The following is a 57,161-nucleotide window of genomic DNA, read 5'->3' as shown; positions in this document are numbered from 1 at the left end:
CCGTGACCGGGAGGAGGATCTCGTCGAGTGTCCCGGCGTTGGCGGCGCGCATCCACGGCATGACCGGCACGGTGAACGCGCCGGCCGGGGTGAGGCTGGCCAGCAGCAGCGCGAGGTAGCCGCCGAACAACGTCAGCATCGAGGCCGCCGGGGAGGACAGGATCGGCCTGCTGGTCAGCGCTCCCAGCGCGGTCCCGGCGCTCAGGCCGAGCAGGTGCAGGCCCGCGCCGCGGGCGACGTCACCCGCGGGCGGGGTGACGGCGAAGCCGTGGAGCAGGGGCAGGACGACCGCGATGGCCGCCAGCCCGAGGTTGACGGCCAGCGCGGCCAGCAACCCGGCGGCGACCTCCCGGCGCGGACTCCCCGCCGACGTCGCCGAGATCAGCCGCTGCGCCGGGGGTTCGGTGTCGAGCAGGCCCCGGGCAGCCCAGGCGAAGACGATGATGAGCAGTCCCGCGGAGTCCGCGTAGGAGGGCAGTTCCTTGCCCGGGGGGACCAGCGTCGAGTAGAAGATGACCATCATGACGAACAGCCCGATCACCGGCTGCAGCAGCCGGTGGGACCGGGCGTAGGCGGCCAGCTTGAACCGGATGAGAGCGGTGTGATGGATCATGCGGTCCGCCTGGTGAGGTAACCGTCCGCGCGGAGCTTCTGCTCGACCTCGTCGGCCTCCTCCACGCCGACGATCACCTCGATGACCGCCCGCCGTACCCGCTCGCCGTCCAGGACGGTGACCGAGGCGTCCGCGACCAGCCAGTGTTCGGCGCCGGGGAAGCTGCGCAACTGGTTCTGGTGGTCGCTGACCACGACCGTGCCCCCGCCGGAGGCGACCTCCCCGATGATCTCCGGGAGTTCGGCGCGGGTCTGCTCGTCGAGCCCGGCGAAGGGCTCGTCCAGGATCAGCAGGCCGGGCGGGGCCAGCAGCGACTGGATCAGGCCGACCTTCTGCGCGCTGCCCTTGGACAGGTCGCCGAGCGGCCGGTCGAGCAGGTGGGACGCGCCCAGCCGCTCGGCCAGGGCCGTACCGGACGCGGGGGAGACGCGCCGGGCGCGGGCCATGTGCGCCAGGTAGGCCGCGACGGTGAAGGGCTGGTCCACCGGGAACACCTCGGGGGCGTAGCCGACGATCGGGGGCCGCGCGGTGACGGATCCCCGGCAGGGGCGGACGATTCCGGCCAGGAGCCGCAGGAGCGTCGACTTGCCCGCCCCGTTGCGGCCGGTGACCTCCACGACGGACCCGGCCTCCAGGACGAGGCCGACGTCCCGCAGGACCCAGGGGCCGCGGCGGGAGTAACGGAACGACACGCTGGACAGGCGCATAGGCCCGTCACCCTACCGCCCGCGGACGCTCGCTTTACCGGTCCGGGCCCTCCAGAATGGTGGTCTCACATACAGGGACGGAAAGGATGCGGGGTTGAACCGCTTTCCACGGGTGCTGGGCCTGCGTTCCGGATACGACCCGGATCAGGTGGACGCGCTGGTCCGCCGGATCGAGGGAACCCTCGGCCGGGGCGAGCTGGTGGGCGAGCCGATCACCGCCGACGAGATCCGCGACGCCCGCTTCCGCGCGAAGCTGGGCGGGTACAACGAGACCGCCGTGGACTTCGCGCTGGAAGCCTTCATCGTGGCGATCGAGACCCGTCCGGAGCGGGGACGCCTCCCGCGGCCGCAGGCCGTCCACGCCTCCGCCCCCGCGCCGTGGGCCGACGAGCCCTGGACGGCGGACGACGAGCCCCGGTCGGCGGCCGGAGCGCGCGACGCCGCCCCGGCGGACGAGATCGCCGTGGACGAAGCCACCACGGACGAGGTCGCGCTGGCCGGGATCGGCGAGGCCGATGTCCTGGTGGCGGGGGAGCGCACCGACGTCCCCGGCGAGGCGGCCCTGTGGCCGCAGCCGCCGCAGTCCCTGCTGACGCGGTATCCGCCGCTGGAGCGGGACGGCGTGATGCCCGGCGGGCCGGAGGAGCAGCTGTTCGGCGGGCGGGAGGAGCAGCCGTTCGAGGGGCGGGAGGAGCAGGCGGTCAGGGTCGAGCGGGTCGCCTTCCGCGCCGGACGGCTGGGCATGGGTTACGACGAGGGCGAGGTCGACGAGTTCCTCGACCGGATCGTGGCCACTCTGCGGGGGACCACCGATCAGCCCCTCACGGCCGCGGAGGTGCGCGCGGCCCGGTTCAACACGGTGATGTTCAAGCCGGGATACTCCGTGAGCCAGGTGGACGGCTTCCTGGCCGAGATGGCCGACGTCCTGGAGGGGTATTCCGGCGGATGACGGAGCGTGCGGCGGACGGGGACCCCGCGTGCGGCGGAGGCCCCGCGGTCCCACCGGGAACCTCCGTGAACGCTCCGGACGTCCCGGAGGCCCCGGAGGCCCCGGGGAGTGTCAGCGGGTGCCCCAGGAGTAGGTCTGCTTGTGGAGCTTGAGATAGACGAAGGTCTCGGTGGCGCGCACGGTGGGGATGGCGCGGATCTTGCCGAGGATCTCCAGGAGGTGCTGGTCGCTCTCGCAGACGACCTCCACCATGATGTCGAGGGATCCGGCGGTCAGCACGACGTAGTCGATCTCGGCGATGGCCGACAGTTCGTCGGCCACCGTCTCCAGGTCGCCCTCGCACTTGATGCCGATCATCGCCTGCCGGGAGAAGCCGAGGGTCAGCGGGTCGGTGACCGCGACGATCTGCATCACGCCCGCGTCGAGCAGGCGCTGGACCCGCTGGCGGACCGCCGCCTCGGACAGCCCCACGGCCTTGCCGATGGCCGCGTACGGCTTGCGCCCGTCGCCCTGCAACTCCTCGATGATCTTTTTGGAGATCTCGTCGAGGACGACGGTGCCGGGCTTGGATTCACCGTCCCGGCGTACCTTCGGTGGTGTCGTCATCCTCGCTCCCATGAAGAGGTTTCAGGGCTGTGTCTGTCATGTTGCGGGTTCGGTGCGACATGTTGTCAGTTCTGACCGCTCTGTCAAGCGATTCCGTAGCAATTTGGTATCTTCACAACGAAATCCCTTGTTGAGAGACTGTCGCTCTGTAAGAGTCGCGACAACTCAACCCCCATGCGCTAGGAGGTCGACGGTGACCACCCCGGTTGAGAACCCTGAGCTCACCCGTCTTCGAAACTACGTCAACGGCGAGTTCGTGGAAGCCACGAGCGGCAGGTTCTCCGACATCATCGATCCCTGCACCGGAGAAGCCTATCTGCGGGCGCCGATCTCCGGCGCGGAGGACGTGGACGCGGCCTACGCCGCCGCGGCCGCCGCGTTCGAGTCGTGGGGCCAGACCACGCCGGGCGAGCGTGCCAACCTGCTGCTGAAGATCGCCGACGCGATCGAGGCGCGGGCCGACGAGCTGAACGAGGCCGAGTGCCGCAACACGGGCAAGCCGCGGGCACGTATGGCCGAGGACGAGACGCCGGTGGCCGCCGACCACTTCCGGTTCTTCGCCGGCGCCGCCCGCACGCTTGAGGGCCCCACGTCCGGAGAGTTCCTGGCCGACCACACCTCCGTCATCCGGCACGAGCCGATCGGCGTCGTCGGCCAGGTCACGCCCTGGAACTATCCGATGATGATGGCCGTGTGGAAGATCGCCCCCGCGCTCGCCGCCGGTAACACCGTCGTGCTCAAGCCGTCCGACACCACCCCGGTCTCCACGCTCAAGCTGGCCGAGATCATCGGTGAGGTCCTGCCGAAGGGCGTCTTCAACGTCGTCGTCGGCGACCGCGAGACCGGCGCCCTGGTCGTCGGCCACCCGACCGCGGCGATGGTCGCGATCACCGGTTCGGTCGGCGCCGGCATGGCCGTCGCCAAGAGCGCCGCCGACGACCTCAAGCGGGTCCACCTGGAGCTCGGCGGCAAGGCCCCGGTCGTCGTCTTCGACGACGTCAGGGACATCAAGGCCGCCGCGGAGGCCATCGCCACCGCGGGCCTGTACAACGCCGGCCAGGACTGCACCGCGGCCTGCCGCGTGCTGGTCCACGAGAACATCCACGACGAGTTCACCGCCGCGCTCGTCGAGGCCGCCGCGAACACCAGGACCGGCGACCTGGCGGACGAGGAGGCCCTGTACGGCCCGCTCAACAACGCCACCCAGCTGGAGCGCGTCGCGGGCTTCTTCGACCGGGTCCCGGGCCACGCCAAGGTCCTGACCGGTGGCCACCGCATCGGGGACAGGGGCTACTTCTTCGCCCCGACCGTCGTGGACGGCCTCCAGCAGGACGACGAGATGGTGCAGAACGAGGTCTTCGGCCCGGTCATCACCGTCCAGACCTTCTCCGACGAGGCCGACGCGCTGGCCAAGGCCAACGGCGTCAAGTACGGCCTGTCGGGCTCGGTGTGGACCTCCGACCACGGCCGGGCGATGCGCATGTCGAGGAAGCTCGACTTCGGTGTCGTGTGGGTCAACACCCACATCCCCTTCGTGTCCGAGATGCCGCACGGAGGCTTCAAGCACTCGGGCTACGGTAAGGACCTGTCGGTCTTCGGCCTGCACGACTACCTGCGGGTCAAGCACGTCATGCACTACATCGGCGAATAGCCGCGGACAGAGAGACAAGCCTGGTATGACCGAAACCCAGGCGGGCACGGGGGAGGCCATGGCCTCCCCCGTCGCACCCCAGGTGCCCGCCATCGAGCTCGACGGAGTCGTCAAGGAGTATCTCGCCAACGGTGAGGTCGTCCAGGCGGTCAAGGGAGTCACCTTGTCCATCGCCGAGGGCGAGTTCTTCTCGCTCCTCGGCCCCTCGGGCTGCGGCAAGACCACCACCATGCGCATGATCGCCGGGTTCGAGGACCCGTCGCGCGGCGTGGTGCGGCTCCACGGCCGGGACGTGACGAACGTGCCGCCGAACCGGCGCGACGTCAACATGGTGTTCCAGTCCTACGCGCTCTTCCCGCACATGAACGTGTGGGAGAACGTGGCCTTCGGCCTGCGGCGGAGGAAGACCCCCGAGGCCGAGATCAAGCGGCGCGTCGGTGAGACTCTGGAGATCGTGGACCTCGTCGGCCGCGAGAAGCGCCGCCCCAGGGAGATGTCCGGCGGCCAGCAGCAGCGGGTCGCGCTGGCCCGCGCCCTGGTCAACCGGCCGCGGGCGCTCCTGCTGGACGAGCCGCTGGGCGCCCTGGACCTCAAGCTCCGCCAGGCCATGCAGATCGAGCTCAAGCGCATCCAGCGCGAGGTCGGCATCACCTTCGTCTACGTCACGCACGACCAGAGCGAGGCGCTCACCATGAGCGACCGCATCGCCGTCATGCACGACGGCCTGGTCGAGCAGCTCGCCTCACCCAGGGAGATCTACGAGCGCCCGGCCACCGCGTTCGTGGCCGGCTTCATCGGCACCTCCAACCTGATCCGCGGCACCGTCGACCGGGTCGAGTCCGGCAACGCCGTACTCGCGCTGGACGAGGGCGGGCGGGTCCTGGTGGCGGAGGCGTCGCATCGGGCGGGGGACCCGATCACGATCACCGTACGCCCCGAGAAGATCACCATTTCCACGGAGGAGCCCGCGGGGGGGCTCAGCGCGGTGCGCGGCACCGTGTCCGAGGTGGTCTACCTGGGCCTGTACAACAGTTACGCGGTGCGCCTCGCCGACGGCGCCGAGGTCACCGTGTTCCAGCAGAACGCGCTCGACAGCAGCAGCACGGCGGAACGTGGTGACGCCGTGTGGTTGTCGTGGCAGCCGCATCACTCGTACGCGATCGGAAGTTGAGCCTCCTCATGCACGACCCCCGCACCTCCCCCGCCTTCCTCCGCGGCATGACCCGCAGCCGCTCCGTCAGCCGGCGCGACGCCTTCCGCCTGGCCGGGCTCTCCGCCGCCGGGCTCGCGCTGAGCGCCTGCGGCGTCCAGGGGCAGCAGAAGGCCGCTCCGAAACCGTCCGAGGTCGCCGACTTCTGGTCCGGGAAGCAGAAGAACGGCAAGGTCGTCTTCGCCAACTGGCCGGAGTACATGCCCGAGGACCGCGGACCGCTGAAGAAGTTCCAGCAGGAGACCGGCATCGCGTTCGATTACCTCGAGGTCATCGACGAGAACGCGACGTTCTTCGGCAAGGCCGAGCCGCAGTTCAAGGCCGGGCAGCCGCTGGGCTACGACATCATCGTGATCACCAACGGCATGCAGTTCGCCCGCATGCAGGCCCTGGGCTACCTGGTGGCCCTGGACCACAAGCAGCTGCCGAACTTCGCCGCCAACGCCGCGCCGAAGTACAAGAACCCGGCCTACGACCCGGACAACACCTACTCCATCCCCTACACCTCCGGCATGACCGGCATCGCGTACAACACCAAGTACGTCAAGGAGCCGATCACCAGCATCCAGGCGCTGTTCGACCCCAAGTACAAGGGCAAGGTCGGCATGATGGCCGACGCCCAGGAGATCGCCAACTACGGCCTGCTCGCGCTCGGCATCACGCCGGAGAAGTCCACGAAGGCCGACTGGGAGAAGGCCGCCGCGCTGCTCGACAAGCAGCGCGAGGACGGCCTCGTCCGCAAGTACTTCGACCAGGACTACATCGACGCGGTCTCCAAGGGAGACGTGTGGCTGACCATGGGCTGGTCGGGCGACGTCTTCCAGCGCCAGCTCGCCGGGGAGCCGGTCGCGTTCGCGGTGCCCGAGGAGGGCGGCACCATCTGGACCGACAACATGATGATCCCCAAGGGCGCGGCCAACCCGGTCGACGCGCTCATGCTCATGGACCACCTGTACAAGCCCGAGGTCGCCGCCGAGCTGACGGAGTACATCCAGTACGTCACGCCGGTGCCCGCGGTCAAGGAGCTCCTGTCGACCAAGGCCGCGGGACTGAAGGGCGAGGACAAGGAGGCGCTCGAGGCGATGATCGCGAGCCCGCTGGTCTTCCCCTCGGAGGAGGACTACGCCAAGCTGCACGGCTACGTCTCGCCTACCGAACCCGCGGAGCAGGAGGCGTTCCAGAGCATGTTCCAGGCCGTCACCCAGGGTTAGCGGATGAGAAGAGTCAGAGCGACGGCCGCGCCGTACCTGCTGGCGCTGCCGGCGTGGATCTGGTTCGGCGTCTTCTTCGTGGTGCCGATCGCGGCCATGGCCTCGGTCTCGCTGACGACCGGCAACATCCTTGAGGGTTTCCAGCAGACCTTCAGCGTCTCCAACTACGCCGCCGCCATCGGGCAGTACCACACGCAGATGATCAGGTCGCTGGTCTACGGCGGCGTCGCCACGGTGATCATGTTGCTGCTGGCCTACCCGATGGCCTACTGGATCGCCTTCAAGGGCGGCAGGCGCAAGTCGATGTACCTGTTCCTGCTGCTGCTGCCGTTCTTCGTCTCGTTCGTGCTGCGCACGATCTCCTGGGGCTTCCTGCTGGCCGACGACGGCATCCTGTTCGGGCCGCTGAAGTCGGCGGGCCTGCTGCCCCAGGGCTTCCACGTGCTGGCCACCGAGTTCGCGGTGATCGGCGGCCTGGTCTACAACTTCCTGCCGTTCATGGTGCTGCCGATCTACGTGGCGCTGGAGCGGGTGGACCCGCGGGTGATCGAGGCCGCCTACGATCTGTACGCCTCGCGGTGGGCGGCCTTCCGCAGGGTGGTGCTGCCGCTGTCGCTGCCGGGCGTCTTCGCGGGCGTGCTGATGACCTTCGTGCCTGCCACGGCCGACCCGGTCAACGCCCGGGTGCTCGGCGGCACCGGCACCACGATGATCGGCAACATCATCCAGACCGAGTACATGACCAACAACGACTACCCGACCGCGTCGGCGCTGTCGTTCACGCTGATGGCGGTGCTGCTGGTGGGCATCTTCGTCTACGCCCGGTCGCTCGGCACCGAGAACGTGCTGGAGGCGGCGGCCCGATGACAGGCAAGCTCGGCGACAGGCTCCTGCACGGCTACACCTGGCTGATCATCGCGTGGCTCACCGCGCCGATCATCGTGATGATCATGTTCGGCTTCAACGACAAGCAGAGCAAGTCCAACACCTCCTGGCAGGGCTTCACGTTCCGCTGGTACGGGGAGCTGTTCGCCGACAGCTCCCTCACCGGGGCGCTGGTCAACTCGTTGCAGGTGGCGGTGGTCAGCACCGTGCTGACCACCGTGATCGGCACCGCCCTGGGCCTGGCCCTGGGACGGCACCGCTTCCGCGGGCGGGGGGTGAGCAACTTCCTGGTCTTCGCGGCGATCTCGACGCCCGAGCTGGTCATGGGAGCCTCGCTGCTGTCCCTGTTCGTCTCGGGCAACACCCCCCGGGGCCTGGCCACCATCACCATCGCGCACGTGCTGTTCTCGCTGTCCTTCGTGGTGGTGACGGTGCGCGCCCGGGTGGTCGGGCTCGACCCCTCGCTTGAGGAGGCGGCCAGGGATCTGGGGGCGGGCACGTGGACCACGTTCCGGCTGGTCACCCTTCCGGCGATCATGCCGGGTGTGCTCGCCGGGGCGCTGCTGGCCTTCGCGCTGTCCATCGACGACTACGTCGTGACGAGCTTCGTCAACGGCAACCAGCTGACGTTCCCGCTGTGGATCATGGGTTCGGTCAAAGTGGGCATTCCCCCGCAAGTCAACGTCATGGGCACGCTAATCTTCGGTATCGGAGTCGCCATCGCGATCGCCAACGCGGTTGCGAGCAGGCGTCGCGCCTGAGGACTCCGGGGGCCCCGTACCGCGTGGTGCGGGGCCCCCGGCATACCGTCCGCGGCAAGGAACAGGGAGGCGAGATCGGAATCAGGCGGGGGGAACCCGCGCCCGATCAACTGACTGATCGAGCAATCAACTCAAGAAACGCTTTCAAGACTCACGTTGGGAAGTGAGATTGTGGATCCGCTGAAGGCACTGACTGATGCGGAGCGCAAGCCGTACTGGCTCGACAGCACGGCGAAACCCGAGCCGCAGGCGCGGCTGTTCGGAAACACGACGGCCGACCTCGCGGTGGTCGGCGGTGGCTTCTCGGGGTTGTGGACGGCTCTGATGGCCAAGGAGCGCGACCCGTCGCTGGACGTGGTGCTGCTCGAAGGGCGGAGGATCGGCTGGGCGGCCTCCGGGCGCAACGGCGGCTTCGCGATGGCGACCCTCACCCACGGCATCGCCAACGGGCTGGAACGCTGGCCCGAGGAGATCTCGACGCTGGAGCACATGGGCCTGCGCAACCTCGACGAGATCGGCGAGACCGTCACCCGTTACGGCATCGACTGCGGCTACGAGCGCACCGGGGAGCTGCACGTGGCGACCGAGCCGTGGCAGCTGGAGGAGATGCACGAGAGCGCGCAGGTCGCCCGCGAGCTGGGCGTCCGGTTCGACGTGATGGACGCCGACCGGGTGCGGGCGGAGGTGGACTCGCCCACCTACGTCGGAGGGATGTGGGAACGCGACGGCTGCGCCATGCTCGACCCCGCCCGGCTGGCGTGGGGTCTGCGGCAGGCATGCCTGGACCTGGGCGTGCGCATCTACGAGCGCACCCCCGTCCGCTCCGTCAAGGACGTCCCGGCGGGCCTGGACCTGCTGACGCCGTACGGCACGGTGAAGGCCGCCAGGGTCGCCCTCGGCACCGGCGTGTTCCAGCCGCTGCTGCGGCGGCTGAAGCACTTCCTGGTGCCGGTCTACGACTACGCGCTGATGACCGAACCGCTCTCGGCTGAGCAGCTGGCCTCGGTCGGCTGGCACAACCGCCAGGGCGTCGGGGACGCGGCCAACCAGTTCCACTACTACCGGCTGACGCAGGACAACCGCATCCTGTGGGGCGGCTACGACGCCGTCTACTACAACGGCGGGAAGATCAAGCCGGAGTACGAGCAGCGCGACGAGACCTTCGTCAAGCTGGCCGAGCACTTCTTCACCACGTTCCCGCAGCTGTCGGGGCTGCGCTTCACCCACCGGTGGGGCGGGATCATCGACACCTGCAGCCGCTTCAGCGCCTTCTACGGGCAGTCGCACGGCGGGCGCCTGGCCTACGCCGTCGGCTACACGGGGATGGGCGTCGGGGCGACCCGCTTCGGGGCCAACGTCATGCTCGACATGCTGAGCGGGGAGCGGACGGAGCGGACCGAGCTGCGGATGGTCAAGGAGAAGCCGATCCCGTTCCCGCCCGAGCCGATCCGCTCGGCGGGCATCCAGATGACCCGCTGGTCGATCGCCCGGGCCGACCTCAACCAGGGCCGCCGCAACCTCTGGCTGCGCACCCTGGACAGGATGGGCCTCGGGTTCGACTCCTAGCGTGCGCCGGATCCGGATCCGGATCCGGTCCGACCTCATTCTGTACGGCCCGCGCCCGCGCGGGCACGGCGTCCACAGGTGCCCGCCCGCCTCCGCGCGTCGTCCACAGGCTCGCGCTCCCGGCTCGACCCGGGGGCGCGGGCCGTACAGACTGGGGGCATGACCGAGAGGGTTGAGTTCACCGCCGACGGGATCACGCTCGTCGGAGACCTGCGCGTGCCCGAGGGGCCGGGGCCGCACCCGGCGCTGGTCTTCACCGGGCCGTTCACCGGCACCCGTGACCAGGTCACCGGGCTCTACGCGGCCCGGCTGGCCGAGGCCGGCTACACGACGCTGGCGTTCGACCACCGCAACTGGGGTGAGTCCGGCGGGCAGCCGCGCCGACACGAAGACCCGCAGGGCAAGCTGCACGACCTGCGGGCCGCGGTCTCGCTGCTGCGCGCCCGGCCCGAGGTGGACGGCGACCGGATCGGCGCGATCGGCATCTGCCTGGGCGGGGGCTACGCGCTGAAGTTCGCCGCCTTCGACCCCCGGGTGAAGGCCTTCGCCGGGATCGCCGGGGCCTACAACAACCCCTACGCCATGCGCGCCGGGATGTCCCCGGACGGTTACCGGGGCACGCTGGCCTCCTTCACCGGGATCCTGGAGCGCCAGGATCAGGGCGGGCCGGTGGAGTACATGCCGGCCGTCGCGGAGGAGGGGGAGGCGGCGATGCCGGGCGACGAGCCGTTCGCCTACTACGGCACCTCCCGCAGCGCCTCGCCGCACTGGCGCAACGAGGTCACCCGGGCCTCCATCCGCGAGCTGATCACCGTGGACAACATGACCGGCGCCGACTTCCTGGCGCCCACGCCGGGGATCATCGTGCACGGGGTGGCCGACCGCTTCTGCTCCCCCGAGGGCGCCGAGGAGGCGTACAAACGCATGGACGGGCCCAAGAAGCTCGTCTGGCTCGACGCCCGGCTGCACATCGACCTCTACGACGCCGAGCCGTACGTCACCCAGGCCGTCGAGGCGGTGACCGCCTTCCTCGGCGAGCACCTGCACGGCTCGCCCGCGGAGGGATAGGGCAGCCGGGGCCGACCGAAGACGGAGGCCGTACATCCATCGGTGTACGGCCCGGTTGGGTCTGCGTGACGATGTCCTCCGCCGGCCGGGGCGCAATCGTGGACATCATGACGAATCACCGCATTGGCGCGCTCGACGTCCTCAGAGGCGTCGCCATCATGGGCACGTTGGGCACGAATATCTGGATCTTCACCGATCCCGCCGGGCCCGCGGGTGTGTTCGGTGCGCTGTCCCAGCCGGGGACCGTGGAGACTTTCCTGCGGTTCCTGACCAACGGCAAGTTCCTGGCGCTGCTCACCCTGCTGTTCGGGGTCGGCCTGGAGCTGCAGTACCGCTCGGCGCGGCGGCGGGGCACGCCCTGGCCGGGCTGGTACCTGTGGCGGGCGGCGCTGCTGTTCGCCGAGGGGCTGATCCACTACTTCCTGATCTTCGAGTTCGACGTTCTCATGGCCTACGCGATCACCTCGATGATCGTGGCCTACCTGATCGGCCGGAGCGACCGCGCCGTCCGGGCCTGGATGATCGGCGTGGGATCGGTGTTCGCGCTCGTCACCGGCCTGCTCACCGCCGCCATGCTGTACGGCCAGGGCGCGGGATCCGCCTCGGACACCGGGCGGAGCACCCTGTTCAGCGACGGGAGCTACGCCGAGCAGGTCGCGGCCCGGGTCGAGTCGTTCGTCCTCTACCGGCTGGAGGCGGTGTTCATCGTCCCGATGGGCATCGTGCTGTTCCTGCTCGGCTCCCGGCTGATGCGCGCCGGGGCGTTCGAGGACTCCGGCCGGGGCGCCGCGCTCCGGCGCAAGCTCATGATCTTCGGTCTCGGCGCGGGCCTCCCGCTGAACCTGCTGACCTCCTTCGCCGGGGAGGGCTGGTTCCTGGTGGACCGCTACCTGCTGCCGCCGCTGGTGGCACTGGGCCTGCTCGGCCTGGTCACCACGGTCGCCCACCGGCTGACCGGCACCCCCGGCCCGCTGCGGCGGGGCCTGACGGCCGTCGGCCGGACCGCCCTGAGCTGCTACGTCTTCCAGAACCTGGTGGCGGCCGCGCTCTGCTACGGCTGGGGCCTCGGACTGGCCGAGCGCCTGGACGGGCTGCGGCCGTGGTGGGTGCCGCTCGCCTGGGCGGGCATCTGCCTGCTGTTCATGACGCTGGCCTCGCTCTGGCTGCGCCGCCACGACCGGGGGCCGCTGGAGCTGCTGTGGCAGTGGGCCTATCGGGCGCCCCAGCGCTCCCGGGTCACGGCTCCCGCGGCGGGGAGATGACCGGGCGCAGGACGTCCAGGACCGTCGCGTCCTCGATCGTCGAGGGCACCGGCTCGTCGGTGCCCTCGGCCATCCCCCGCATGGTCTTGCGCAGGATCTTCCCCGACCGGGTCTTCGGCAGCGCCGGGACCACGTCCACCCGCTTCAGCGAGGCGACCGCCCCCACCTGGTCCCGGACCGCCCGGACCAGGTCGGCGCAGACGGCGTCGGGGTCGGCCGCCACGCCGCTCTTGAGCACCACGAAGCCGCGGGGGACCTGCCCCTTCAGCTCGTCGGCGACCCCGATGACCGCGCACTCCGCGACCGCCGGGTGCGCGGCCAGCACCGCCTCCATCGACCCGGTCGAGAGCCGGTGCCCGGCCACGTTGATCACGTCGTCGGTGCGGCCCATCACGAACAGGTAGCCGTCCTCGTCCAGGTAGCCGCCGTCGCCGGTCAGGTAGTGGCCGGGGAAGGCCGACAGGTACGAGCCGACGTAGCGCTCGTCGTCCTGCCAGAGCGTGGGGAGCGTCCCCGGCGGGAGCGGGAGCCGCAGGCAGATGGCGCCCTCCTGCCCGGGGGCGCAGTCCCGCCCGTCGGGGTCGAGGACCCGCACGTCGTAGCCGGGGACGGGCACCGTGGGAGAGCCCGGCTTGATCGGCATGGGCTCCAGCCCCCGCAGGTTCGCCGCGACGGGCCAGCCGGTCTCGGTCTGCCACCAGTGATCGATCACCGGCACGCCCAGCTTCTCCGAGGCCCAGTGGTAGGTGTCGGGGTCCAGGCGCTCCCCGGCCAGGAAGAGCGTCCGCAGCGACGAGAGGTCGTACTCGCCGAGCAGGGTCGCGGCCGGGTCCTCCCGCTTGATCGCCCGGAACGCGGTGGGCGCGGTGAACAGCACGTTCACCCCGTGCTCGGCGATCACCCGCCAGAACGCGCCGGCGTCCGGCGTGCCGACCGGTTTGCCCTCGTAGAGCACGGTCGCCGAGCCGAGCAGCAGCGGGCCGTACACGATGTAGGAGTGGCCGACCACCCAGCCCACGTCGGAGGCCGCCCAGAACACGTCGTCCGGCCCCGCGCCGTAGACGTTGCGCATGCTCCACAGCAGCGCCACCGCGTGCCCGCCGTTGTCGCGCACCACGCCCTTGGGCAGGCCGGTGGTCCCGCTGGTGTAGAGGATGTAGAGCGGATCGGTCGCCTCCACCGGCACGCACCCGGCCGGAGCCGCCCCGGCGGAGGCCGTGGCGCTCGCCCAGTCGACGTCCCGGCCCGGGACGAGCTCGGCGGGGGCCTGCTCGCGCTGGAGGATCACGCATCGCTCCGGCCGGTGCGCGGCCAGGCCGAGCGCCGCGTCGAGCATCGGCTTGTACGGCACCACCCGGTTCGGCTCGATCCCGCAGGAGGCCGAGACGACGACCTTGGGCCGCGCGTCGTCGATCCGGACCGCCAGCTCCTTGGGCGCGAACCCGCCGAACACCACCGAGTGCACCGCGCCCAGCCGCGCGCAGGCGAGCATGGCGATCACGGCCTCGGGCACCATCGGCATGTAGATCACGACCCGGTCGCCCCTGACCACGCCCAGGTCCCGGAGCACCCCCGCGAACCGGGCGACCTCCGCCAGCAGCTCGGCGTAGGTGAACCTGCGGACGGTCCCGGTGACCGGGCTGTCGTGGATCAGCGCGAGCCGCCCGCCGCGGCCCGCCTGGACGTGCCGGTCGAGCACGTTGAAGCAGGTGTTCAGCTCCCCGTCGGGGAACCAGCGGTAGAAGGGCGCGCCGCCGCGGTCCAGGACGCGGCCGGGTGCCCGGCTCCAGGTGACGGCCCGGGCGGCCTCGCCCCAGAAGCCTTCGGGGTCGGCGATGCTGCGGGCGAAGGCGTCGGCGTACGGCATCCCGCCATCATGCTCCCTTGCCAAGCGCTTGGTCGAGATCTCTCCGGCGGTTCGCGCCGCCCGCGCCGCCTTGAGGTCCCGGCGGGTCGTGCGGGTCGTGGCGGCTAGGACGTGACGACCGTGCCGGAGGTGCCGTCCACAGTGATCTTCTGGCCCGTGGCGACGTGCTCGGTCGCGCGGGCCACGCCGACGACCGCCGGGATGCCGTACTCCCGGGCGACCACGGCCCCGTGCGAGTTGGCTCCGCCCATCTCCATCACCAGGCCGCCCGCGGTCAGGAACAGCGGGGTCCAGCCGGGGTCGGTGGACGGGCAGACCAGGATCTCGCCGGGTTCGAGGTGCGCCCCGGCCGGGTCGAGGACCACCCTGGCGACGCCGGTCACCGTCCCCGCCGAGGCGGGGGTGCCGGTCAGCGCGCGGTCCGCGGCACCGGGAAGGGCACCGGGGACGGCACCGGGGGCGGCGACCGCCTCCGGTTCGGTGCCGTCCGACAGGATCACGCGCGGAAGGTGCCTGCGGCGCCTCTCACGCGCGGCCTCCTCGCGCCGCTCGGCCACCAGGGTGCGCGGCGCGGACGTCCCGTCCTGCGCCGGCGCCCCGGTGAGAGCGGAGCGGGTCTCCTTCAGCGTGAGGAAGAAGACGTCGTCGGGGGAGTCCAGGACGCCGCGGGCGGTCAGCTCGGCGCCGACGGCCCGGAGCTCGGCGCGCATCGCGGCGAAGGCCGTGACCATGAGGAACTTGGGGAGCTCCCGCAGCCCGGCCAGGGCACGGACCCGGCCGAGGGCGAAGCGGACGATCCGGCCGCGGAGGCCGCCCGCTCGGGCGCTCAGGGCCCTGATCGTGCCGGCCGCCTCGGCGGCGCCCCTGGCGAACACGGTGTCGGGGGCCAGCGCCGGGTCGTCCAGCCGCAGGTAGTTGGCCAGCACGCCGATGACGTGGGCCGGATCCTCCACCCAGCGGGGCACCCCGATGTCGATCTCGGCGACCGCGCGGACGCCGTACGTCGCCAGGAACTCCCGCAGGCCCCCGTCCACCGTGGCGGGCAGCGACCCCGCGTGGAAACGCGCGGCGAGGTCGGTGGCGGGGGTGGTCAGCAGCAGGGACGCGGCCTCGGCGTCCTGGCGGATCCGGGTGGCCAGGTTCCACAGCGCCAGATCCATCTCGGTGGTCACGTTGTGCGGCAGGCCGCGCAGGACGGTGAGCAGCTCGCCGGGCCGGGCGCGGTCGCCCAGCAGGCGGGAGGCCAGGGCGAACATGGCGAGCCCGGCCAGCGCGCTGGGCATGATCGTCGGGACGACCGGGAAGACCTTGGCGGCTATCGTCCGCTCGACGAGGTCGAGCCGTTCGAGCGCGGTGGCGTCCTTCGGGGAGGCGAGCCGCGCGCGTAGGACCGACTCCACCCGCGCGGCGTTGCGGTGCGCGGACTCCGGGTTCAGCAGGGCCCGGGCGGCGCGCGCGGGCATCCGGTAGCGGGCCGCGATCCGCACGGCCCGGCGCAGGGCGGGACGGACGGAGCGCCGGGTCAGCCCGAAGCGGGGATCCCGCGCCAGCTCCCGCAGGATCACGGCCGATCTGGCCTCCATCATGTCCAGCAGCCGGGGTACGAGCGCCCGCCCGACCCGGCTCCGGATGACCCCCGTGACGTCGAAGAAGATCCGCTGGCCGCCGACGGCGAGCACCGGCGCCCCCTCCCGGCGGTCGGGCACCGTGATGCCGTACAGCTCGGCGGCGGCCGCCGAGATCAGCCGGAAGACCTCCTGGCCCATCGGAGTGACGGGCTGGTAGACCCCCTGCGCGACGCTGAACGAGAAGTAGATCCTGGTCTCGGCGGGAGGAGGGTCGGCGGGCAGGTGCCTGGGGATCGGGAAGAGCGTGGTGATCGGACGTGACTGGGTCAGCCAGAGGACGCCGTCGCCGTCGATCGCCCACTCGGTGTCCTGGGGCGCCCCGTAGTGGTCCTCGACCCGCCCGCCCAGCTCGGCCAGGGCCCTGATCTGCTCATCGGTGAGGCACGCGCCGTCCGCCGGGGCCTGCGGGATCTCGACGCGCTCGACGCCGCCCTCCCGCAGGGACCGTACGGCCAGCCGCCTGTCGCCCGGCCGCCGCTCGGTGATCCGCCCGGTGGCGATGTCCACCACGAAGCGGTCGGGGTTGACCGCGCCGGAGACGACGGCCTCGCCGAGACCGGGGGCGGCGTCGATCACGGCCTCGCGCCGCCGTCCGGTGACCGGGTTGGCGGTGAACATCACCCCGGCGACCTCGGCCTGAACCATCTCCTGGATCACGACGGCCAGCCGTACGGTGCGGTGGTCGACGCCGTTCGCCGCGCGGTAGGCCACGGCCCGGTCGGTCCACAGGGACGCCCAGCACTTGCGGACCGCCTCCAGTACGGCGTCCGGGCCGATGACGTTGAGGTAGGTGTCCTGCTGCCCGGCGAAGCTGGCGTGCGGCAGGTCCTCGGCGGTGGCGGAGGAGCGGACGGCGACGGGGCCGGACACGCCGTGCCGTACGGCCTCGGCGATGTCGTCGGGCACGGGGGCGTCGAGAACGACCTTGCGGGCCGTCGCGGCCAGCTCGCCCAGTCCGCGCGTGTCCGTGGCGGGGGTCGCCTCCAGGGCGTCGAGCACCGCCTCCAGGCCGCCGGACCGCTCGGTGACCCTGCGGTAGGCCTCCGTGGTGACGCACCGGCCCGGCGGGACGGGGAGCCCGGCGGCGGTCAGCACGCCGAGGTTGGCGGCCTTGCCTCCGACGAGCGGGAGCGCGTCCGCTCCGATCTCGTGGAATCCCAGGACCAGTGGAGCGTTCATGGTGTGCCTCCTCGAACTCCACGATAGGTCCGCGCGACCGCTAAATCAACAAGTGATGAAATATGGGCCACCGGGAGGCGGCCCGCGGGGCAGGGTGATCGTCGGGCGGCAGGTGCGCACCGGCCCGGGTCGCGGACGTGCGGTTCTAGCGACCGTCCGCGTGCCGGCCGGGGGCGGGGTGGAGCCGTACACAGCACAGTCCCGGGGCGGGGGCGAGGCGCGCGGTCATCCCGGTGAGGGCCAGGCTGTTCAGGACCCCGTCGAGCAGGTGGAGGTTCATCCCGCAGACGAGTTCGGTGTGCTCGCGTGCCAGGACGTGGAAGGGGCAGTTGCGCAGGACGATGTCCCCGCCCTCGGCGCGGGGCTCGTAGCCGTGGGCCTCAAGCGCGGCGAGCAGGGCGGCCCGGCCTTCGGCACCCCCGGCCTCCCCGGCATCCGGGGCCTTCCCAGCCTCCCCGGCATCCGGGGCCTTCCCGGCATCCGGAGCCTCCCGGTCGGTCGAGGCCGGATGGGCCGCCTGCCCGATCTCCCTGCCCAGCCGGTGCGCGCGCCGTTCCAGGGCGGCCCGCGGCGAGTCGCCGGACCGCTCGGCCTCCTGGAGGGCGCCGGCCAGCAGCAGCCCGGCGAGGTCGTAGTGGCGCTCCGGAAGCGACACCGCGACGTCGCAGGACGCGCGCCGGTACAGCTTGGCGGGGCGGCCCGCGCCGGGTCCGGTCCGGCCGGTGCGCCGGGCGAAGACGACCTCCAGCAGCCCCTGGCCGGCGAGCCGTTCGAGATGGAAGGCCGCGGTGGTGCGCGGCAGGCCCAGGGCTTCGCCGACCTCGTCACGGCTCACCGGCTCGGGGCGGCCCGCGACGTGCTCGTACACCTCGCGGCGCGTCGGCTCGCCGAGCGCGGCGACGGCGGCGATCTGCGCGGCCCTGCGCTCCCCGTGCTCCCCGTGCCCCCCATGTTCTCCGTGCCCCCCATGTTCTCCGTGCTCCCCGTGTTCTCCGTGCTCCCCGTGTTCTCCGTGCTCCCCGTGTCCTTCGATTCCTGCGCGCTCTCCGTGTTCTCCCACTCGACCACTCTATAGCCAACTCTCATTGACGAAATGAGGGAAGAGGTCTAGCTTCTAACTGAAGCGAATCCTGTTTTTAGAGGAGGCAGTCATGGCATCCACCACTCCGGCCACCGGCTCTCCGGGGAGGGTCTCCCCGTCCGACCCCGCCTACCGCGCGTTCCTGCTCCTGCGCGTGGTGTTCACCGCGGCGCCGATCCTGTTCGGGCTCGACAAGTTCACCGGCCTGCTCACCGACTGGCCGCGCTACCTCGCCCCGTGGATCGACGGCATCATCCCGGGCACCGCCGGGCAGGCCATGTACGCCGTCGGCGTCATCGAGATCGTCGCCGGGATCATGGTCGCGCTGCTGCCGCGGTTCGGCGGCTGGATCGTGGCCGCCTGGCTCGCCGGGATCATCGTCAACCTGCTGACCGGCCCAGGCTTCTACGACGTCGCGCTGCGGGACCTCGGCCTCATGGCGGGAGCGGTGGCGCTGGCCCTGCTCGCCTCCCGATACGCGCCCGCCGGACGCGGCGGATCCTCATACTGACTCTGAGTCCTCAGACCGTAGCGGCACCCGAGCCGAGAGAAGGGGCTCCCATGGCCACCGAGCAGACATTCGTCATCGTCGGAGCGGGCCTCGCGGGGGCGAAGGCCGCCCAGACCCTGCGGGAGGAGGGGTTCACCGGCAGGGTCGTCCTCGTCGGCGCCGAGACCGAACGGCCGTACGAACGGCCGCCGCTGTCGAAGGGCTACCTGCTCGGAAAGGAGGAGAGAGCCAAGATCTACGTCCACGACGAGGGCTGGTACCGCGAGAACGCCGTCGAGCCGGTCTTCGGCAGGCGCGTGACGCGTCTCGACCGGGGTGCCCGCCGGGCCGAGCTGGACGACGGCGCCCGCCTCGGCTACGACAGGCTCCTGCTGGCCACCGGCTCGTCCCCGCGCCGCCTCGACGTGCCCGGCGCCGGCCTGGACGGCGTGCACTACCTGCGCACCGTCGCCGATTCCGAGCGGATCCGCGACGCCGTCCGCGGCGGCGGCCGGGTGGTCGTCGTGGGCGCCGGATGGATCGGCCTGGAGGCCGCCGCCGCCGCGCGGGAGCACGGCTGCGAGGTGACCGTCGTCGAACCCCGGCCCGTGCCGCTGGAGGCCGCGCTCGGGCCGGAGACGGGCGCCTTCTTCGCCGCCGTCCACCGGGGGCACGGCGTCGAGGTACGGCTCGGCCGCGGGGTGACCGGCTTCCTCGGTGACAAGCACGTCCGGGCGGTGACGGTGGACGGCGGGGACGAGATCCCGGCCGATGCGGTGATCGTGGGCGTCGGCGCGCGGCCGGAGACCGGGCTCGCCGAGGGGGCGGGCCTGGCCGTCGGGAACGGCGTCCGCGTCGACGCGGCCCTGCGTACCGGCGACCCCGCGGTCTACGCCGCCGGCGACGTGGCCGAGGCCTTCCACCCGAGGTACGGCGCCCACATCCGCGTCGAGCACTGGGCCAACGCCCTCAACGGCGGACCGGCCGCGGCCAGGTCCATGCTCGGGCAGGAGGTCGTCTACGACCGCCTGCCGTACTTCTACACCGACCAGTACGACGTGGGCATGGAGTTCTCCGGCTGGTTCGCCCCGGGCGGTTACGACGAGGTCGTCGTCCGCGGCGACCTGGAGGCGCGTGGCTTCCACACCTTCTGGCTGGCCGGGGGGCACGTCGTGGCGGGCATGCACGTCAACCGGTGGGACGAGGGCGTCGCCCCGGTCCAGGAACTGATCCGGATGGCCGCCCCCGTCGACCGCGAACGTCTCGCCGACCCCGCGACCCCCCTGCAGGATCTCGTGAAACTCTGATCGTCCCCGCCGGACCGCGAAACGCCGGACGGCGGGTCCGGCGGGCAGCCGGTCGGCGAGATCCGATCCGCATCGGGCCGAACCGGTCGCGGCCCCGCGATGTAGAAAGATGTATGAGGTCTCGTTCCCTCCCCGCCGCCCTGCTGGTTCTGGCGGTCTCAGGCTGCCAGGCGGACCCTTCCCCTCCGGCCGGGGCCGGGGCCGCGCCCACGAGCACCGTCCCGGGCTCCGCGAGCCCGGGAGGCGTCACGCCGGACTTCGGGAGCGCCACGCCCGACCCCGCGGCGAAGCTCCGCCGCCCGTGGCCGGACTCACGGCTCGGGCCGGGGGAGCGCTGCCCGGTCACCACCGGGACCACGCGCCCGGACCCGGAACTCGGGCCGCTCCTGGGCACGGGCCGGGTCGGGCCGGTGGGGGTGGGCCCGAACGGCCGGCTGGAGTACGAGCATCCCGACGTCGGCAACCTGACGGATCGCTCCTGGGGTGCGCGGAAGGTGCTGTGGGCGGTGGACCCCGGGCTGGACACGCTCGTCCTGGTCCGCGGCCGCCGGCTCGACGGCCCCGGCGAGGTGGCCTTCAACGATCCCGCCGCCCCTGAGCTCCTGCTCGACCCGGCCGAGGACGCCAAGCCGGGCGGCTGGCGGGACCATCCGTCCTTCACCCGGTTGCGCGCCCCCGGCTGCTACGCCTACCGGGTCGACACGGAGGCGGGCTCCTTCACGCTCGTCTTCCGTGCGGCCGGTCCCGTCGTGGGGCCCTCCGGCTGAGGGGGTGCCCGGGCCCGCTCGGATGCCCGGTCCCGAGAGCGGGCCCGGCCGCCGGTCGCTCCCTCAGCGGGACGGGCCGGGTTCGGGGAGTTCGGCGCCGAGTGCTCCGGCCGGAGGAATCGGGCGGCGCGGCTCGTGGACGCCGCTCTCCCCGCCGGGGTCGTGGTGCACCCAGACGGTCACGGTGCCCCAGCGCTCCAGGAGGGCGCCGGGGAGGGGGTGCTGCCGTACCACGATGCCGTTCATGACGGGTTCCGGACCGTCTGGGTCGGGCCCCTGGAGGAGCAGGCCGGCGTCGTGGCCGGCCAGCCAGGCGTTCAGGGCCTGCATGCCGCGGAAGTCGGGGATTGCGACGGTATCGGTCAATGTGTGGTCACCACGTCGATGGTATGTCGCGAAGGGCCGGGCCGGAAGGCTCGGACGGGGGGACGGGGGGACGGCGAGACCGCCGAGGTGCTGGGCCATCGGGGCGGAGAGTGTGACGAGAGCGGGATGGACGGTGCGACTGGAGTGACGTGCGGTACGGATGTGATGTCAGCCACCTTGGGGGACGAGGGACAAACCGAGTCCAATTTGTGGCATAAGATGGCTTGTTGGTGCGTTCTACACGAATGCATGCAATGACCGCACGGCGGCCGCTATAAGCGGTATCTACCCCGGTCGAAGCCCACCACGACGGCGCGCTCCCGGACCGGGCAGCGCTCCGTCTGGACTCGGACGGAGACCCGTTGAAGTCTTACCTCGCCGTTCTCGGCTCCCCCGGCGCCTGGCGTTTCCTCGCCCCCGCCTTCCTGGCCCGCCTGCCGTACGCCATGTTGCAGCTCGGCATCCTCCTGCTCGTGGAGTGGTCCACCGGCTCGTACGGCGCCGCGGGCATCGCCTCCGCCGCCGCGGCCGTGACGCAGGCGCTGGTCGGGCCCCGGACCGGGCGCCTGGCCGACAGGTACGGCCAGGCCAGGGTACTCCTCCCGCAGGTCGTGGTGCACGCCGTCGCGCTGGGCACGTTGCTGGCGCTGGCCGCCGCGCAGGCCCCGGCCGCCGTGCTGGTGGCGGTCTCGGCGCTGGCCGGTGGGTCGATGCCGCAGGTCGGCTCGATGGTCCGGGCCCGGTGGGCGCACGTTCTCGGCGGCTCGGGCAAGCTGAACACGGCCTTCGCCCTGGAGTCGATCACCGACGAGCTGACCTTCACCCTCGCCCCGGTGCTGCTGGTGGCGCTCTCGACGGGGTTCTCCCCGGTCTGGGCGCTGTCGGTGGCACTGGTCATGGTCGTGGCGGGCACACTGGTGTTCGCCGTGGTCCGCAGGGGCGCCCCCGAGCCGATGCCGGTCCGGGTCAGATCCCAGAGCGGCGTGCTGCGGCTGCGCGGCGTGGCCGTGCTCGCCCTCGCCTTCGTCGCTCTCGGCACCGTCTTCGGCAGCCTCCAGGTCGGCATCACCTCCACCACCGCGGCCCTCGGCCAGCCCGGCGCGGCCGGGCCGATCTACGCGACGTTCTCCGGCGTCAGCCTCGTCGGCGGGGCCCTCTACGGCATCGTGCGCTGGCGGGCGGGGGCCGAGGTCAGACTGGCGGTGGCCGTCGCCCTGCTCTCCGCGGCCACGGTGGCGCTGAGCTTCGCCGGATCCGTCCCCCCGCTGTACGGCGCCGCCGCCCTGGCCGGATTCGTGATCGCCCCTGCGGTCATCACGGGTTACACCCTGGTGGAGCGGCTCGTCCCGGCCGAGGTCAGAACCGAGGCGTTCACCTGGCTGAACGGCGCGATCGGCCTGGGCATCGCGACCGGCGCCGCCGTCGCCGGCCAGCTCGTGGACCGCGCCGGAGCGACCGTGGCCTTCCTCGTCCCGCCGGTCACCACCGGCCTGGCCGCGCTGCTCGTGCTGTCCTTCCTCCGCACGCTGCGGCCCGGGAGCGCGGCACGGTCCGGGACCCGGGACCGCGAGCTGGCCGCGGCGCCGTGATCCCGGTCCTGTGATCCGTTCCGGGAGGGGCCGGGGGGCGAGGTTCCGGGCGGGATCAGGCGCGGGCGGCCTGCGCGGCGCGGCGGGCCTCGCGGCGCTCGACGAAGCGGGAGGCGGTGACCTCCGTCCGGGAGAGGAACTCGGCGAGCTCCTCACGGGCCTTCTCGCCCTCGGGGCCGAGGCCGTCCAGGTCGAAGACGTCCCACTGGCGCAGGACCGGCATGAGCACGTCGTCGAGGTGCAGGCGCAGGTCGTAGATCCCGGCGTTGGCGATGATCATCGCCTTGCGGGTGAAGCCCTCGATGCCGGTGCCCGGCATCTGGAAGGTGGTGACCACGTCGGTCACGGCGCGCATGGTCTGGTCCGGGTCGATCTTGAAGGCCGCGTCGAGCAGGTTCCGGTAGAAGAGCATGTGCAGGTTCTCGTCGGCCGCGATCTTGGCGAGCAGGCGCTCGCAGTTCGGGTCTCCGGAGGCCCTGCCGGTGTTGCGGTGGGAGATGCGGGTGGCCAGCTCCTGGAACGAGACGTAGGCCAGCGAGTGCAGCACGCCGTCGTAGGAGTTGGTGAAGCCCTCGCCCATGTGGACCATCCGCGCCCGCTCCAGCGCGACCGGGTCGACGGCCCTGGTGACGGTCAGGTAGTCGCGCAGGGCGGTGCCGTGGCGGTCCTCCTCGGCGGTCCAGCGGTGCACCCAGGTGCCCCACGCCCCGTCGCGCCCGAAGGTGGTGGCGATCTCGTGGTGGTAGCTGGGGAGGTTGTCCTCGGTCAGCAGGTTGACGATGAGGGAGACCCGTGCCTCCTCGGGGAGCTTCGCGTCGCTCTCGGACCAGGCCTCGCCGCCGAATATGCCGTCGTAGTCGCGGCCCTGCGACCACGGGATGTACTCGTGCGGGAACCACTCCTTGGCGGTCCTGAGATGCCGGTCCAGCTCACCGGCCACGACGGGTTCGAGCTCGTGCAGCAGCTCGGTCTGGCTGAGTTCTCGCATGGGGTCTCCCTCGCAGACTACGGAACCGTAAGTTACGTTAACGTAGGTAAATCGTCAGGTCGTAAGTGGGATTCGTCCTATTTATCGACGCGAGGTTTGTGGTGTTCCTCCTTGTGCCACCTCGTAGCCCCCTCCCCCCTGCCACCGCCGTCCTCCGCGTCCCCTGCGGTCTTCCCCGGAACGCCGGGATTCTCGCCGAACCGGTATTAGTGCATGGTCCTCCCGTCCTTCGACGGCGAAGGTGGGGGCGTGGAATTCATGATCCTCGGCCCGCTGGAGGTCCGGCGGGACGGCACGCCGATCGAGGTGACCGGTGATCGCCAGCGAGCCCTGCTGACGGGCCTGCTGCTGCGCCGGGGCTCCGTGGTGCCCTTCGAGCAGCTGGTGGACGAGATCTTCGCCGATCGGCTGCCCCGCGATGTCCGCAACACGCTCCAGACCTGCGTGACCCGGCTGCGGCGGTTCCTCGGCCAGGACGGGATCGTGCTGACCCGCTCGCCGGGTTACCTGCTCGACGTCCCGGAGGACAGCGTGGACGCCGGGCGCTTCACCGCGCTGGTGAGCCGTGCCGGGTGCACCGCCGACCCGCACGGCCGGCTCGGTCTGCTGGAGGAGGCGCTGGGCCTGTGGCGGGGCCCGGCCCTGGCCGGGTTCGACTTCGCCAGGGCCGAGGCCGCCCGTCTGGAGGAGACACGGCTGGCCGCCCGGGAGGAGCGCGCCGCCACCCTGCTCGCCCTCGGGCAGCCGGAACCCGCCGCGGCGGACCTCGACGCGCTGGCCATCGCCCACCCGTGGCGCGAGCGCGCCGTCTCACTCCTGGTCACCGCGCTCGCCCGGGCCGGGCGGGTGCCCGACGCCCTGGCCGCCTACACCCGCCACCGCGACGCGCTCCGCGACGAGCTGGGGCTCGACCCCTCAGCGGACCTGCGGGAGCTGCACCGGCGCGTTCTCCGCGGCGAGCTGCGTCCCGCCCTCGCCGCCGTCCCCGACCTCATCCCCGCCCCCGTTCACGGGTCCGCGATCCCCGTTCACGGGTCCGCGACCCCCACCGGGGGGTTCACGCCGCGCACCACCCCGACGCGCCGGGAGCGCCGGCCCCGCCCGCGCCCCGGCGCCCTCATCGGCCGCGAGCCCGAGCTCGCGGCGGTCCGCGGAGCGCTGGCGCCCGGCCGGGTCGTCACCCTCGTCGGCCCCGGCGGCGTCGGCAAGACCCGGCTCGCCCAGCAGGTCGCCGATGACGAGGACCGTGGGGACGTCTTCTGGGTGGACCTCGCCCCGCTCCAGGACGCCACGGCGCTGCCGCACACGGTCGCCGCCGCCGTCGGGCTGGAGGTCGAGCCGGGTGTGGCGGTCACGGACGCGCTCGGCGAGTGGGCCGGTACGGCATGCGGGCTGCTCGTCCTGGACAACTGCGAGCACCTGCTGCCGGCCGTACCGGAACTGCTGGACCGGATGCCGGGGGTGATCGCCCTGGCCACCAGCCGCGAGCCGCTCGGCGTCACGGGGGAGCACGTCCTGGACGTCCCGCCGCTGGAGTGTCACCACGCGGTCGAGCTGTTCCGCGCCCGGGTCCCGGTCCCCGGCTTCGCGGCCGGACCCGGCCAGCGGGAGCGGGTGGCCGAGATCTGCCGGGTGCTGGACGGGCTGCCGCTGGCCGTGGAACTGGCGGCGGCCAGGATCGGCTCGCTCACCGTGGACGACCTCGCCGACCGGCTGGACGGGCGCTTCGCGCTGCTGCGCCGTACCCGCCCGGTGGGCCGCCACGGCGCGCTGGAGACGGTGATCGGCTGGTCCTACGACCTGCTCTCCGCCGACGAGCAGCGGGTCTTCCTCCGGCTCGCCGCCTTCGCCGGCACCTTCGACCTGGCCGCGGCCGAGGCCGTGGCGGGCCCGGAGACCGCCGACCTGGTGACCCGGCTCGCCGACCGGTCGATGCTGACCCGGCCCGGCCACGCGGGCGTCGGCCGCTACCGGATGCTGGAGACCATCCGCGCCTACGCCCTGCGCCGCATGGACGGCGAGGAGCTGCGGCGGCTGCGGCACCGGCACGCCACGGTGATGGCCGAGCTGGCGGAGCGGGCCGAGCGGGGGCTGACGGGAGCCGAGGAGGTCCGCTGGGCGCGGACGCTGGACACCTGGCTCGCCGACATGAGCCTGGCCTGGACCTGGGCGGGTGAGGCAGGGGAGCACGACCTGATGGTGCGGCTCGCCGCCGCGCTCGCGCGCTACGGCTACTGGCGCGGCCGCCGCGACGTCCTGGCCTGGGGAGAGGCGACGGCGGCCGCGGTCTCCGGGCACCGGAGGCTGATGGTGGCCTACGGCGCCGCGGCCTTCGCCGCCTGGGGGGACGGCCGGCTGGCCGAGGCCGCCGCGTTCGCCCGCCAGGGCGTCGCCCTGGCGGAGGGCACGCCGGGGGCCCGCCGGGGGGACGTGGCGACGTCGATGGCGGCGCTCGCGGATGTGGCCCTGGTCAGCGGTGACCTGGCCACCGCGCTCGGCGCCTACCGGGCCGTGGAGGAGGCCGGCGGCGGCCCCTCCGTCCCGGCCGTGGCGGTCGCCGGCCAGGCGCTCGCGCACTGCTACGCCGGGAACGAGATCGCCGCCCTGCGCGAGGCGCGCCGGGCGGTCGCGCTGGCCGCCGAGTCGGGCAGCCCGAGCACCATGGCCTTCGCCCGCTTCGCCGAGGGCGAGGCCCTGGCGGATCTCGACCCGGCCGCCGCGGAGGCGTCGCTGGCGGTGGGCCGCGCGCTGTGCGAGGAGACCGGCAACCGCCTGATCACGGGCCTGGTGCTCACCTCGACCGTGGCGCTGCGCGGGCGGCACGGCCCGGTGGGACCCGCCCTGGAGCTGTTCCGGGAGACGATCACCCACTGGCGCCGGGTGGGCAACCGCACGCTGATCGCGACCGCGCTGCGCAACCTCGTCATGCTGTTCGCGCGCACCGGCCTGGACGAGGCCGCGGTGACACTCGCCGCGACGTTGAGGCGGGCGTCACCGGGCGTCTCATACGGAGCCGAGGCCGATCGGCTCGCGCGGGCGCTGGAGGCCGTCCGGGCCCGGCTGGGCGGGGACCGCCACGCCCGGGCGGAGCGGGCCGGCGCCGGCCGGTCGCTGGAGGAGGGGGCGGACCACGCCCTGTCCGTCCTGGCCGCGCACATCGCTCTGACCCCGCACATCGCTCTGGCCGCCCACGTCGCTCTGACCCCGCACGTCGCTCTGCCCCCGCACACCGCGGGCCGCCAGGAAGACCAGTGCGATCTCGGCGAACAGCAGCAGGCGTTCGATCAGCCCGTAGTAATCCGGGCCGCCGATCAGATCCGCGGTCAGCGAGCCGGGGTGGGCGGCTAGGAACACCGCCAGCAGCGCCACCGCCGCCGCGCTCACCGCGGACAGCGCGACGCCGGGCCCGCGGCGGCCGAGCAGCCAGCCCGCGCAGGGCAGCGCGGTGAACACCACGGCCGCCGACCAGCGGTGGACCTCCCCGGTGATCGAGACCACCCCGGGTGCGGCGTCCGTGGGGAACGACGCGGTCAGCAGCAGGCCGAGCGCCCCGGCGACCAGCAGCACCCGGGCCGCCGCGCTGCCCGCCGGATCCGTCCGGGCCAGGCCGTAGGCGGTCCACAGGCAGCCCGCCGCCAGCGCGAGCGTGCCCCCGACCAGCGCCCAGGCGGTGTCCTCGGCCAGCGCGTAGTCACTGATCAGACCGCTCATCGGGGATACGGCGCCGCCGGGGGCCAGGTGCGCGTAGACCATCGCCACCAGGGCGAGCACGGCCCCGCCCATGCCGAGCCCGCGCCAGATCCCGCTGCCGTTCATCGGGCGACCTCCCGGTAGATCTCCTCGAACCGGGCCAGGGAGGCCTGGTGGTCATGGGTCAGCGCGATCGCGCGGCTGGCCGCGCCCATGGTGGAGCGCAGGCCGGGCATGGTGATCAGGGAGGTGAGGTGGCGGGCCAGCTCCTGGACGTCACCGGGGTGGTACAGGTACCCGTTCCCGCCGGGGTGGACCAGGTGGGGCAGGGCCATCGCGTCGGCGGCCACCACCGGCAGGCCGGTGGCCATGGCCTCCAGCGTGGCGATGCTCTGCAGCTCCGCGACCCCCGGCATGGCGAAGACGTCGGCGGCGGCGTAGGCCAGGGGGAGGTCCTCGTCGCGGACGAACCCCAGGAAGGTCACGTGCCTGCCGACCCCGATACGCCGCGCCAGCTGCTCCAGCGCGGCCCGCCGCCCGCCGGTCCCGGCGAGCACGAGCTGCACGTCGTCACCGTTGAGGATGTACGGCAGGGCGCGGATGAGCTCGTCCAGCCGCTTCTCCTCGTCCAGCCGCCCGACGAACAGCACGGTGTCCCGGTCGGGCAGGCCGAACGCGGCCCGGATCCGGGACTTCGGCTCCGCCGGAGGCCGGAAGCGGCCCAGGTCGATGCCGCAGGAGACCGGCTCCACGGGGCAGTCGAAGCCCTTGTCGGCGAGGAGCCCGGCGGCGATCCGGGTCGGCGTGGTGATCCGGTCGGCATGGGAGAAGATCCGGTTGAAGTCGCGCCAGGCGAGCTCGCCCGCACGGTCGCGGAGCCGGCCGGGCACGTGCGCGAACTGGAAGAGGTTGTCGGGCATGAAGTGGTTGGTCGCGACCACCGGCACGTTCCCGCGCCGGGCGGCGGCGATCGCCGCGCGGCCGACCACGAAGTGCCCCTGCGTGTGGACCACGTCGGGGGCGACGGAGGCGACCAGCCGGTCGAGGCGGGCGGGCAGGGAGACCCGCATGCTCGGATGGACCAGCAGCGGGGCCGAGCGCAGCCGGTGCACGGTCACGCCGCCGACGCGCTCGGTCCTGGCCGGGCCCGTGTCCGAGGCGCAGACCACGTGGACGTCGTTGCCCCGCCCGGCCAGGCCGACGGCGAGCCGGTGGGTGAAGTAGGAGGCGCCGTTCACGTCCGGCGGGTAGGTGTCGGTCGCGATGAGCACCCGGCTGGGCCGTACGGGGAGCAGCCCGGCGAGGGGGACCGCGGAAGGGGCGGGGACGGCGGACGGAGCGGGAGCGGGCGAGACGGCGGAGGGAGCGGCGGGGGACATGACCATGAGGCGGACTCCGTTCAGCGGGCTGTGGGGTCGGGGGCGGACGACAGCGGAGTGGTACGGGCCAGGGCGACGGTCCCGGCGGCGGCGAGCGCCGTGGCCGCCAGGGCGGTGAGGGTGTTCACCGCCCCGGTCGGCAGGGGCTCGCCGAGCAGGAGCGCACCGAACGCGACGGCGGTGAGCGGGTCCGCCACCTGGAGGGCGGCGAAGGCGACGCCGAAGTGGCCGTGCGCGTAGGCACGCTGCAGCAGGGCCAGGGCGACGAGCGCGGGAATCGGGGCCGCCGCCAGGAACCAGAGCTCCCGGTTGCCGTCGACCAGGACGCGGGCGAGGGTGGCGGTCGCGCCGTACAGCACGCCCGCCCCCGTCGCCAGCAGTCCGGCCCGCGCGGCCGGGGAGGCCCGGCGGGCGGCGACCCCCATCACCAGGGCGGCGGCGGCCGCCCCCGCGAGCAGGGCCACCGCTTCCCCGGTGCCGAGGTACGGCGAGCCGGAGGGTTCCGGAATGACGAGGACCAGGCCGATGAGCCCGATGGCGATCACGCTCGCGGCGGCCAGTTCCCGGGGCCGTGGCCTGCGGCCGTGCAGGGCGGCGGCGCAGGGCAGGGCGAACAGGAGACTGGCCACCCCCATCGGCTGGACCACGGTGAGGGGGCCGTACTTGAGTGCGACGACGTGCAGGGCCGTACCCGCGCCGATGGCCAGGCCGCCGAGCAGCCAGCGGGGCCGCCGCAGCAGGTCGCGCAGGCCGGGACCGGCCGTGCCCGCCGCCTCGAACTGCTGCAGCGCGGCGCCGAGCGCGAAGAACAACGAGCCCAGCAGTGCCAGAGCGGCGGCCAGCACGGTCATGCGTACTCCTCCCACAGCAGATCAAGACATGACGAGATGGCCGCGACGCCTCGCTGAGGCGTCCGGATCGTGGTTTTCCGGTGGACTGGTGGAAGCGTCCCGCGCCGGGGGAGGCCGGAGCCATAGGGGATCTCCCTGAGATCGATGGGAGATCCCTGAGAGCCGCGTCGGGGAACCGGTGGGAGGGCGGTGTCCCTTCAGGACTCCTGGCAGGTTACGGTCAGTCGGCGGCGTAGGCCGGCTCGGCCTCCGGGGCCGGCGGCGGGACCGTACGGCGGCGGCGCACGTACCGGACGACCTCGACGATCACGGTGATCGTCACGGCGATGCCCAGGCCCAGCAGCAGGCCCTTGATCGGGTCGTGCTCGAAGGCGGCTCCGCCCACGTAGCCGATCAGCGCCGAGTAGACGGCCCAGGAGGAGGCGGCGATCCCGTCGAAGAAGGCGAAGGAGCGGCGGGGGTAGGCGACCGCGCCCATCGTCAGCGTGCACGCCGTACGGCCGCCGGGGATGTAGCGGGCCACCACCAGGACGAGCCCGCCCCGCTCGGCCAGCGCCTGCTCGGCCCAGGCGAACGCCTTGGCGCTGCGCCTGCCGTTGCGCAGCCTGTTGTTGGTGCTGCGGCCGATGGCGTAGGAGATGTGGTCGCCGGCGAACGCGCCCAGCGCCGCCACCACGATCACCAGCGCCACGTCGGGGGCACCGGTGGAGGCGGCGAACACGCCGGCCGTGATGACGGACGTCTCGGCGGGCACGATCGGGAAGAACCCGTCGAGCATCGCCAGTGCGAACAGCGCCAGGTAGATCCAGGGGGAGGACATCACCTGCTGGACGACGTCGAGGATGGCTTGGGTCATGACCGGGCTCCAGGGGGTCTCGGGTGGCTTCACAGCACGCTGACGGCCCGATGATCTCCAGACATCGGGGAAGACCCCGGAGTCCGCGGGGCGTGCCCCTGAGATCCCTCAGGGATCCGTCACGTGGACCGTATGAGTGGCATCTGTCATGCCGCTTGCATGTGGATTGACCGTATGAATTGTGCAGGTTTCCCGGCATCGCACGAACGGCCCCGCCCGCCCCCTACTTTCGTCGGGGGTGCACGTGCTCCCCGGGTCGGAGGGACGGGCCGCGGGACGGCTGTAGCGTCATGGAGTGATGGACGACAGGAAGCCGGAGAAGACCGTTCCCCGGGACTGGAGAGGGCCGCTGCTCTGGGCGGTGTCGTGCGTCCCGCTGCTCCTCGCCCCTCCCGTTCCCGCGTGGCTGGGTCCGGCCGCCGGCTGGACGCGGGTGTGGGCGGTCCCGGTGGGCGCGGCCTTCCTGGCGGCGGCCGTGCTCGCCCGCCGGCGGGCACCGCTCGCCGTCGCGCTGGCGGTCCTGGCGGCGGGGTCGCTCAACGTCGAGGAGGGCTGGGCCACCACCAGGCTCTGGTGGGTGGGAGAACCGGTGAAGCTGGGGCCGCTGAACGGCTTCACCCTCGCGGTCATCGCCCTCAGCTACCGGGCGGGCCGCCGGATGCCCCACGCGCGGCCCGCGGTGTCGGCCTACGCCGCGATCGCGGGGGCGGTCGCCGTCCTGACCGCGGTGGTCTCCCTCGGTCCCGAGCCGGACCCCGCGGCGGCGTTCTGGTCCTCGGTCCTGTCCGGCGTGCTGCTCTGGGCGGTCCTGCCGTGGTCGGCCGGGCTGCTGGTACGGCAGCGCGCGGAGTCACGCGCCCGCGAGCAGGGCCTCGTGGCCGCCCAGGCCCGCCTCCGCGAGCGCAACCGGATCGCCCAGGACATGCACGACTCGATCGGCCACGACCTCGCCCTGATCGCGCTCCGGGCCGCCGCCCTGGAGATGGCCCCCGACCTGGATGAACGCCACCGCAAGGCGGTGGGCGAGCTGCGCGGCGCCGCCGCCGAGAGCACCGAGCGCCTGCGCCGGGTCATAGGCGTCCTGCGCGAGGCGGACGAGGGAGACGGCGGGGCGGGTGCGGCGCCGCTGACCCCGGCCCAGGAGAGCGTCGCGGAGATCGTGGACCGGGCCCGGGACTCGGGCCTGGAGGTGGACCTGCGCGGGGACGGTCTCCTGCGGGACCGTACGGCCTGCCGGGTCGTCCAGGAGGCGCTGACCAACGCCGCCAAGCACGCCCCCGGCGCTCCGGTGACGGTCGAGACGTCCGGCGACGCGGGAGAGATCACGGTGATCGTCCGCAACCGGGTCCCGGACATCCCGTCCGCCCGGTCACGCGGGGGCGGCCTCGGCCTGATCGGCCTGGGCGAGCGGGTACGGCTCGCGGGCGGCACCTTCGAGGCCTCCCGCGGACCGGAGGATTTCCTGGTCCTGGCGCGTTTCCCGACGGATTCCCCCACGGACGGAGTGACATGATCCGGGTGCTGCTGGCCGACGACGAGGCCATGATCCGGGCGGGGGTCCGGGCCATCCTGGCCGCCGACCCGGAGATCGAGGTGGTCGCCGAGGCGGGCGACGGGCGGGAGGCGATCGACCTGACGCTCTCCCACCGCCCCGACGTCGTCCTGCTCGACATCCGCATGCCCCGGCTGGACGGCCTGGCGGCGGTCGCCGAGCTGCGCCGTGCCGCGCCGGAGACCGGCGTGCTGATGCTGACCACGTTCGGCGAGGACGAGTACATCGCCCGGGCGCTGGGGGAGGGCGCGAGCGGGTTCCTGCTGAAGGCGGGCGACCCGCGCGAGCTGCTGGCCGGGATCCACGCCGTCGCCGAGGGCGCCGCCTACCTGTCCCCGAAGGTCGCCCACCGGGTCATCACCGAGCTGACCGGCGGCCGGATGAGCCGCACGGCCGCCGCCCGCGAGCAGATCGCCGCCCTCACCCCGCGCGAGCGCGACGTCCTCGCCCTGGTCGGCGCCGGCCTGTCCAACGCCCAGATCGCCCGCAGGCTCCACCTGGTCGAGGGCACCGTCAAGGCCCACGTGAGCGCGATCCTCACCCGCCTGGACGCCCGCAACCGCGTCCAGGCCGCCATCCTCGCCCACGAGGCCGGCCTCCTCGACCAGGAGAGGTGAATCTGATCCGGACAGGTGTGCCGATCCGGAGGTGGTGGCGCTCCTCACCGTGGCGACGCCCGCCCGGCAGGTTCCGGTGTCCGGGGAGCACGGGGATCCTCCGCCCGAGGGCGGTTTCCCGGCCGGGAGGACGGGGTGGGAGAGTCACATCATGACTCAGGTGATCGACAACCCTCGGACCGGAGTTCTCCGCCTGACGGCGACCGCAGTGGCCGTCGCGGGCATCCTCCCCTATCTCGCCCTCAAGATCGCCTGGCTGACCGGGAGCACCTTGGGGATCCAGGACGCCGCCGTCCTGGACGACGCCGGTTTCTTCGGCCTCAACCTGCTCACCTTCGGCATGGACGCGGTGGCGCTGGTCATCGTGCTCGCGTTCGTCCGGCTCTGGGGGCGGCGGATCCCGGCGGGACTGATCCTGCTGCCCATGTGGGTCGGGATCGGCCTGCTGGCCGTGATCCTCGCCCAGGTCCCGCTGAGCGCCCTGGTCGGCGTGCTGAGCGGGACCCCGCTCCTGACGGAGGACAGCCCGGTGGCCGGGTGGGTCTATGTCGTCGTCTACACCGGGTTCTGCTGCCAGGCCCTCGGGCTCATGGTCGGGTTCCGGTACCACGCGCGCCACCGCTGGCCCTGGGTGTTCACGCGCAGGGTCTCGGACGGTACGGCGGGCGCCACCCACGAGTTCCAGGCGTTCGCGGCATGGGGCGTGGCGATCGTCGCCGGGATTCTGGCGGTGATCAACCTGAGCTGGATACTCGGCGCGACGTACGGCCTGCCCGCCGCGGTGATCGCCGGCCGTACCTTCGCCTTCCACCTGAACGTCGGGATCAACGCGGCGACGGCGGTCGCGGCGGCGGCCGGCCTGCTGATGATCGTCCGGCGGAGGTCGGGCCGGCCCCTGTGGATCCCGGTGACGGTCGCCTGGATCGGCTCGGGGGCGATGTTCGGCTGGTCCCTCTACGCGATGATCATCGCCCTGACGCCGAACCCGCTGAACCCCGGCGGCGACCAGGGAATCCTCGACCTGGTCAGCCTCTTCACCCTGCTCACCGGGGCCGTCGCCGGCCTGACCGGAATCGTCGCTCTCGCCGAGCACGCCTCCGCCTCGCGGTCCGCGCCCCCGGCGGCGGGGTAGACGTCCCACGGTCCCCACCTGGTCGAGGGCACCGTCGAGGCCCCGGGGAAGGTTCGTCAGCGGGCCTCTTCGCCGGTGTCGCCGAACAGGTCGTGCACGGTCGGGGCGGTGACCGCGCGGCTCGCCCAGGCCTCCAGTTGCGCGAGGTCGGTGCAGGCGGTGATGCGGGCCCGGATCTCGTCGGGCACTGCCAGGCCCCGGGCCTCCAGCACCACCAGCACCATCCGGGCCGCTTCCTCGGCCCGGCCTTCCGCCTTGCCTACGGTCTTGCCTTCTTCCACGCCGCGGCCGTAGTGCTCGCGGGCGAAGGGGCTGTAGACGGGCCAGTCGGTGGACGTCATGATCTCCTCCAGGAGGATTCGTACCTCGGGCGCGGCCATGCTGAATGCGTATTCATAGTACTTCGGAGCGTGTTCGCCGGGCAGGTCCGCCAGCGCCGTGGTGAAGGCCTCGACCACCTTGCGCTCGCGGCGGCCGTGCATCATCACCGCCAGGGTGGCCAGCTCCGGCTGGGCGGCGGCCTGCTGCGCGTCGGTGATGACCGGGATGTCATCCGGGCCCAGCACACGGGCCTGCAGCCGGTAGCCGGTCAGGCCCGAATCGATGGGCTGGGCATAGTGGACGGCGGTCTTGACGTCGGGGCAGACGACCAGGACGGTCACGTCGCAGCGCAACTGCAGCCACAGCGCGGCGGCGTAACGGGCCAGCTGACGGGGGTCTTTGGACTTGTCCTGCTGGATCTCCACGATGATGGCGTGCGCCGGTGCCTGGGGCGGGCCCAGCACCAGCACCAGATCGGCCTCGATGTCGTCGGAGGGCCGGGTGTTGAAGGTGGTGTTCTCCGGCCGGATCAGCGGGGTGGCGGGCAGATTCTGGCCCAGCAGGTCGTGCAGGAGTTCCACCGCCAGCTCGGGCCGGTCACGGAAGAGCCGGATGAGCGCATCATGTTGGGGGGACGGCATGTCGCTGATTGTGACATGAAGGCTACTCAAAGCGATCGTGTTTTCGAGAACTCACGTCCATGAGGCCGTATCGCTCGCGGAGGCGTCCGTCTGACGAGTCCTGGAGCGGCGTTCCGCCTCCCGGATACGCCCCGGGTCGTACGGCGGGAGCCGCCCCGTGAAGGATGCGGTGCGGCAGGCTGCCCGGAAGGCTTGAGGCCATGAGAGTGAGCCTGAACATCACGAACTACTCGTGGCCGGAGGGCGCGCCGGGTCTCGCCTCCCGCCTCGGCGGGGTCGTCCGCGCGGCCGACGAGGCGGGACTGGACACCGTGTGGGTCTCCGACCACCTGATCCAGGCCGATCCGACGAGCACGCCCGAGGCTGAGATGCTCGAGGCGTACACGGTGCTGGGTTTCCTCGCGGGTCAGACGCGGCGGGTCGGGCTCGGCACGATGGTGACCGGTGTGACCCACCGCCCGGCCGCCCTGCTGGTCAAGGCCGTCACCACGCTCGACGTGCTCACGGGCGGGCGCGCCTGGCTCGGGATCGGGGCCGGGTACCACGAGGAGGAGGGCCGCGCCATGGGCCTGCCGCTCCCGCCCGTGGCCGAGCGGTTCGAGCGGCTGGAGGAGACGCTCCGGCTCGCGATCCGGATGTGGTCGGGCGACGAGACTCCCTTCGAGGGCCGGCACCTCCGCGCGGAACGCCCGCTCGGCAGCCCGCGCCCGCTGTCCTCGCCCCGTCCGCCCATTCTGATCGGGGGCATGGGCGAGCGGCGGACCCTGCCTCTGGTGGCGCGGTACGCCGACGCGTGCAACCTCTTCGACATCCCCGACGGCGGCCAGACGGTCAGGCGCAAGCTGGAGGTCCTGGCCCGGCACTGCGAGGAACTCGGCCGGCCCTACGACGCGATCGGCAAGACGCTGAGCACCCGGCTGGACCCGCGGGAGACGGCGGAGTCGTTCGCCGGGCGCTGCGCGGCGCTCGCGGAGCTCGGGATCGGGCACGTGGTCGTGATCACCGGTGGCCCGTGGACGGAGGAGTCGGTCGGGACGCTCGGCGCCGCCGCCTCCCAGGTGCGGTCGCTCTGATCCGTCAGGCGGCGGGCGCGGAGGCGGGAGCGGGCGCGGGGTCGTGGTGCAGGCGGTGCAGGACGCGGCGGAAGGCCCAGACGGAGAAGGTCGCGGCGAAGCCGGTGATGGCGGCGACGATCAGGGTGCGGGTCAGCAGGTAGGTGCCGACCGACTGGTGGAGCAGGAGCCAGATGCTCACGGTGGAGTTGGCCAGCAGCACGAAGGCCCACAGCAGGGTGATTCGGGCGAAGAACCGGCGGACCCGCTCGTTGCGCAGCACCGCCGAGGGCAGGTGGACGTAGTCGAGGGTCAGCTTCTGCACCAGCGGGCGGCGCAGCCGTACCGAGGCGAGGAAGACCATGCTGATGCAGATCGTGCCCAGCTCGGGCTGGAGGAAGAAGACCGTCACGCTCCCGGACCAGAGACCGATCAGCGCACGGACGGTGATCGCGAGGGCGGCGATGAACATCGTCGCGGGCACCCGGGTCCGGCGGATCAGCCGCCAGCCGATCCCGGCGTACACCCAGGTGGCCGCCGCGATCATCGCGCCGGTCTCGCCGAGCAGGGCGAACGCGGTGTAGAAGACGGCGAGCGGCGCCACGACTGCTTCCAGGAGCCGTGGCACCGCCTGGCGGGCGAGCACGGTCAGACGGGGAAGGGTGAAGGGCGTATGGCTCACTGCTGCTCCACAGGACGGCGGACATGACCGGCGCTGAGAGTTCGCGCCTACCCCAGCAATAGACGACCAGGCCTGCCGGGGCCTTGAGACGCACTTGCGGAATGGTTACTCCGGTGTGCGCCGGCGACTCACGGTACCCGGCCCGTACGGCTGCCACCGGGTAATTGGACATCCTGTCCGTGTGAGGCAGGTCACGACGGAGTGTCGCATTCTCGCTGATCAAGAACGGTGGAGCGGGGGCGGCCGGGGGCGTCAGCCGATGGTGGAGGTGGCCAGCCGCGCGCCGAAGCCGACGAACAGCGCGCCCGTGGCCGTGGTGAAAACCGCCGTCAGCACGCGCCGCCGCCGGAACTGCGCGGCCAGGTAGGTGCCGCCGAAGATCAACGCGCTCAGGTAGAGCATGCTGAAGATCTGCAGGATCGTGCCCAGGATGAGGAACGACAGGGCGGGCGCGCTGTAGCCGGGGTCCACGAACAGGACGAAGAAGGAGATGAAGAACAGGATCGCCTTCGGGTTGAGCAGGCTGATGAGGAGTGCCCGGCGGAACGGGTCCGCGGCCGGCTCGGCGGCCTCCTCCCGCGCCGCGGGGGTCTTCTCCGGGGACCGCCACGACCGCAAGGCCCCGCGGATCATCTGGAAGCCCATCCAGGCCAGGTAGGCGCCTCCGGCGTACTTCACCATGGCGGCCAGCAGCGGGGTGGTCTTCAGCACCGAGGCGGCTCCGGCCGCCGACAGCGCCATCAGGACCGTGTCGCCGACGAACACCCCCGCCGCCCCGAGGTATCCCTGCCGAACTCCGTGCCGCGCTGCGGTGGCCAGGACATAGAGGGAGTTGGGGCCGGGCAGCAGGATGATCAGGAATGCGCCGATGGCGTAGGCCCAGATGTCGGTGATGCCGAAGAACATAGTGGTACTCCAGGGGGCGAACGGGATCCTGTTCACGGTACTCCCGCCGGCACGTTCGTCGCTCCTCGGCGAGGCGTCCGCGGAGACGCACGATATTTCGGACGGGTTGCTGGCGGAAGCCCGGCGCGTTGCCCAACGGGAGGGGGTCACGCTGCGGTCGCTCATCGAGGAGGGGCTGCGCTCCGTTCTCGTCCGCCGGTCGGAGCGCGAGGACTATGTCCTGCCGGACGCGTCTGTGGGCGGCCAGGGTCTGCAGCCTTCTGCGAGGGGCGCCTCATGGGAGGAGCTTCGCGCCTTGAGCTACGGGGATCGTCTGTGATCGCCGTCGACACGAATCTCATGGTCTATGCGCATCGGAGGGACAGCGAGTTCCACGGCCGCGCGGCGTCGGCGCTGAAATCGCTGGCCGAAGGACGGGCCGCGTGGGCGATTCCATGGCCGTGTGTAGATGAGTTCTTCTCGATCGTGACCCATCCCCGGGTGTACGCCCCACCCACCACGACGGCGGAGGCCGTCCGGCAGATCGAAGCCTGGCTGGGTTCTCCCTCCCTCGTGATGATCGGTGAGGCTGACGGCTACTGGCAGATCCTCCGCAAGGCCCTGGAGGAGGGGAAGGTCATGGGGCCGATGGTGCACGACGCCCGGATTGCGGCGTTGTGTGTCGCGCACGGTGTTCGGGAACTGTGGACCATGGACCGCGACTTCAGCCGTTTCCCGGGGCTGGCAACCCGTAACCCGCTGCGGGCCTGAGAGCCTGCCGGCGGCGCGCGGCCCGGTGCCCCGGTACCGCGTCAGGCGAGATCGGCCAGAGGATGGACCCGGTGGGGGACCACCGTGGACAGGGTGATCACGGTGCTGCTGCGCCGTACGCCCGGGATGGCCAGGGCGCGGTCGATGACCTCCTGGATGTGCTCGTGGTCGCGGCCGGCGATGCGGCACCAGACGTCGCCGGGGCCGGTGACGATGTGGGCCTCCAGCACCTCCGGGATCGCCTCCAGGGCGGCGGAGATGCCGGCGCGCGAGACCTGCTCGACCTCCAGCGTGGTGAAGGCCTGCACCGGGTAGCCGAGGGCGGCGGGGGAGAGGTTCGGGCCGAAGTCGGTGATCACGCCGTCGGCGACCATCCGGCCGAGCCGGGCCGAGACGGTGCCCCGGGCGACGCCGAGGAGGCGGGCGATCTCCAGCAGGCCGGTACGGGGGCGCTCCCTGATCAGGTGGAGGAGCCTGCGGTCGAGGTCGTCCAGGCCATGCCTCCGGACTGCCAATCTGCCCACCTCCGGGGGTGCGGGTCACGGTCGATGCTGCCGATCTGGCAGTGGAACGGCGAGGGTGTTGCCCGGTCTGCCGGTGAGATCCACACTACGCCTGCATATCCGCCATCCGATTCAGGGTGCGCCTGAACGGCGGGCAGCTACGGAGGTCACCATGGCACGGCAGCACTCCCACCCGTTCGTCCCGTACCGGCCGGTCCGGTACCCCGAACCGGAGATGATCGCCCGGGGCCGGGAGTTCTACGAGCACATGGACAGGCGCCGCAGCGTGCGCTTCTTCAGCGACGAGCCGGTGCCGCGCGAGTGCGTCGAGCTGGCGGTCAGGGCGGCGAACACCGCGCCGTCCGGGGCGCACCAGCAGCCGTGGAAGTTCGTGATCATCGGTGACCCGGAGACGAAACGGCGGATCAGGCAGGCCGCCGAGGCCGAGGAGCGGCAGAACTACGAGGGCGGGCGGCTGACGCCGGAGTGGCGCGAGGCGCTGGCGCCGCTGGAGACCGGCCCCGACAAGGAGTACCTGGAGACGGTGCCGTGGCTGGTGGTGTGCTTCGCCGAGAAGTACGGCGTGCGCCCGGACGGCACCCGGGTCAAGCACTACTACGTCAACGAGAGCGTCGGCATCGCCTGCGGCTTCCTCATCGCGGCGCTGCACGCGATGGGTCTGTCCACGCTCACCCACACGCCCAACCCGATGGCGTTCCTGAGCGAGATATGCGGGCGGCCGGGCAACGAGCGGCCCTACATCCTGTTCCCGGTCGGTTATGCCGCGCCCGACGCGGAGGTTCCCGACCTGGTCCGCAAGCCGTTCTCCGAGGTGATCGGGTAGGCGGCCGGACGATCCGGCGGACGATCCGGGAGCCCCGCGCGCAGGTCCGGGGGCCCCGCGCGGGAACGCCGGTCCCACCGGCGTTCCCGCGCGGCCCCGGGGTTTTGGAGCGTGCCTTCCTGGGTCGTTGAAAATCAAAGCTTTTGGGCCTTGTGAGAGGCCTCTGTCAAAGCTACGATCGCCACAACTCTTAGGAAACTTTCCTAAAAGAAATGACGAACGGGAGCATCCGTAGCCCGTTCGAATCCGAGAAGACAGACATTGAGCTGCGGAAACTCAACGATGAGGGCCGTCGCCACCTGGGAGCCGGCCGTCCCGACCCATCTCGATTCCCCGTTCTCTCCTTCATCGGAGTGATCATGAGACGCATCCCCGCCTTACTGGCCCTGACAGCTCCTGCAAGCTTCCGCGCCGTCCGTTGAGCCGGGGCGCCCACCTGCCGACCTCGCACGGCGGGAGGGCGCCCTTCCCGCCGTACGGCTTGCGCCACGCCCTCCTCGGTCCCCTCCGGAGGAGCTCCCCCCGACCGGGCGCAAGCCGTACGGCCACCCCCCGAACCAGAGTCCAACGAGGTCAACGTGAAATCTCGCGTCATCGCCCGATGTCTCGTCTCCATGGCGGCGCTCCTGCTGACCGCGCCGCTCGCGACCCCCGCCCACGCCGCCGTGACCGGTACGGCGACCAGCACGGCCGCCACGGCCACGGCCACGTTCACGAAGGTCGGTGACTGGGGCTCCGGCTTCGAGGGCAGATACACGATCAAGAACGGGACCGCCGCCGCCATCTCCTCCTGGAAGGTCGAGTTCGACCTCCCCGCCGGGGTGAGCGTCGGCTCCTTCTGGGACGCCACCCTGACCCGCAGCGGCCAGCACTTCACCTTCTCCAACGTCGGCTGGAACGGCACCCTCGCTCCCGGCGCCAGTGTGACCTTCGGGTTCCTCGGCTCGCCCGGCGGGGCGGCGGCCGTACCGGCGAACTGCAAGCTCAACGGCGCCGCCTGCGCCGGAGACGACGGCGGCCCGACCGACCCCGTGCTGCCCGGCAGACCCGGCACCCCCACCGCCACCGGCGGGGCCAAGAGCATCGCGCTGTCGTGGGGCGCCTCGTCCGGCACCGTGACCGGCTACCGCGTCTACGAGGGGAGCACCCAGAAGGCGCAGGTCACCGGGACCAGCGCCACCATCTCCGGGCTGGGCGACTGCGAGACCCACACCTACACCGTCAAGGCCTACAACGCCGAGGGCGAGTCGCCCGCCAGCGCCGAGGCCGTCGCGACCACCACCGGCTGCCCGCCGAGCCCGCTGCCCAAGCACTTCCTCACCGGCTACTGGCACAACTTCGTCAACGCGGCCGTCGAACTGAGGCTCTCCGCGGTGCCCGCCGAGTACGACCTGGTCGCCGTCTCCTTCGGCGAGGCCACGAGCACCCCCGGCGAGGTCGTCTTCGGCGTGGACCCCGAGCTGTCGACCGCCCTCGGCGGTTACACCGAGGCCCAGTTCAAGGCCGACGTCGCGACCCTGAAGGCGCGCGGCCAGAAGATCATCCTCTCGGTCGGCGGCGAGCTCGGCCGGGTCCAGGTGGCCAGCGCCGCGGCGGCGACGAAGTTCGCCGACACCGTCTACGCCCTGATGCAGCAGTACGGCTTCGAGGGCGTGGACATCGACCTGGAGAACGGCCTCAACGCCACCTACATGGGCCAGGCGCTGCGCGCGCTGCGCGCCAAGGCGGGCGCGAACCTGATCATCACGATGGCCCCGCAGACCATCGACATGCAGTCGACCGGCGCCGAGTACTTCAAGCTCGCGCTGAACATCAAGGACATCCTCACCGTCGTCCACACCCAGTTCTACAACTCCGGCTCGATGCTCGGCTGCGACCAGATGGCCGCCTACTCCCAGGGGACGGTCAACTTCATGACCGCGCTGGCCTGCATCCAGCTGGAGAACGGCCTCCGCCCCGACCAGGTGGCGCTCGGCCTGCCCGCCGGGCCCGGCGCGGCCGGCGGCGGGATCGTCGCCCCCGCCCTGGTCAACCAGGCGCTGACCTGCCTGGCCACCAGGACCGGCTGCGGGAGCTTCGTGCCGCCGCGCGCCTACCCGGGGATCCGGGGCGCGATGACCTGGTCGATCAACTGGGACGCCTCGAACAACTGGAACTTCTCCAAGACCGTCAAGCCGCACCTCGCGACCCTCCCCTAGGCAGGAACGCTCATGAGATCACGCCGTACGGCCGTGGCCGTACTCGCCGCCCTGGCGATGACATCCGCCGGGATCGCCACAGCCACCGCCACCGTCGCCGCCGCGGCGAGCGCGCCCCGCCCGGCGAGCGCCGCGGTCGCCGCCCCCGCCTGGCAGCCGTACACGGCCTACGCCGTCGGCGCCCGGGTGAGCTACAACAGCACCGAGTACGAGGCCGTCCAGGGCCACACCTCGCTGCCCGGCTGGGAGCCGCCGAACGTCCCGGCCCTGTGGAAGGTCGCCGGCGGCGGCCCCACGAACCCGCCCGGAACGCCCGGCCAGCCCGGCGCCCCGTCGGTCACCGGAACCACCGACTCCTCGATCTCCCTGTCCTGGGGCGCGTCCTCCGGCACCGTGACCGGCTACCGCGTCTACGAGGGGAGCACCCAGCGCGCCCAGGTCACCGGGACCAGCGCCACGATCGGCTCGCTGGGGACCTGCACCACCCACACCTACACCGTCAAGGCCTACAACGCCCAGGGCGAGTCGGTCGCCAGCGCCCCGGTCACCGGCACCACCACCGGCTGTGTCGACCCGCAGCCGCCCGGCAAGATGCCCGGCGCCCCGTACCTCTACATGGGCTGGGGCAACCCGCCGAGCCCGGCGACCGTCATGAACGCCACCGGGATCAAGTCCTTCACCATGGCGTTCATCCTGTCCAGCGGCGGCTGCACCCCCGCCTGGGACGGCAACCGGCCGCTGACCGGCGGTGCCGACGCGCAGGCGATCTCGCAGATCAAGGCCGCGGGCGGCAGCGTGCAGATCTCCTTCGGCGGCTGGAGCGGGAACAAGCTCGGCCCGAACTGCTCCACCCCGCAGGCCTTCGCCGGAGCCGTGCAGCAGGTCATCAACGCCGTCGGACCGGCGGTGGTCGACTTCGACATCGAGAACACCGACGAGTTCGAGAACTACACGGTCCAGGACCGCATCCTCAACGGCCTGAAGATCGTCCGGCAGAACAACCCGAACGTGAAGATCGTCGTCACCATCCCGACGTTCAAGACGGGCCTGAGCGCCGCGGGCGTCCGGCTGGTCAACCAGGCCAAGGCGCTGAACGTCCCGATCGACAACTACACGATCATGCCGTTCAACTTCGGCGGCACCGACATGTACCAGGACACGGTCAACGCCTCCGAAGGGCTGAAGAACTCGCTGAAGAGCGCGTTCGGCTGGAGCGACGCCGTGGCCTACGCGCACATGGGCATCTCCGGCATGAACGGCAGGTCCGACCAGGGGGAGACCACCACCCCGGCCACCTGGACCCGGATCCGCGACTGGGCCAAGTCCAAGGGCCTGACCAGGTTCTCCTTCTGGTCGACCAACCGCGACCGGGTCAACGGCGGAGGCGTTCCGCAGGCCGAGTGGGAGTTCACCCGGATCACCGCAGGCTTCTAGCCCGTACGGCCCGCGCCCCCTCCTCCAGGGCGCGGGCCGTACGCCCCCGACACCCCCCATGATCCTGTGAGGCGGACCAGATGAGATTCAGGAAGCTCGCGGCGGTGACCGCGCTGGCGCTGGGCGGCACGGTGCTGGCCGCGTCCCCGGCCCACGCGGCCAACATCGCCGTCAACCCCGGGTTCGAGGACGGGCTGACCGGCTGGACGTGCTCGGCCTCTGCGGGGGCGAGTGCGGTGTCCTCGCCGGTGCACGGCGGGTCCAAGGCGCTGCAGGCCACCCCGGCCGGGAGCGACACGGCCCGCTGCCAGCAGACGGTGAGCGTCAAGCCCAACTCGTCGTACTCGCTGTCGGCCTGGGTGCGCGGCGGCTACGTGTTCCTGGGTGTGAGCGGCACAGGTACGACCGACACCAGCACCTGGACGTCCTCGCCGTCGGCCTACACCCAGCTGACCCGGACCTTCACCACGGGTCCTTCGACGAAGACGGTGACGGTCTACGTCAACAGCTGGTACGGCCAGGGCGCCTACCAGGCCGACGACGTCGTCCTGGACGGCCCGCCCGGCGACGGCACCCCGACCGACACCACCCCGCCCACCGTCCCGGCGAACCTGACGGCGGGCAACCCGACGACCACCTCGCTCACGCTCACCTGGTCGGCCTCCACCGACGACTCCGGGACGGTGGCGCGCTACGAGGTCTCCCGCGACAACGGCGCCGCCGTCAGCGCGGGCGCGGCCACGAGCTACACCGCCACCGGCCTGACCAAGAACACCACGTACGGCTTCCGCGTGCGGGCCTGCGACGGCTCCGGCAACTGCTCGGCCTACAGCCCCTCGGTCAGCGGCAGGACCAGCGACGGCGACACCCCGCCGCCACCCGGTGAGATCCACTACGCGCCGTACATCGACATCACGATGCCGACGCCCTCCCTGGTCGGCGCCGCCGCCGCGACCGGCGTGAAGAACTACACCCTCGCCTTCGCCCTCGGCGACAGCAGCGGCTGCAACCCCGCCTGGGGCGGCACCATCCCGATCAACGAGCCCCGGATCATCAACGACGTCAAGGCCCTCCAGGCCCAGGGCGGCCAGGTGATCGTGGCCACCGGCGGCGCGATGGGGCCGTACCTGGAGCACGTCTGCGGCACCTCGGCGGCGCTGCTCGGCGCCTACAAGAAGGTGCTCGACACCGTCGGCACCAACCACCTCGACGTCGACGTCGAGGCGTCGATCGACGTCAACAAGGTCAACACCGCCCTGAAGCAGCTCCAGGCCGAGCGCGGCACCACCGTCAGCTACACGCTGCGCGTGCAGGGCCAGGACTACGGCGTGGACCCGTTCTCGCTGTCGATCCTGCAGGACGCGGCGGCCAAGGGCCTCAACGTGATCGTCAACCCGATGCTGATGAACTTCGGCTACACCGGGAACTGGGGCGATGCGATGATCAACGCCGCCCAGGCGACGCTCGGCCAGATGAGGACCGTCTGGCCGTCCAAGACCGACGCCCAGCTCAAGAAGCTGCTCGGCCTCACCCCGATGATCGGCAAGAACGACACCGGGATGACCACCACCCAGGCCGACGCGCGCAAGCTGCTCGCCTGGGCCAACGCCAACCACGTCGGCTTCATCGGGTTCTGGTCCAGCGGACGCGACAACGGCGGCTGCCCCGACGGCCGGGTCTCCCCGACCTGCAGCGGCGTCGCGCAGTCGGCCTGGGAGTTCACGAACATCTTCAAGGGGTTCACCGGATGAGATTCAGGAAGCTCGCGGCGGTGACCGCGCTGGCGCTGGGCGGCACGGTGCTGGCCGCGTCCCCGGCCCACGCGGCCAACATCGCCGTCAACCCCGGGTTCGAGGACGGGCTGACCGGCTGGACGTGCTCGGCCTCTGCGGGGGCGAGTGCGGTGTCCTCGCCGGTGCACGGCGGGTCCAAGGCGCTGCAGGCCACCCCGGCCGGTTCCGACACGGCCCGCTGCCAGCAGACGGTGAGCGTCAAGCCCAACTCGTCGTACTCGCTGTCGGCCTGGGTGCGCGGCGGGTACGTCTTCCTGGGGGCCACGGGCACCGGGACCGGGGATGTGAGCACCTGGGTCTCGTCCCCGTCGGCCTACACCCAGCTGACCCGGACCTTCACCACCGGCCCGTCGACCACGACGGTGACGGTCTACGTCAACAGCTGGTACGGCCAGGGCGCCTACCAGGCCGACGACGTCGTCCTGGACGGCCCGCCCGGTCAGGGCACCCCGACCGACACCACCCCGCCCACCGTCCCGGCGAACCTGACCGCAGGCGGTGCGACGGCCACCTCGCTGGCGTTGAGCTGGTCGGCCTCCACCGACGACTCCGGGACGGTGGCGCGCTACGAGGTCTCCCGCGACAACGGCGCCGCCGTCAGCGCGGGCGCGGCCACGAGCTACACCGCCACCGGCCTGACCAAGAACACCACGTACGGCTTCCGCGTGCGGGCCTGCGACGGCTCCGGCAACTGCTCGGCCTACAGCCCCTCGGTCAGCGGCAGGACCACCGGCGACGACACCCCGCCCCCCACCGACCTGCCCGAGCGGGTGCTCGTCGGCTACCTGCACGCCTCCTTCGCCAACGGGTCGGGCTACGTCCGGATGGCCGACGTGCCGGACGAGTGGGACGTCATCAACCTGTCCTTCGGCGAACCCACCTCGGTGACCTCCGGTGACATCCGCTTCCGGCAGTGCCCGGCCGCCGAGTGTCCCAACGTCGAGTCCGAGGCCGAGTTCATCGCCGCGATCCGGGCCAAGCAGGCCGCCGGGAAGAAGGTGCTGATCTCCATCGGCGGGCAGAACGGCCAGGTCCAGCTCACCACCGCGGCGGCGCGCGACACGTTCGTCCGCTCGGTGAGCGCGATCATCGACAAGTACGGCCTCGACGGGCTGGACATCGACTTCGAGGGCCACTCGCTCTACCTCGACAACGGCGACACCAACCTGGCGAACCCGACCACCCCGGTGATCGTCAACCTGATCGCCGCGCTGAAGACGCTCAAGGCCAAGTACGGTGCGAAGTTCGTGCTGACCATGGCCCCCGAGACGTTCTTCGTCCAGCTCGGCTACCAGTTCTACGGTCCCGGCCCCAACGGCGCGGCCGACCGGAGGGCCGCGTCCTACCTGCCGGTCATCCACGCCATGCGCAACGACCTGACCCTGCTCCACGTCCAGGACTACAACTCCGGGCCGATCAAGGGCCTGGACGACCAGTTCCACACCATGGGCACGCACGACTTCCACGTGGCCATGACCGACATGCTGCTCGCGGGCTTCCCGATCATGGGGAATCCGGGCAACGTCTTCCCGCCCCTGCGTCAGGAGCAGGTCGCCATCGGGCTGCCCGCCGCGCCCTGGGCAGGGAACGGCTTCACCACGGTGGCCGAGGTGCAGAAGGCCTTCGACTGCCTGGCGAAGGGCGCCAACTGCGGGCCGTACAAGCCGAGGGGGGTCTACCCGAAGCTGCGCGGCCTGATGACCTGGTCGATCAACTGGGACCGGTACAACGGGTTCGAGTTCTCCCGCAACCACCGGGCCTACCTCGACGGGCTCGGCTGACGGGCCCTGCCAGACCCCTCGCCGCCGGGAGAGACGGACTCCCGGCGGCGAGGTATCCGTGTCACCGGCCGGGGCGGAGAACCTCGCACGGGGGACGGACGCCGCGAAGATCGTCGCAGGGGTCGAGGGATGGATCCGGCCCTCACTCCGAGTGACGGAACCGTCCTCGACGGTGTTCCCAAACTGGGAGAGAGGTATCGTTTCGCCGTTCGAGTGGTTGTCCGCTCGTGAGTTCCGGCAGGCTATTGGCCGTCATGGACTACGCAATTCCCACGGGGATCATCCTCGTCACCGGTGTCGTGCTCGCTCTGGCCGCGCAGTGGAAGGGCTGGCGCCCGTCGCTCTTGACCGCCCTCATAGTCGGGATCGTCTTCCGGGTCGTCGTCATGGCCACCTCGGCGATCGACACCTGGCAGCCGGTCGACTTCGTCGAGAGCTTCAAACCCGCCGGCGAGGCGGTCCTGCGGGGACAGGATCCCGTCATCGGCAGCGAGGGCGGCTGGCACTTCCTGCCGATGATCCCGTACGTGTACGGCCTGCTGCTCTGGCTGGGCATCCCGTGGGAGTGGGGTGGGCGCCTGGTCACGGTGGTCGCCGACATCATCCTGATCCCGCTGGTGGGCAGGCTCGCCGGAGGGGCCACCGCGAGCCTGCGCGCCTTCCAGTACGCCTGCAACCCGCTGGTGATCCTCGTCGCCTCGGTCCACGGCCAGGTCGAGCCGGTCGCGCTGGTCTTCGGCGTGGCCGCCTTCGTGGTGGCGCGCGGCCCCGGCGACCCCGACCGCCCCGGTCTGCGCAACGACCCGGTCGCCTACGTCCGCGAGCGCGTGTCGGCCCTCGGGTTCGGCGGCGCCGTGCGCGACCTGGCCGCCGACGCGCGCCCCATGCTGGCGCGGGCGCTCGCTCCGCGCCAGGACGACCGGGTGGTGCTGCGCCGGGCCCTGTTCGCCGGTCTGCTGATGGGACTGGCCCTGTGCGCCAAGAGCTGGCCGATCTGGCTGATCCCCGGAATGCTCCTGCTGCTGCCGACCGTGCGCGCCCGCGTCACGGCGTTCGTGGCCGTCGGCATCGCGCCCGTCTTCTTCGTCGTCACCGAGCCGCTCTTCCTGGACGCCTCCCTGGCAGAGATCATCCAGGCCCTGCGCACGATCGGGGACATCCGCCCGATCGTCGGCGAGTGGGGATACACCCCGTGGTTCACCGGGGGAGACTGGGCGCTCCGTCCCGACCTCGCCACCTTCGGCACCAACCTGATCTACGTCACGCTGCTGCTGGTCGCCTTCCTCTGGCGCCGTGCCGACCCGGTGGACGTCACCACGGCCCTGCTGCTGGCCTTCATGGTCGTCACCCCCCGTCTCGGCGCGCAGTACCTGATGTGGTTCATGCCGTTCCTGGTCGCCCGCCCCACCCGCTTCGCCTGGCCCGCCATCCTCGGCGTCTCCCTGTGGTCGGGGTACGGCTACCTCTACATGACCCAGTTCGACACCACCACCTGGTGGCACCTGCACTCGCTCTGGTCCCGCGCCTCGGTCGTGCTGCTGCCGGTCCTCGCCCTCGCCCTGCCCTGGGAGCGCCGCGTCTCCCGGGCCCCGGCGGACGGACCGGACAACCCTGCGCGGGGATCCGTCCCCGTCTCCTGACGAGTCCCCGTCTCCGGGCGGGTCTCCGTCCCCGGCCGGGTCTCCGGCTGAAAACCTGATGCAGGTGTGATGGGCGATTTGTCACCCTTGGGGGCATGCAGGCAACCGTCACCGTCACTCCGGCACAGCTCCCGGGGGTGCTGCTGCACGTCGCCGTCGTGCGTCCGGTGTTCCTCTGGGGGGCACCGGGCATCGGCAAGAGCTCACTCGTGCGGGACTTCGCCGACTCGCTCGGACTGGAGTGCGTGACACTGCTGGGCACCCAGCTCGCCCCCGAGGACCTCATCGGCGTGCCGGAGCTGGTCGGCGGGCGCAGCCGGTTCGCCCCGCCCGAGACGATCGCCCGGGACGAGCCGTACTGCCTGTTCCTCGACGAGCTCAACGCCTCCGCGCCCGAGGTGCAGAAGGCGTTCTACTCGCTCATCCTCGACCGCCGCATCGGCGCCTACGAGCTCCCCACGGGCTCGGTCGTGATCGGCGCGGGCAACCGCGCCACCGACAACGCGCTGGCCAGGCCGATGGCCTCGGCGCTGGTCAACCGCCTGGTCCACGTGCACCTGCGGGCCTCGGCCACCGACTGGCTCACCTGGGCCACCGGCAACGGCATCCACCCGTGGATCGTCGAGTACCTCCTGCAGCGCCCGGACCACCTGTGGAGCGCCCCGCCCAAGACCGAGGAGCCGTTCTCCTCCCCGCGCGCCTGGCACATGCTCTCCGACGTCATGCACTCCTACGGCGACGGCATCGACGACGAGACCCTCGCCATGCTGGCCTTCGGCACCCTCACCACCGCGCACGCCTCGGCCTTCCGCGCCTACGTCAAGACCGTCCGGCACGCCTACGACCTCGACGCCGTGATCAAGGGCGAGGCGCCCTGGCCGCGCGCCCCCGAGGACCGCGACCTGCTCTACTTCCTCTCGGAGACCTTCCGCGCCCGCCTGATGAAGGAGCTCCCGGCCGACAAGCGCGGCGGGTCCTCCCGGGGCCGCGACCTCGCCTTCCGGGCGAAGACGCTCCTGGTCGAGCTGGCCGAGATCTCCCTGGAGTGCGCGCAGCTCGTCATCGCCAACGACGCCAACGGCGCCCCGGCCCTGCCCACCTGGTTCCTCGTCGAGGTGGGCCGCGACCTGCCCCGGCTCGTCGCCGCGAGGAACTGATGGCGAGGCAGAAGCCCAAGGTCGACCCGTGGCGCGAGGCGGTGGAGAAGGGCTGGCGGCTGACCACGGGCCATCCGCTCTTCCGCGCCTACTCCTACGGCCACCTCTACGCCGCCCAGGAGGGTGAGCTCTCACCGGACACCTGGGCGGCGGTCTCCGCCGGGGGCCGGGTCGTCTACCACCCCAAGCGCCGGGCCGAGGCCGAGGAGTGGGCGTGGGTCTTCGCCCACGTCCTGCTCCACCTCGGATTCGGGCACGCCGACCCCCGCTCCGCCCTGCCCCGGGACATCGGCGAGCCGACCGGTGACCGCCGGGACGAGAGCTTCCTGCCCGACCCCGCCTACCGGGCCGCCTGCTGCGTGGCCGTGGACCGCTTCCTGCGCACCGTCAAGATCGGCCGCTGCCCCGAGCCGCTCCCGGCCGAACTGCCGCCCGAGGACGAGACCACGCTGTCGGAGCGGTGGCGCCGCCTCGGCCTGCCCGCCGAGTACACGCCGCTCGGCCGGCCCGACTTCGTGATCGGGAGCGAGGAGACGGCCACGTACATGGACTTCCAGCAGGACTTCGCGATCGGCGTCGCCGACACGGCCACGGCCGCGCTGGACCTGGCGGGCGCGCCGCGCGGCACCGCCGACAACCATGTCGAGGGGCCGTGGGACCTGGCGCTGCGCTGGTTCGTCTCGTCCTACCCGCTGCTGGGCGCCCTCGCCGCCGGTATGAAGCTCGTCGCCGACGCGGAACTGGCCAAGGGCTGGGACATCTCCGTCGCCGCCGTCAGCTCCGAGGCCGCCGAGATCTACGTCAACCCCCTGGCACGCATGTCGGTCGAGGAATGGCGCTTCGTCCTGGCCCACGAGATGCTGCACGCCGCCCTCCGCCACGGCGAGCGCGTCGGCGGGCGCGACCCCTACCTGTGGAACGTCGCCGCCGACTACGTGATCAACGGCTGGCTGGTGGAGATGGCCGTCGGCGAGATGCCCGAGGGGCTGCTGTACGACCAGTCGCTCGCGGGCCTGTCCACCGAGGCCGTCTACGACCGGATCGCCGCCGATCTGCGCCGCCTGCGCAAGCTCGCCACCCTGCGCGGACGCGGGCTCGGCGACGTGCTCGACCGCCCGATCCCGCGCCCGGGAGCGCCCGGACGCTACGTCGACCTCGACGATTACTACCGCAACGCCCTGTGCACCGGCCTCGCCTATCACCACAACAGCGGCCGGGGCTACCTGCCCGCCGGTCTGGAGCAGGAGATCCGGGCGCTGGACCAGCCGCCGCTGCCCTGGGACGCCGCGCTGGCCCGCTGGTTCGACGAGCACGTCCCCACGGTGGACAAGCGCCGCTCCTACGCCCGCGCCTCCCGGCGCCAGGCCTCCAGCCCGGATATCCCGCGCCCCGGCTGGGTCCGTCCCGAAGAGCTCGTCCGGCAGGCGACGTTCGGCGTGGTCCTGGACACCTCGGGCTCGATGAACGTCAGGCTCCTGGGCAAGGCCCTGGGGTCGATCGCCTCCTACGCCGTCGCCCGCGACGTCCCCCGGGCCCGGGTGGTGTTCTGCGACGCCGCCGCCTACGACGCCGGATACCTCCCGGTCGAGGAGATCGCGAACCGGGTCCGGGTCCGCGGCCGGGGCGGAACCGTACTCCAGCCCGGGGTCAACCTGCTGGAGCGGGCCGAGGACTTCCCGCCCGGCGGCCCCATCCTGGTGATCACCGACGGGTGGTGCGACGTGCTGCGCATCCGCCGGGAGCACGCCTTCCTCGTGCCCGAGGGAGCGCGGCTGCCCTTCACCCCGAAGGGTCCGGTCTTCCGGATGAAGTGACATCCGGGAGAGGGTTCCCTGCCGTCTCCTCCACCGGGCCGGCGAGTGGATCCCCTCGCGGGGCGAGGCTGTTAGGTTCCGGAGGTGTGACGAAAAATGTGGCAGTCCTCCGCTATACCGCTTTCACCCACGACCCCGAGGGAGGCAACCCCGCCGGGATCGTCCTCGACGCCGCCGGGCTCTCCGACGCCGAGATGCTCGCCGTGGCCGCCGAGGTGGGCTACTCCGAGACCGCCTTCCTGACCTCGCGTGACGACGCGGCCCGCGCCTTCCGGGTCCGCTACTTCGCCCCCTCGGCGGAGGTGGACTTCTGCGGACACGCGACGATCGCCACCTCGGTGGCCCTGGCCGAGCGCATCGGGGTGGGACGGCTGACCTTCACCACCAACGCGGGCGAGATCGTCGTGGACGCCGAGGTCGACGGTGACACGCTGCGGGCCACCCTCACCAGCGTGCCCACACGCTCGGAGCCCATGGCCGAGGACGCGCTCGACGAGACGCTCGCCGTGCTCGGCTGGTCCCGCGACGACCTCGACAAGGACTTCCCACCGCACGTGGCGTTCGCCGGGAACGACCACCCGATGATCGCGGCGGCGTCCCGCGCCCGGCTGGCGGACCTTCACTACGACTTCGACGCGCTGAAGGAGATCATGATCCGGCGCGGCTGGACGACCCTGAACCTGTTCTGGCGCGAGCACGACGGGCGCTATCACGCGCGCAACCCCTTCCCGGTCGGCGGGGTGGTGGAGGACCCGGCGACCGGCGCGGCGGCCGCGGCGTTCGGCGGTTACCTGCGGGCCCTGGGGTCCGAGGTGCGGGAGTTCACCGTCATCCAGGGCGTGGACATGGGCCGGCCGAGCGAGCTGAAGGGGTCGATCGCCGAGGCGGACGGCCGTACCCGGGTGGGCGGCGGGGCCGTCGCGATGGCGACCCCCTGACCCTTCCGATCCGTGGTCTCCGGGTCCGGGACGCCTTGACTTTGACCAAGCACTTGCTCAAGATCCGGGTGTGGCGACATTCGCGGAACTGATCCGGGCGAGGGCGGACGACGACCACCCCGGACTGCTGTTCGAGGACGAGAGCTACACATGGTCACGGCTCGTCCGGGAGGCCGAGCGCCGGGCCGCCCTGGCACTGGGCCTCCGCGAACGGGGGCGGCCCTTCCACATCGGCGTGCTGCTGGAGAACGTCCCCGAGTACATTCTGTGGATCTTCGCCGCGGCCCTGTCCGGGGCCGCGGTGGTCGGGATCAACCCGACCCGGCGGGGCGAGGAACTGGCCGCCGACATCCGCCACACCGACTGCCTGTTCATCGTGACCGACTCCGCCGGGTACGGCCTGCTCCACGGGCTGAAGACCGACGTCCCCCCCGACCGCGTCCTCCAGGTGGACACACCCGGATACTCCGCGCTTCTCGGCCGCGAGGACAGCGGGGATGCGGACGGTGGGAACGCGGACGGTGGGAACGCGGACGGTGGGAACGCGGACGGCGGGGTGGGCCCGCCGGAGCCGGGCCCGGGGGAGCGGCTGCTGCTGCTGTTCACGTCCGGGTCCACGGGAGCGCCGAAGGCGGTGATCTGCGGACAGGGACGACTGGCCGCGATCGGCCGGCGGGGATGGCAGTTCGGGATCGACCGCGACAGCGTGACGTACCTGGCGATGCCGCTCTTCCACGGAAACGCGATCATGGCGAACCTGGCCATGGCGACCTGCGCCGGGGCGACGATCGCGATGCGGCGGCGCTTCAGCGCCTCGGGCTTCCTGCCCGACATCCGCCGCTACGGCGTCACGTACTTCAACTACGTCGGCCGCGCCCTCGCCTACATCCTCGCCGTCCCGGAGCGTCCCGGCGACGCGGACAACCCGCTGACGACCGCGTTCGGCACCGAGGCGTCCGCCCGGGACATGGCCGAGTTCTCCCGGCGGTTCGGCGTCACGATCATCGAGGGGTACGGCTCCTCCGAGGGCGCGATCACCATCAACAAGATCCCCGGCACCCCGCCGGAGGCCCTCGGATTCCCCCCGGAGGGGATGGACGTCGCCGTCCACGACACCGAGACCGGCCTCGAGTGCCCGCGCGCCCGTTTCGACGGCACCGGCCGGCTGCTCAACGGGGACGAGGCGATCGGGGAGATCGTCCGCCGGGACGACCCCGCCTTCGAGGGCTACTACGCCGACCCCGAGGCCGACGCCGAGCGCCTGCGCGGTGGCTGGTACTGGAGCGGCGACCTGGGCTATCGAGACGATGCCGGGTACTTCTACTTCGCGGGCCGGAACGCCGACCGGCTCCGGGTGGACAGCGAGAACTTCGCCGCGGCCCCGGTCGAGCGCGTCCTGTCGCGCTTCCCGGGGACCGTCATGTGCGCGGTCTACGCCGTACCGGATCCCCGTACCGGAGACCAGGTCATGGCGGCCCTGGAGCTCGACGGCGCGTTCGACCCCGCGGCCTTCGCCGCGTTCCTCCGCGCCCAGCCCGACCTCGGCACCAAGTGGGCGCCGATGTTCGTCCGGATCACGCCGGTGATGCCGCTCACCGCCACCAACAAGGTGGACAAGCGCGACCTGCGCCGGGACCGCTGGGAGTGCGCCGACCCCGTGTGGTGGAGCCCGGAACGCGACCTGCGCTACATCCCGATGACGGGCACGGCGCGGCGCGCCCTCCGCGAACGGTTCGCATCGTTCGGCCGGGAGCACCTGCTGCAGCCCCTGTAGCCCTCCTGTAGCCCCTCTAGCCCCTGCGGTCCCGGATCGGCGAGATCCCGGAGGCCGTCCGATTCCTACAAGACGCCGCGGAGAACCAGGCGTACGGTCGGGGACATGAAGACCTTGACGCCTGACGCGCTCGGCGCGGCCGAGCGCTACCTGCTGCTCAACGCCCGCCTGATCGACCGGTTGCGCTACGACAACCTGATGGGCCGGGGATCGGCGGATCGGGTGCTGGCCGTGCTGCGCGCCTACCAGAACGCCGACGGCGGGTTCGGCAACGCGCTCGAACCCGACCTGCGCGGGCCGGGGAGCCAGCCCGAACCGGTCGAGGTGGCGTTCTGGATCCTCGACGAGCTCGACGCGTTCGACGACCCGATGGTGACCAGGGCCTGCGACTACCTGGTGACGATCACCACCGGGGACGGAGGCGTGCCGTTCGTGCTGCCCAGCGTCCGGGCGTTCCCGCGCGCCCCGTGGTGGGAGACGCCCGACGACCCGCCCGGCCACCTGATCCCCACCGCCTCGATCGCGGGCCTGCTCCACAAGCACAAGGTCGTCCATCCGTGGCTGGCCCCGGCGACCGAGTTCACCTGGGCGGCGATCGAGGCGACGAGCGAACTCCAGCCCTACGAAGCGCGGGCGATCCTGAACTTCCTGGAGCGCGTCCCGGACCGCGACCGAGCGCACAAGGAGTTCACACGGCTCCGCGAGGCGATCCTGGCCACCGTGGCCCTCGACCCGGACACCCCCGGCGACGCGCACTTCCCGCTGGACTTCGCCCCCGAGCCCGGTGAGCTCCCGCTCTTCGCCGACGAGGTGCTCGAACGGCACCTCGACGCGCTGATCGACCAGCAGACGGACGACGGCGGCTGGGTGCCCAACTTCCCGATGTGGACGCCGATCGTGGCCCACGAGTGGGGCGGGTTCCTCACCGTGGAGCGGCTGAAGACCCTCAAGGCGTACGGGCGGCTGCCGGGCTGACGAGCCGGCCCATGGGGACCCCGGCCAGCCGTCTCACCTCGTTGGCCATGTGCGCCTGGTCGGCATAACCGCTGGCCAGCGCCACCTCGGCCAGAGTGAGACCGCGCCGGGCCAGGCGCAGAGCCCGCTGGAAGCGGACGACCCGCTGCAGCACCTTGGGCCCGTACCCGAACGCCCGCACGCACCGCCGGTGCAGCTGCCGCTCACCCAGCCCGAGGTCCCAGGCCACCTCCCCGATGTTCCGCCCCGCCCGCAGCGCCTCGGCGATCGCCGGCGCGGCCGGGTCGGGGCGGGGCGCCGCGCGCAGCCGTACGGCCAGCACGTCCTGGATGGCCTCGGCGGTCACCGCCTCGGGCGACCCGGTCCGCGCGGTCACCGCCTCCACGGTGAGGCGGCCCGGCTCGCCCAGGTCGTCCAGCGGCACCCGCTGGTCGCGCAGGGCCTCCACCGGCACCCCGAACACCTCGCCCACCGCACCGGGCCGGAACCGGACCGCGGCGTAGCGGTCACCGGGGGCCAGCCGCACCGGCATCGGCCCGGTGTCGGGCCCGGCCACATGGGGACCGCCGGGGCCCCAGATCAGATCGACGCAGCCGTCCGGCACGACCAGTTTCGTCATCGGAGACGTCGATGTCGCGGTGCTCGTCCAGAGACAGGCGAGTCGTCCGGTCAGAGCGGAGTCCGGGGCCCATTCGCGGTACACGTCTTCACGGTACGGCTTCGGAGTTCACGGTACGGCTTTCGGGGTTCATGGTACGGCTTTCGGAGCCGGGCGAGTCGTCCGGCGGGGCCTTCCCCGATATGAGCGCGGCCGCCCACTCACCGTGCGGATCGCTGTCGATCAGCAGGGCCCGGGTCAGCAGGCTGAGCGGGATGGCCAGCAGGGCGCCCAGCGGGCCGAGAACGAACGTCCACACGATGAGGGAGAGGAACGTCACCGTCGTGGACAGGCCCACCGCGTCGCCGAGGTACTTGGGCTGGACGAGCGACTGGACCACGAAGTTGATCGCCATATAGGCGACGATCACAGAGAACATCGCCTGGAGGCCGCCCTCCAGCAGGCCGAGCAGGGCGGGCGGGAGAAGCCCGAGGACGAAGCCGATGTTCGGGATGTAGTTGGTGATCAGTGCCAGCACACCCCAGAGAAGGGGGAGCGGCACGCCGAGAAGCCAGAGCACCGCGACGTCCAGCGCGGAGCAGATGATGCCGAAGATCGTGGAGACGACGAGATAGCGGCGGGTGTTGCGGGCGAAGTCGGCCAGCGCGTCGATGAGCTTCGGCCGGTGGCTGGCACCGGAGGAGAGGATCCGGGAGAAGGCCTGCGCGTCCAGGCACATGGCGAGGAGAAGAACGATGATCAGGATCAGGCTGGAGAACACCGCGAGCAGCCCCGTGATGAACCCCTGCAGGAGGCTGAAGATCCTGCCGGGGTCGAACGATCTGATCGCCTGGTTGATCTGGCCGGTGCCGACGCCCAGCCGGGCCGCGAGTTCCTGCGCCTCCAGGACGAGCTCGTTGAACTGGGAGGTGTAGGCGGGAGCCAGACCGGCCAGCTGCGCCACCGAGACGGTGAGGATCGCCACCATGCCGAGCAGGACGAGCAGGACGATGGTCAGGGGGACCGCGACCAGCAGCCAGCCGGGCGCGCCACGCCTCTGGAGCATGGTCCTGACCGGGGAGACCGCGACGACGAGCACGAGCGCCAGGAGCAGAGGGCCGATGATCGAGGCGACCTCCCTGACACCGGCCAGTGTGATCACCGCACCGGCGGCGCATACGAGCACGATGAAGGCTCTCGGCAGGGTTCTCTGCTCTGTCATGAGGACTACGTACCCGGAGAGGGGGGCTTAGCCGGGGGACGGGGTGAGCTTTCGGACGGGCCGTCGATTTGACGGGGCGGGAGGCCGTACGTAGAGTTCTCAGGCCCGAGGGGTTGGCGGAGATCACCAGACCTCGGGAACCCTCCTCTGATCACCACCGCGCAGTGGGACGTTCACGTCCCGACAAAGTTTGATTCGACAAGAGTCAGATGGTGGAGTAAGGTAGAGGGGTTGCCTCGGAGACGGGGCGGTCGCAATCCGGATGGATGTGCTCGAACGGGTCAGATTGACACGAACCGGGCGGATCCGC

General features: G+C 71.9%; 48 protein-coding genes and 1 pseudogene (1 of these 49 running past the window's edge). 31 read left to right on the top strand and 18 right to left on the bottom strand.

Annotated elements, in window-relative coordinates:
* Together IEZ08_RS26895 and IEZ08_RS26890 are read right to left on the bottom strand one after the other, a co-directional pair.
* Window positions 1-613 carry the 5' portion of a hypothetical protein gene (locus IEZ08_RS26895; protein ID WP_068921802.1) on the bottom strand. It extends 68 nt beyond the left edge of the window, so only the first 613 of its 681 coding nucleotides appear in the window; its start codon is at window positions 611-613; its stop codon lies beyond the left edge, outside the window.
* Entirely contained in the window at window positions 610-1,320 is a 711-nt protein-coding gene (locus tag IEZ08_RS26890) for an ABC transporter ATP-binding protein (protein ID WP_068921803.1), read from the bottom strand. Before IEZ08_RS26890 ends, IEZ08_RS26895 begins: the two co-directional genes overlap by 4 nt.
* Before the next feature lie 94 nt (window positions 1,321-1,414).
* On the opposite strand from IEZ08_RS26890, the gene IEZ08_RS26885 reads away from it, so the two are divergent.
* Window positions 1,415-2,269 (top strand): DivIVA domain-containing protein, encoded by an 855-nt coding sequence (locus IEZ08_RS26885; protein WP_084779641.1) that lies wholly within the window; start codon window positions 1,415-1,417, stop codon window positions 2,267-2,269.
* A 111-nt stretch (window positions 2,270-2,380) separates the two neighbouring features.
* On the opposite strand, the gene IEZ08_RS26880 is transcribed toward IEZ08_RS26885, so the two are convergent.
* Complete coding sequence (locus IEZ08_RS26880; RefSeq protein WP_068921805.1) at window positions 2,381-2,875, bottom strand: Lrp/AsnC family transcriptional regulator; 495 nt, start codon at window positions 2,873-2,875, stop codon at window positions 2,381-2,383.
* 193 nt (window positions 2,876-3,068) lie between these two features.
* Here IEZ08_RS26880 and IEZ08_RS26875 point away from each other — a divergent pair, with 193 nt between their 5' ends.
* The 8 genes from IEZ08_RS26875 (at window position 3,069) to IEZ08_RS26840 (ending at window position 12,489) form a co-directional block, all read left to right on the top strand.
* Complete coding sequence (locus IEZ08_RS26875) at window positions 3,069-4,526, top strand: gamma-aminobutyraldehyde dehydrogenase (protein ID WP_189243234.1); 1,458 nt, start codon at window positions 3,069-3,071, stop codon at window positions 4,524-4,526.
* Window positions 4,527-4,551: 25 nt separating this feature from the next.
* Window positions 4,552-5,697: an ABC transporter ATP-binding protein gene (locus IEZ08_RS26870; RefSeq protein WP_068921807.1), complete on the top strand. Its 1,146-nt coding sequence runs from the start codon at window positions 4,552-4,554 to the stop codon at window positions 5,695-5,697.
* A gap of 8 nt (window positions 5,698-5,705) precedes the next feature.
* Window positions 5,706-6,947 (top strand): ABC transporter substrate-binding protein, encoded by a 1,242-nt coding sequence (locus IEZ08_RS26865; RefSeq protein ID WP_084779642.1) that lies wholly within the window; start codon window positions 5,706-5,708, stop codon window positions 6,945-6,947.
* Between the two features lie 3 nt (window positions 6,948-6,950).
* Window positions 6,951-7,814 (top strand): ABC transporter permease, encoded by an 864-nt coding sequence (locus IEZ08_RS26860; RefSeq protein WP_068921808.1) that lies wholly within the window; start codon window positions 6,951-6,953, stop codon window positions 7,812-7,814.
* Window positions 7,811-8,593: an ABC transporter permease gene (locus IEZ08_RS26855; RefSeq protein WP_068921809.1), complete on the top strand. Its 783-nt coding sequence runs from the start codon at window positions 7,811-7,813 to the stop codon at window positions 8,591-8,593. The genes IEZ08_RS26860 and IEZ08_RS26855 overlap by 4 nt, the downstream gene beginning before the upstream one ends.
* A 171-nt stretch (window positions 8,594-8,764) precedes the next feature.
* A complete protein-coding gene (locus tag IEZ08_RS26850; protein ID WP_068921810.1) occupies window positions 8,765-10,159 on the top strand; it encodes an NAD(P)/FAD-dependent oxidoreductase in 1,395 nt (464 codons plus the stop codon).
* A 78-nt stretch (window positions 10,160-10,237) separates the two neighbouring features.
* Window positions 10,238-11,227 (top strand): alpha/beta hydrolase, encoded by a 990-nt coding sequence (locus IEZ08_RS26845; protein ID WP_506330645.1) that lies wholly within the window; start codon window positions 10,238-10,240, stop codon window positions 11,225-11,227.
* 107 nt (window positions 11,228-11,334) lie between these two features.
* Window positions 11,335-12,489: a DUF418 domain-containing protein gene (locus tag IEZ08_RS26840; RefSeq protein ID WP_068928458.1), complete on the top strand. Its 1,155-nt coding sequence runs from the start codon at window positions 11,335-11,337 to the stop codon at window positions 12,487-12,489.
* On the opposite strand, the gene IEZ08_RS26835 is transcribed toward IEZ08_RS26840, so the two are convergent.
* The 3 genes from IEZ08_RS26835 to IEZ08_RS26825 all read right to left on the bottom strand — a co-directional run bounded on the left by IEZ08_RS26835 (window position 12,464) and on the right by IEZ08_RS26825 (window position 18,223).
* Entirely contained in the window at window positions 12,464-14,356 is a 1,893-nt protein-coding gene (locus IEZ08_RS26835) for a propionyl-CoA synthetase (protein ID WP_189243232.1), read from the bottom strand. The two genes, IEZ08_RS26840 and IEZ08_RS26835, sit on opposite strands and share 26 nt — an antisense overlap.
* A 104-nt stretch (window positions 14,357-14,460) precedes the next feature.
* On the bottom strand, window positions 14,461-17,163 hold the full coding sequence (locus tag IEZ08_RS26830) for a PEP/pyruvate-binding domain-containing protein (protein ID WP_189243231.1): 2,703 nt from the start codon (window positions 17,161-17,163) through the stop codon (window positions 14,461-14,463).
* 145 nt (window positions 17,164-17,308) lie between these two features.
* Entirely contained in the window at window positions 17,309-18,223 is a 915-nt protein-coding gene (locus tag IEZ08_RS26825; protein WP_229803521.1) for a helix-turn-helix transcriptional regulator, read from the bottom strand.
* Between the two features lie 91 nt (window positions 18,224-18,314).
* Between IEZ08_RS26825 and IEZ08_RS26820 the strand changes: the two genes are divergently transcribed.
* The 3 genes from IEZ08_RS26820 to IEZ08_RS26810 all read left to right on the top strand — a co-directional run bounded on the left by IEZ08_RS26820 (window position 18,315) and on the right by IEZ08_RS26810 (window position 20,808).
* Window positions 18,315-18,755, top strand: coding sequence for a DoxX family membrane protein (locus tag IEZ08_RS26820; RefSeq protein ID WP_189243230.1), 441 nt, complete (start codon window positions 18,315-18,317; stop codon window positions 18,753-18,755).
* 50 nt (window positions 18,756-18,805) lie between these two features.
* Window positions 18,806-20,041, top strand: a complete 1,236-nt coding sequence (locus IEZ08_RS26815; protein WP_068921815.1) for an NAD(P)/FAD-dependent oxidoreductase — start codon at window positions 18,806-18,808, stop codon at window positions 20,039-20,041.
* A gap of 113 nt (window positions 20,042-20,154) precedes the next feature.
* Complete coding sequence (locus IEZ08_RS26810) at window positions 20,155-20,808, top strand: hypothetical protein (RefSeq protein WP_068921816.1); 654 nt, start codon at window positions 20,155-20,157, stop codon at window positions 20,806-20,808.
* 63 nt (window positions 20,809-20,871) lie between these two features.
* Here IEZ08_RS26810 and IEZ08_RS26805 read toward each other — a convergent pair whose 3' ends face one another.
* Window positions 20,872-21,174 (bottom strand): PASTA domain-containing protein, encoded by a 303-nt coding sequence (locus IEZ08_RS26805; protein WP_141703667.1) that lies wholly within the window; start codon window positions 21,172-21,174, stop codon window positions 20,872-20,874.
* Window positions 21,175-21,536: 362 nt separating this feature from the next.
* On the opposite strand from IEZ08_RS26805, the gene IEZ08_RS26800 reads away from it, so the two are divergent.
* Complete coding sequence (locus IEZ08_RS26800) at window positions 21,537-22,763, top strand: MFS transporter (RefSeq protein ID WP_203863573.1); 1,227 nt, start codon at window positions 21,537-21,539, stop codon at window positions 22,761-22,763.
* Between the two features lie 55 nt (window positions 22,764-22,818).
* Here IEZ08_RS26800 and IEZ08_RS26795 read toward each other — a convergent pair whose 3' ends face one another.
* Window positions 22,819-23,751: an acyl-ACP desaturase gene (locus tag IEZ08_RS26795; RefSeq protein ID WP_068921819.1), complete on the bottom strand. Its 933-nt coding sequence runs from the start codon at window positions 23,749-23,751 to the stop codon at window positions 22,819-22,821.
* Between the two features lie 213 nt (window positions 23,752-23,964).
* Between IEZ08_RS26795 and IEZ08_RS40825 the strand changes: the two are divergent.
* A pseudogene (locus IEZ08_RS40825) lies at window positions 23,965-25,749 on the top strand (AfsR/SARP family transcriptional regulator); the annotation flags it as partial.
* Window positions 25,750-26,754: 1,005 nt separating this feature from the next.
* Here the strand turns inward: IEZ08_RS40825 and IEZ08_RS39810 are convergent.
* From IEZ08_RS39810 to IEZ08_RS26775, 4 genes are all read right to left on the bottom strand, one after another.
* A complete protein-coding gene (locus tag IEZ08_RS39810; protein ID WP_229803519.1) occupies window positions 26,755-27,567 on the bottom strand; it encodes a DUF998 domain-containing protein in 813 nt (270 codons plus the stop codon).
* Window positions 27,564-28,820, bottom strand: a complete 1,257-nt coding sequence (locus tag IEZ08_RS26785) for a glycosyltransferase (RefSeq protein ID WP_189243245.1) — start codon at window positions 28,818-28,820, stop codon at window positions 27,564-27,566. Before IEZ08_RS26785 ends, IEZ08_RS39810 begins: the two co-directional genes overlap by 4 nt.
* A 20-nt stretch (window positions 28,821-28,840) precedes the next feature.
* Entirely contained in the window at window positions 28,841-29,671 is an 831-nt protein-coding gene (locus IEZ08_RS26780) for a DMT family transporter (RefSeq protein ID WP_068921821.1), read from the bottom strand.
* A gap of 220 nt (window positions 29,672-29,891) precedes the next feature.
* The gene (locus IEZ08_RS26775; RefSeq protein WP_068921822.1) at window positions 29,892-30,527 is read right to left on the bottom strand and encodes a DedA family protein; all 636 of its coding nucleotides are present in this window, start codon (window positions 30,525-30,527) and stop codon (window positions 29,892-29,894) included.
* Between the two features lie 298 nt (window positions 30,528-30,825).
* Between IEZ08_RS26775 and IEZ08_RS26770 the strand changes: the two genes are divergently transcribed.
* From IEZ08_RS26770 to IEZ08_RS26760, 3 genes are all read left to right on the top strand, one after another.
* The gene (locus tag IEZ08_RS26770; RefSeq protein WP_068921823.1) at window positions 30,826-32,040 is read left to right on the top strand and encodes a sensor histidine kinase; all 1,215 of its coding nucleotides are present in this window, start codon (window positions 30,826-30,828) and stop codon (window positions 32,038-32,040) included.
* A complete protein-coding gene (locus IEZ08_RS26765) occupies window positions 32,037-32,696 on the top strand; it encodes a response regulator (protein WP_068921824.1) in 660 nt (219 codons plus the stop codon). The genes IEZ08_RS26770 and IEZ08_RS26765 overlap by 4 nt, the downstream gene beginning before the upstream one ends.
* Before the next feature lie 160 nt (window positions 32,697-32,856).
* The gene (locus IEZ08_RS26760; protein ID WP_189243228.1) at window positions 32,857-33,828 is read left to right on the top strand and encodes a hypothetical protein; all 972 of its coding nucleotides are present in this window, start codon (window positions 32,857-32,859) and stop codon (window positions 33,826-33,828) included.
* A 56-nt stretch (window positions 33,829-33,884) separates the two neighbouring features.
* On the opposite strand, the gene IEZ08_RS26755 is transcribed toward IEZ08_RS26760, so the two are convergent.
* Window positions 33,885-34,790 carry a hypothetical protein gene (locus IEZ08_RS26755; protein WP_229803515.1) on the bottom strand — a complete coding sequence of 302 codons (906 nt, stop codon included), beginning with the start codon at window positions 34,788-34,790 and terminating at the stop codon, window positions 33,885-33,887.
* Window positions 34,791-34,990: 200 nt separating this feature from the next.
* Here IEZ08_RS26755 and IEZ08_RS26750 point away from each other — a divergent pair, with 200 nt between their 5' ends.
* Window positions 34,991-35,863 carry a TIGR03560 family F420-dependent LLM class oxidoreductase gene (locus IEZ08_RS26750; RefSeq protein ID WP_068921826.1) on the top strand — a complete coding sequence of 291 codons (873 nt, stop codon included), beginning with the start codon at window positions 34,991-34,993 and terminating at the stop codon, window positions 35,861-35,863.
* Between the two features lie 4 nt (window positions 35,864-35,867).
* Here the strand turns inward: IEZ08_RS26750 and IEZ08_RS26745 are convergent, their stop codons facing one another.
* Window positions 35,868-36,524 (bottom strand): VC0807 family protein, encoded by a 657-nt coding sequence (locus IEZ08_RS26745; RefSeq protein WP_068921827.1) that lies wholly within the window; start codon window positions 36,522-36,524, stop codon window positions 35,868-35,870.
* A gap of 252 nt (window positions 36,525-36,776) precedes the next feature.
* Window positions 36,777-37,430, bottom strand: coding sequence for a leucine efflux protein LeuE (leuE, locus tag IEZ08_RS26740; protein WP_068921828.1), 654 nt, complete (start codon window positions 37,428-37,430; stop codon window positions 36,777-36,779).
* Between leuE and IEZ08_RS26735 the strand changes: the two genes are divergently transcribed.
* Window positions 37,417-37,749: a hypothetical protein gene (locus IEZ08_RS26735; RefSeq protein WP_203863720.1), complete on the top strand. Its 333-nt coding sequence runs from the start codon at window positions 37,417-37,419 to the stop codon at window positions 37,747-37,749. The two genes, leuE and IEZ08_RS26735, sit on opposite strands and share 14 nt — an antisense overlap.
* Window positions 37,746-38,180, top strand: coding sequence for a type II toxin-antitoxin system VapC family toxin (locus IEZ08_RS26730; RefSeq protein ID WP_068921829.1), 435 nt, complete (start codon window positions 37,746-37,748; stop codon window positions 38,178-38,180). The genes IEZ08_RS26735 and IEZ08_RS26730 overlap by 4 nt, the downstream gene beginning before the upstream one ends.
* Window positions 38,181-38,221: 41 nt before the next feature.
* Here the strand turns inward: IEZ08_RS26730 and IEZ08_RS26725 are convergent, their stop codons facing one another.
* Complete coding sequence (locus IEZ08_RS26725) at window positions 38,222-38,695, bottom strand: Lrp/AsnC family transcriptional regulator (protein WP_068921830.1); 474 nt, start codon at window positions 38,693-38,695, stop codon at window positions 38,222-38,224.
* A gap of 160 nt (window positions 38,696-38,855) precedes the next feature.
* Here IEZ08_RS26725 and IEZ08_RS26720 point away from each other — a divergent pair, with 160 nt between their 5' ends.
* The 11 genes from IEZ08_RS26720 (at window position 38,856) to IEZ08_RS26670 (ending at window position 55,031) form a co-directional block, all read left to right on the top strand.
* Window positions 38,856-39,527, top strand: coding sequence for a nitroreductase family protein (locus tag IEZ08_RS26720; protein ID WP_068921831.1), 672 nt, complete (start codon window positions 38,856-38,858; stop codon window positions 39,525-39,527).
* Between the two features lie 578 nt (window positions 39,528-40,105).
* The gene (locus tag IEZ08_RS26715) at window positions 40,106-41,725 is read left to right on the top strand and encodes a chitinase (protein WP_176728408.1); all 1,620 of its coding nucleotides are present in this window, start codon (window positions 40,106-40,108) and stop codon (window positions 41,723-41,725) included.
* A 12-nt stretch (window positions 41,726-41,737) separates the two neighbouring features.
* A complete protein-coding gene (locus IEZ08_RS26710) occupies window positions 41,738-43,159 on the top strand; it encodes a carbohydrate-binding protein (RefSeq protein WP_068921832.1) in 1,422 nt (473 codons plus the stop codon).
* 80 nt (window positions 43,160-43,239) lie between these two features.
* Entirely contained in the window at window positions 43,240-44,910 is a 1,671-nt protein-coding gene (locus IEZ08_RS26705) for a carbohydrate binding domain-containing protein (RefSeq protein WP_068921833.1), read from the top strand.
* The gene (locus IEZ08_RS26700; RefSeq protein WP_189243227.1) at window positions 44,907-46,733 is read left to right on the top strand and encodes a chitinase; all 1,827 of its coding nucleotides are present in this window, start codon (window positions 44,907-44,909) and stop codon (window positions 46,731-46,733) included. Before IEZ08_RS26705 ends, IEZ08_RS26700 begins: the two co-directional genes overlap by 4 nt.
* A gap of 254 nt (window positions 46,734-46,987) precedes the next feature.
* Window positions 46,988-48,373, top strand: coding sequence for a putative hexosyltransferase (locus IEZ08_RS26695; RefSeq protein ID WP_068921835.1), 1,386 nt, complete (start codon window positions 46,988-46,990; stop codon window positions 48,371-48,373).
* 95 nt (window positions 48,374-48,468) lie between these two features.
* Window positions 48,469-49,530 carry an ATP-binding protein gene (locus IEZ08_RS26690; protein WP_068921836.1) on the top strand — a complete coding sequence of 354 codons (1,062 nt, stop codon included), beginning with the start codon at window positions 48,469-48,471 and terminating at the stop codon, window positions 49,528-49,530.
* Window positions 49,530-51,344 (top strand): vWA domain-containing protein, encoded by a 1,815-nt coding sequence (locus IEZ08_RS26685; RefSeq protein ID WP_189243226.1) that lies wholly within the window; start codon window positions 49,530-49,532, stop codon window positions 51,342-51,344. The genes IEZ08_RS26690 and IEZ08_RS26685 overlap by 1 nt, the downstream gene beginning before the upstream one ends.
* Window positions 51,345-51,442: 98 nt before the next feature.
* Window positions 51,443-52,282 (top strand): PhzF family phenazine biosynthesis protein, encoded by an 840-nt coding sequence (locus IEZ08_RS26680; protein ID WP_229803513.1) that lies wholly within the window; start codon window positions 51,443-51,445, stop codon window positions 52,280-52,282.
* A 70-nt stretch (window positions 52,283-52,352) separates the two neighbouring features.
* Window positions 52,353-54,056 (top strand): AMP-binding protein, encoded by a 1,704-nt coding sequence (locus tag IEZ08_RS26675; RefSeq protein WP_189243225.1) that lies wholly within the window; start codon window positions 52,353-52,355, stop codon window positions 54,054-54,056.
* Window positions 54,057-54,161: 105 nt separating this feature from the next.
* A complete protein-coding gene (locus tag IEZ08_RS26670) occupies window positions 54,162-55,031 on the top strand; it encodes a hypothetical protein (RefSeq protein ID WP_084779645.1) in 870 nt (289 codons plus the stop codon).
* Here the strand turns inward: IEZ08_RS26670 and IEZ08_RS26665 are convergent.
* Window positions 55,003-55,734 carry a DUF6597 domain-containing transcriptional factor gene (locus IEZ08_RS26665; protein ID WP_307815732.1) on the bottom strand — a complete coding sequence of 244 codons (732 nt, stop codon included), beginning with the start codon at window positions 55,732-55,734 and terminating at the stop codon, window positions 55,003-55,005. The genes IEZ08_RS26670 and IEZ08_RS26665 overlap by 29 nt on opposite strands.
* Window positions 55,735-55,738: 4 nt before the next feature.
* The gene (locus IEZ08_RS26660; protein WP_189243224.1) at window positions 55,739-56,851 is read right to left on the bottom strand and encodes an AI-2E family transporter; all 1,113 of its coding nucleotides are present in this window, start codon (window positions 56,849-56,851) and stop codon (window positions 55,739-55,741) included.
* Between the last annotated feature and the right edge of the window lie 310 nt (window positions 56,852-57,161).

It is taken from the genome of Planobispora rosea, from assembly GCF_014648175.1.
GTDB lineage: Bacteria > Actinomycetota > Actinomycetes > Streptosporangiales > Streptosporangiaceae > Planobispora > Planobispora rosea.
This window is presented reverse-complemented; position numbering and strand designations above follow the sequence as displayed.

What these genes read in the sequence shown, in the direction of transcription:
- IEZ08_RS26755 (WP_229803515.1), bottom strand. Translation starts at nt 34,790, where the DNA reads ATGCCGTCCCCCCAACATGATGCGCTCATCCGGCTCTTCCGTGACCGG.
- IEZ08_RS26735 (WP_203863720.1), top strand. Translation starts at nt 37,417, where the DNA reads ATGCCGAAGAACATAGTGGTACTCCAGGGGGCGAACGGGATCCTGTTC.
- IEZ08_RS26750 (WP_068921826.1), top strand. Translation starts at nt 34,991, where the DNA reads ATGAGAGTGAGCCTGAACATCACGAACTACTCGTGGCCGGAGGGCGCG.
- IEZ08_RS26700 (WP_189243227.1), top strand. Translation starts at nt 44,907, where the DNA reads ATGAGATTCAGGAAGCTCGCGGCGGTGACCGCGCTGGCGCTGGGCGGC.
- IEZ08_RS26660 (WP_189243224.1), bottom strand. Translation starts at nt 56,851, where the DNA reads ATGACAGAGCAGAGAACCCTGCCGAGAGCCTTCATCGTGCTCGTATGC.
- IEZ08_RS26720 (WP_068921831.1), top strand. Translation starts at nt 38,856, where the DNA reads ATGGCACGGCAGCACTCCCACCCGTTCGTCCCGTACCGGCCGGTCCGG.
- IEZ08_RS26710 (WP_068921832.1), top strand. Translation starts at nt 41,738, where the DNA reads ATGAGATCACGCCGTACGGCCGTGGCCGTACTCGCCGCCCTGGCGATG.
- IEZ08_RS26870 (WP_068921807.1), top strand. Translation starts at nt 4,552, where the DNA reads ATGACCGAAACCCAGGCGGGCACGGGGGAGGCCATGGCCTCCCCCGTC.
- IEZ08_RS26780 (WP_068921821.1), bottom strand. Translation starts at nt 29,671, where the DNA reads ATGACCGTGCTGGCCGCCGCTCTGGCACTGCTGGGCTCGTTGTTCTTC.
- IEZ08_RS26775 (WP_068921822.1), bottom strand. Translation starts at nt 30,527, where the DNA reads ATGACCCAAGCCATCCTCGACGTCGTCCAGCAGGTGATGTCCTCCCCC.
- IEZ08_RS26690 (WP_068921836.1), top strand. Translation starts at nt 48,469, where the DNA reads ATGCAGGCAACCGTCACCGTCACTCCGGCACAGCTCCCGGGGGTGCTG.
- IEZ08_RS26670 (WP_084779645.1), top strand. Translation starts at nt 54,162, where the DNA reads ATGAAGACCTTGACGCCTGACGCGCTCGGCGCGGCCGAGCGCTACCTG.
- IEZ08_RS26860 (WP_068921808.1), top strand. Translation starts at nt 6,951, where the DNA reads ATGAGAAGAGTCAGAGCGACGGCCGCGCCGTACCTGCTGGCGCTGCCG.
- IEZ08_RS26835 (WP_189243232.1), bottom strand. Translation starts at nt 14,356, where the DNA reads ATGCCGTACGCCGACGCCTTCGCCCGCAGCATCGCCGACCCCGAAGGC.
- IEZ08_RS26810 (WP_068921816.1), top strand. Translation starts at nt 20,155, where the DNA reads ATGAGGTCTCGTTCCCTCCCCGCCGCCCTGCTGGTTCTGGCGGTCTCA.
- IEZ08_RS26765 (WP_068921824.1), top strand. Translation starts at nt 32,037, where the DNA reads ATGATCCGGGTGCTGCTGGCCGACGACGAGGCCATGATCCGGGCGGGG.
- IEZ08_RS26840 (WP_068928458.1), top strand. Translation starts at nt 11,335, where the DNA reads ATGACGAATCACCGCATTGGCGCGCTCGACGTCCTCAGAGGCGTCGCC.
- IEZ08_RS26785 (WP_189243245.1), bottom strand. Translation starts at nt 28,820, where the DNA reads ATGTCCCCCGCCGCTCCCTCCGCCGTCTCGCCCGCTCCCGCTCCGTCC.
- IEZ08_RS26770 (WP_068921823.1), top strand. Translation starts at nt 30,826, where the DNA reads ATGGACGACAGGAAGCCGGAGAAGACCGTTCCCCGGGACTGGAGAGGG.
- IEZ08_RS26815 (WP_068921815.1), top strand. Translation starts at nt 18,806, where the DNA reads ATGGCCACCGAGCAGACATTCGTCATCGTCGGAGCGGGCCTCGCGGGG.
- IEZ08_RS26855 (WP_068921809.1), top strand. Translation starts at nt 7,811, where the DNA reads ATGACAGGCAAGCTCGGCGACAGGCTCCTGCACGGCTACACCTGGCTG.
- IEZ08_RS39810 (WP_229803519.1), bottom strand. Translation starts at nt 27,567, where the DNA reads ATGAACGGCAGCGGGATCTGGCGCGGGCTCGGCATGGGCGGGGCCGTG.
- IEZ08_RS26890 (WP_068921803.1), bottom strand. Translation starts at nt 1,320, where the DNA reads ATGCGCCTGTCCAGCGTGTCGTTCCGTTACTCCCGCCGCGGCCCCTGG.
- IEZ08_RS26685 (WP_189243226.1), top strand. Translation starts at nt 49,530, where the DNA reads ATGGCGAGGCAGAAGCCCAAGGTCGACCCGTGGCGCGAGGCGGTGGAG.
- IEZ08_RS26820 (WP_189243230.1), top strand. Translation starts at nt 18,315, where the DNA reads ATGGCATCCACCACTCCGGCCACCGGCTCTCCGGGGAGGGTCTCCCCG.
- IEZ08_RS26880 (WP_068921805.1), bottom strand. Translation starts at nt 2,875, where the DNA reads ATGACGACACCACCGAAGGTACGCCGGGACGGTGAATCCAAGCCCGGC.
- IEZ08_RS26865 (WP_084779642.1), top strand. Translation starts at nt 5,706, where the DNA reads ATGCACGACCCCCGCACCTCCCCCGCCTTCCTCCGCGGCATGACCCGC.
- IEZ08_RS26705 (WP_068921833.1), top strand. Translation starts at nt 43,240, where the DNA reads ATGAGATTCAGGAAGCTCGCGGCGGTGACCGCGCTGGCGCTGGGCGGC.
- IEZ08_RS26830 (WP_189243231.1), bottom strand. Translation starts at nt 17,163, where the DNA reads ATGAACGCTCCACTGGTCCTGGGATTCCACGAGATCGGAGCGGACGCG.
- IEZ08_RS26695 (WP_068921835.1), top strand. Translation starts at nt 46,988, where the DNA reads ATGGACTACGCAATTCCCACGGGGATCATCCTCGTCACCGGTGTCGTG.
- leuE (WP_068921828.1), bottom strand. Translation starts at nt 37,430, where the DNA reads ATGTTCTTCGGCATCACCGACATCTGGGCCTACGCCATCGGCGCATTC.
- IEZ08_RS26795 (WP_068921819.1), bottom strand. Translation starts at nt 23,751, where the DNA reads ATGCGAGAACTCAGCCAGACCGAGCTGCTGCACGAGCTCGAACCCGTC.